The sequence below is a fragment of the Streptomyces sp. NPDC048584 genome, from assembly GCF_043199595.1.
In the GTDB taxonomy this organism is placed as follows: domain Bacteria; phylum Actinomycetota; class Actinomycetes; order Streptomycetales; family Streptomycetaceae; genus Streptomyces; species Streptomyces edwardsiae.
The window spans coordinates 56,886-112,336 of record NZ_JBICWF010000006.1; the positions used below are offsets into that span (position 1 = coordinate 56,886).

Consider the following 55,451-nt stretch of genomic DNA (forward strand, 5'->3'; position numbering starts at 1 on the left):
GTCACGGGTCTGGACGCCACCGTGAACTACGGCAACGGCGACATCGTCAACGGTCTGATCCAGACCGACGTGTGCGCCGAGCCCGGCGACAGCGGTGGCTCGCTCTTCTCGGGCAGCAGCGCGGTCGGCCTCACCTCCGGCGGCAGCGGCGACTGCACCTCCGGGGGTGAGACCTTCTTCCAGCCGGTGACGGAGGCCCTCTCGGCGACCGGCACGCAGATCGGCTGAGCACTCCTCGTCACGACGTCCCGCCCCTCCGTCGCGGAGGGGCGGGACATTCGTGCGTTCACGTGTGACCGTTCGCGGTTGTTGGCGAGTGAGGCGGGGTGGCTCCGCTGCTCAGCCGGTTCCTGTTCACGCGGGTTGGCGGGTTCTGTTCGCGATAGCTGGCGGGAGAAGTGGCTTCTTTGGTCACGAAGAGTGCTAGCCGGTTGTCTCCCGTGGCTTGGCTGCGAAGGTCTCAACGAACAGTGTGTTGCCCAATCTTGTGACTCAGCTGACGAGTGATCAGCGAAGCGAGTTCATGGAGGGCTTCCCTGAAGGGTTTGGACTCGTTGAGGATGACTCCTGACCTTGGGAAGGACATGATGAAGCTTCTCCTCACCGACTCCGGTATCAAGAACGCGAGCATCCAGGATGCGCTGGTCGACCTCCTGGGCAAGCCGATCGCCGAGTCCAGTGCCCTCTGCATTCCCACCGCGGGGTATGGGGGCCCCGGCGCCGATCCGGGCGGGCCGTGGCGGTTCATCAGCGGACGATCCCCCAGCCCCATGACCGAGCTGGGGTGGAAGTCGGTGGGCGTGCTGGAGCTCACCGCGCTGCCCAGCATCGAGGAAGCGCTCTGGGTCTCCTGGGTCCGGGAGGCCGACGTTCTGCTGGTCAATGGCGGTGACGCGCTGTATCTGTGCCACTGGATGCGGGAGTCCGGGCTGGCTGAACTCCTGCCGTCGCTGCCCGACACGGTCTATGTGGGACTCAGCGCCGGGAGCTTGGTGATGACCCCCCGCGTCGGGGAGGACTTCGTGGGCTGGAAGCCGCCCGCTGGCGGCGACAGCGCGCTGGGCGTGGTCGATTTTTCGATCTTCCCGCACCTGGATCATCCGGCTTGTCCGGAGAACACCATGGCCGCGGCAGAACGATGGGCAGCCGGGATCGCGGGTCCGGCATATGCGATGGACGAGCAGACCGCCATCAAGGTGGCCGACGGCGCCGTCGAAGTGGTCTCCGAGGGCCACTGGAAGATGTTCAACCCGACCTCATGAAGGGTTCTTCCGGAGTGACAGAGCCAGTGGCTGCGAGTTGGGCTGCGTACTCATCCAGGAGCGGTCCGAGGGACCGCACGTAGGGGTCCCGCCGGGCAAGAAGCCTCACCATCGTCTCGCCCAGTGGACTTCGACGGGCGAGCGCTGTGCCTGCGCCGAACGTGACCGGGTCGATGGTGGGGGCGAGACGCCACTCGCTGCCGGTGAGTTTCGACCAGACGAGCGCAGACGCGCACTCCTCCAGGCGGCTCCGAGTCTCGCTGAGGTCTCGGTGGGGCTTCGACCCCGGCAGACCGCTGATCAGGTCCGCCCAGTCTTCACGGGGCAGGGACCAGGACGCGAACCGTTCGCGAAGTTGCTTGTAGTCGACCGGGTCAGGGGCCTGGCTGATGTGCGAGGCGAGAGCCTCAAAGGCCGTGGTCAGATTGAAGGGGCCTGTGCGGAGATACACGTTCAGCGGGGGCAGTTGTTGACGCGGCTGGCCGTTGAACCAGGCGCCAGGGATCTGCAGGAAGTCGGCCGCTTCGGCCATCGACTCGCCGGTAGCGATTTGCACGAGTTGGACCGCCGCGATGCGACGGAGCTTGAGACTTCGCGGGAGGGAGCGAGGAGTGGAGGCTTCGCGGAGGACGGTGAACCACTCGTCGGGCAGTTGTTGCGGGATGTGTTCTGGAAGGTAGCCGCGTGGCCGGAGAGCAAGGACCGGCTCGTCGGCGGCAGGCATCCGTGGCTGCTGGGACTGGAATGCCTGCTTGATCTCGTATTCGATGATCGGCGAGTGCCTGCGGGACAGTAGGTTCCAGGTCCTGCCCCAGGCCGGATCCAGGTTCGAGGGAGCGTGCTTGGCCAGGTCCTGGAGTTCTTTCCGCAGCTCTCTCAGGGGCAGGTTCAATAGATGGGTGGCGATGCTCAGCACCGCTGCCGTTGCTGGGGCAGAGGGCGGGGCGGAGTCCCAGCGGTGTTGGCCGGCCCTGCTGCCGGGCCCGGGCTGTGCCGGACGGCGTAGGTCGGTGGAGAGTGCTCTGGTCACGGCTGGCGGGAGGTCGCCGCGCTGGCTGTGGGGCCAGGTCGCGCAGATGATCGCTGACAGGTGACGCAGGTCCGACAGACGGCCCAGGCTTCGGCTCGGATCGGTGGTGTCCTCCAGGAGAGCGAGAAGTTCGGGCTGGAGTCGTTCCAGCTCAGGCGTGAGTTCGACGCCCGGCGGGTCGAAGGAGTCCAGCCTGTGCTGGCAGAGCGGGGCGTGGTGCGCTTCGGTCGTTTTGCTTCTGCACTGGGCCGGGTGGAGTCCGGAGGCACCGGGGCTGGCGATGAGGCGCGTGCTGATGCGGCGGTCGAGGCTGCCGGCGTGCTGGCGGCAGGCCGGGCAGCGGTGCTGCAGGAAGACCCGGTGTTCCAGGCAGGCGAACACGATCGGCAGGTGCCATTGGAGTTTCCAGGCGCCGCCATGTCGGCGCTGGATCTCGCTGCCGTCTCCGGCCAGGCACTTTGGGCAGTGGCGCGGGTTGGCGAACAGCAGCCATGTCGGCGGGATGAACCGTTGCCGCGGCTTCTGGCCGGGGTGGGCTATGGCCTCGGCGATGGAAGGGTGGGTGGCGAAGTAGGGCCGGAGGGTGAGTTGGTCGACGGTCTCGGGGGCCAGGCGGGTGGCGGTTGCGAATCTCTGTCGTTCGCTGGGGTCGAGCATGAGCAACAGCCGTTTCGGGGCGAGACCGATCGATCGGTTTCCGGAGGTCAGCCCGGTGCGCCAGAGGATGTGGCCCGGTGCTTGGTCCAGGCGATGAGACAGCCGCAGGACCAGCCCGTGCAGGCTCTCGCCGGGCAGCGGGATCAGGCTCCTGGGCAGCGGTTCGATCCAGGTCATCGCTCAACTCGCGGCTTCATCGGAGTGCTGCGGGCCGTGGTCGTCGAAAACGGTGTTCCTGCTGGCCTTGCGGGGTCTTGTCCGGCTGGTCTTCGGCTTGGGGGTCTCAGGTTCACCGGTCTCGTCCAGGGCTTGGCCGATCCCGTGGGCGGGATTCTCACGGCCGATGATGATCCCTTCGAGGAGTGCCTCGTCGATCTTCTCCTTGCCGCTCTGCATGGCTGCGATGGCGGCGTCCCTGACCAGGCGGCCAAGGATGCCGACGACGCCCGCGCAGCGGCCGTAGAGGTACTCGGGCATGCCGCCTGAGGTGAGCATGCCGGGTTTGGCCTTCATCAGCCGCAAGTGGTCCTCGATCCCCTTGAGGTGGTCGACGAAGTGCCGCATTTCTGCGGGAGTGTCGTAGGGGAAGCGGTCCAGTTCGACCAGATCGAAGCGGCGCTCGGTCTGGGTGACCTCCAGTCCGTGGACGCGGTGGGTCTCCAGCGGTGGAAGCACCCACTGCTTGGTCTTGCGGTCGTAGGTGGCCTCGCGCAGCAGGCCGGTGCCCGGGATGTTGACGCCGGACAGGATCAGGGTGATCCCGCAGCCCATCAGGGCCCGGATCATGTCCAGGACGTCCTGGTCGTCCGAGCGGTGCATGCGGAGCCGGTTGATGTCGTCCAAAATCAGGACCATGACGCCGTGGTCCCTCAACGAGTCGGCAACCTGCCGCAGCAGTTGAGGCAGCGTCATCTTGCGGATGTCGGGGCCGAAGAAGTTCAGGATCGACTCGCAAAGGCTCTTGGGGGTCGCGGTGACCGGCGTCGAGACGTAGGCGACGGGCGCATGCAGATCCCAGGTTCCCTCGACCGATGTGGGATCGAGGTGGCCGTGCAGGTCCAGCCAGTAGTCCTCGAACTCGGCGGCGAGCGCGCAGACGGCGGCGGTTTTGCCGTGGTTCCCGAAGCCGCTGACCATGACCCCGGGCAGGGTGGCGTCGTCCTGGATGAACGGGTTGCTCAGCAAGCGCCGGTCGATCACCTCGTTGACCTTGGTCAGCATCGGTGTCTGCTGGAGCGGCAGGTTCACGTTCGTCACCTGCCGGTAGAGGTCGTAATCGGAGCGGCGGTCCAGGGGGATCGACCTCAACTGGGCCGCCGTCAGCATCGGCGCTGGCACCAGCAGACCGCGGGTGCGGCGATAGTGCTCCCAGCCGGCGAACGTGTTGCGGTGCGGGTGCTTCCGCAGGATGAGCTCGGCGATTCGGCTCCGCGACGGCAGGTTGGCCAGAGGGTCCTTGCTCATCCGTGCTCCTCGGACGTGTCGTCGCCGTCCTCGTCGGGTCTTTCCGGCAGCAGGAACAGGCGGCGGTGCCGCAGGGAATCCACCAGCAGGGGCGGCGCGACGGGCTCACCGAGCTGGGCCGCCTCCCGCCGCTGGCGCCGGGTGGCGTCGACGGCCTTCGCGACCGTCCGGGACTGCTCGCTCCAGGCCGCAGGTTCGGTGGCCCGACGCCCGCCCCGGTCCGCGGCGGCGGCCTGCGCACGGCTGCTTTCGCGTGACCGCGCGGCGCGCTCCCGCTTCTGCGGTTGGGTCGGCCACTGGGCGACCGGCGTCGCGGAGTTGAGGATCTCCAGCAGCACCGGCAGCAGGTCCTTGTCCGAGCGCGGCCCGAGCTTGTGCTCCTTGACATAGGCCAGCAGGTTGGCGGCAGTCGTGTCCGAGAAGGCCGGGATCTCGCCCTCGGGCGGCAGACCGTTCCAGCGCAGGACATGCCAGGTGTCGTGGACGACGGGATCTTGGAAGAAGACCTGGCGCCGGTCCCTTCGGTCACTGCGGACCACCCACTTGCCCGCGTGCTTTCCGCCCCGGTCGGACGGGAGCCTGTAACGGGGCTCGTCGAGTACCTCGGCGTGATACCAGAGTCCGAGGATCTTGACCCCGCGACGCGGATGGATCTTCACGTGGTGCTTGCGCAGGACCTTGTAGTAGAGCTCCGGCTCGGGGATCTGCAGGGAGAAGCCGCCCTGGAGCATCGCCGCGGCGAACAGCGAGTTGGGACTGTGGTCCTCACCCGGCCCCCAGGCCGGCGCGTACTCCCCGAGCTTGCGATTTTGCCAGACCTGGACGATCCAGCTCGCGATCAGGTGTTCCATCCGGCCCAGGGTGAAGACCGCATCGCCCTCCGGGTCGGCCCCGCGATCGGCGACGTCGGTGCCGGTGAACCCGAGCAGATGCTCGAACAGCAGCGTCTTGACCGAGGAGAATGCGCGCTCGACGGCGAATTTATCGCTGGCGCGAAGAGTGCGGGCGGGCAGGATGTTGCAGCCCAGCGCGCGTTCCGCGTCGACCAGATCGTGGTTTTTGTAGGGACTTCCGTGGTCGGTGGTCACGGTCTCCGGCGCGAAGAACGGCAAGGCCGCGACCCCGCAGCCGGTGAACTCGGCGATGACGTCGGCCGGGACGCCGGGGTAGGGCCATTGCATCTCCTCGCCCCAGCCCTCACGCATGGGCAAGGGCATCATCACGTCCCGCAGCAGCATCGCGACATCCACCGACGTGTCCGACTGCAACGTCAGACGAAAAGCCGGCAGGGAGTGCGAATAGAGGTCCAAAGCCAGGGTCAGCGTCGCAGTGACCGCATCCCCGAACACCGTTTCGCGTAGTTTCACCGGCATCGGAGTCGAGTCGAGCGCCAGCACCTGGCCCGGCCGGTGCACCACCACCCGCCCCGCGACGCCGGCCTCCTCAGCCTCATCCGCGGACCGCTCGTAGCGCTGCCGGCCGCCTCCCGGACCGAACCACTCGTGCCAGACCCGCCACAAAGTCGGCCGCGACGGAATCTTCTCGGTCGGGAACTGCGGGAACTTCTCCCTCATGTACTGGTGCAGAAGGCGATGCTTGGCCGCCATGCCGATGCGGGCGCGGTCCTTGCACTCCTTCTTCACCGCGAAGATCGCCTCGCGGACCTCTTCGGTGATGCTCCGGTGGCCCCCGCTCCTGCGGGTCCACCGCCCGTCCGCGCAGGCCAGCAGCAAGCTCTCGCCGGTCGCGGACGACAAGCGCTCCAGCGTCCGCAGACTCATGAAGCGCAGTCCCAGCATTTCGGCCTCCTGCGGAGGCATCGCCTTCAACTCGGCGACCTTCACCAGCCGACGCTCGGTCAGCGTCGTCCGCTCGGGGTCATAAGCCGGTCTCGGCTCGCCAGGCTGGGCCCGCGAGGGGTGGCCGCTGCGGAATCCCGTCATTGCTTCCAGGACGTGTTCAGCCCGGATCCGGGCGCGACTGTGCTGTTCCGGGGTGAGATCGGCCACGGCGCGAGGCTGGGTGCCGTGCCCTGAACCGACCGCCTTCACCTCCTCCGCCATCCGGGCGTCGGGATGATTGATCAGCCAGCGGATCGAGCGTGACTCGACCTGTCCGTCAGCGTGAGCCAGAACGAAGCGTCCGAACTGTGGCTCGACCGACTCGACGGTCCACTCCACTGCGTTCAGCAGGATCCGGCGGCCTGGCGCCAGGCCCAGGAGCCCCCGTCCGGCCCCCACTACCCGCACCCCATCGCGGCAGAGCCTGGCCAGATCAGCGAACGGTCTCCCAGCGGACAACCCAGGTCAGTCGCGAGCCGGCGATGCCAGAGCATGTGTGTGACATGTGCGCGTGCCACCACCGGAAGGCTTGTCGACGCCGCCAGCTCCGCGAACAGCACCGGACCCGAGCCGACCGCCACCTCCACCTGCTGCTGCAGCCCAAGAGGGTCCTTCAAGGGCCGGCGCTGGGACGACAGATGATCCAGAACACTGTGGACATGCGGGCGCCACTCGGTCACGACTGAGTAATGCCAGCCGCAGGCTGCCGCCGCCTCCCTGGCGGCCGCGAACTTCAGCGCGTCAGATTCCTTGATCAGATTTCCCGGACGGACGTCGAACAGCCACAGGCTGCCGTCAGGCAGTACCACCAGGAAGTCCGGGATGTGCTGACTGCGGCCCTGCCTGTGCTCGAAGTCCAGGCAGAACGGCTGCGGCAGCACATCCGATACCCCCAGGAAGTCCAACGCGAGCAGCAGCCGCTGTTCCTCCAGGGACTCAAACCCGTGATGCCGCCCCGTACAGACCATGAACTGCAGCCCCGGACGGTGCCCCTGCCGAGCCCGCCACGTGAACTGCCGCACCGGCTTCGACGAAGACACCGGCACGGACCCCATGTCACGGACCGGCCATGACACCTCACCCTCACCAACCAGCCATGTCCCACTCCACCGGCGCGGCCACCCATCCCCGAGCATCAGCCGATCACGAATGCGGCCTTCGTCATAGGCCGTGATCAACTGCTCCAGCCCGCATGAGTCCGATCGGATCTTCGCCTTCATCACTCCGCGCATGGGTCAACAGGAGCACTGCCGTACCCGGCGCTGGTGCGGATCACCACATCTGCTCGTTACTCAGCGCGACGTGATCGCTTGCAGTGAGAACTTCGCCAACTCCGATGAACAACCGCCAACAAGCCTGAACGGTCACATCACGGGTGTTTGCGCAGGTGGGGAGGGGTCGGTCGGATCTCGCACACGCATTCGAAAATTGGTCTATGGTGGGGGTGAGATAGCTGGGAACAACTGTTCGAGAGTCGGTCGGGGCTCACGAGTGCGGGAGGTGCGTGTGCCGGGTTTCACGCATCTGCACACCGTCTCCGGGTTCTCCCTGCGCTACGGCGCCTCCCACCCGGAGCGGCTGGCCGAGCGCGCCTCGGAGCGGGGCATGGACGCCCTCGCCCTCACCGACCGCGACACCCTCGCCGGATCCGTCCGCTTCGCCAAGGCCTGCGCGAAGGCGGGCGTGCGCCCCCTGTTCGGCGCGGAACTGGCGGTGGCGGCCCCCACGGCGGCGGCGGGCGACGAGTCCGTACGACGGGAGAGGCGCCGCACCCCGGTGCGCGGCGGCGCCTTCATCGACGAGTCGACACCCCGTGTCACCTTCCTCGCCCGGGACGGCGCCCGTGGCTGGGCCGACCTGTGCCGACTGGTCTCCGCCGCCCACACCGCCCCCGGCCTCCCTCTGCTGACCTGGGACGACAATCACGCCGACGGTCTGACCGTCCTCCTCGGCCCCGACTCCGACGTCGGCCGCGCCCTCGCCGCGGGCCGGCCCGACCGCGCCGCCCGGCTGCTCGCCCCCTGGCGGGAGGTGTACGGCGACGCCCTGCGCCTGGAGGTCGTCTGGCACGGCCGCGAAGGCACCGGCCCCGGCTCCCTGCGGCTGGCCGCCCGCACCCTGGGCCTCGCCGCCGAACAGGGCGTCCGGCCCGTCCTCAGCAACGCCGTCCGCTACGCCGACCCCGGGCTCGGCCCGGTCGCCGACGTGCTGGACGCCGCCCGCCGGCTGGTCCCCGTCGACCCGGCCAAAGGGCTGGACTCCGGCGAGGCCTGGCTCAAGGGCGAGGGCGCCATGCTGGCGGCGGCCGAGCGGATCGTGGAGGCCGCCGGGTTCCGGCGCGAGACGGCCCCGCGGCTGCTGGAACAGACACGGGCCACGGCCGCCGAGTGCCTGGTCGACCCCGAGGACGACCTCGGCATGGGCAGCGTCCACTTCCCCGAACCGCATCTCGTCGGCGCCGGCCGCCGTACCGCCCAGCGGACGCTGGCCTCCCGCGCCGCGGCCGGCATGGTGCTGCGCGGCCACGCGGGGCGCCGGGAGTACTGGGAGCGGATGCACCGCGAGCTGGACATCATCGCCCACCACGGCTTCGCCTCCTACTTCCTCACCGTCGCCCAGGTCGTCGACGACGTACGGGACATGGGCATCCGGGTCGCCGCGCGCGGCTCCGGCGCCGGCTCGCTGGTCAACCACCTCCTCGGCATCGCGCACGCCGATCCGGTCGAGCACGGGCTGCTGATGGAGCGCTTCCTGTCGAAGGAGCGGGTCGTGCTGCCGGACATCGACATCGACGTGGAGTCCGCGCGGCGCCTCGAGGTCTACCGGGCGATCATCGGCCGGTTCGGCACCGAGCGGGTCGCCACGGTCGCCATGCCGGAGACCTACCGGGTGCGGCACGCCATCCGGGACGTCGGCGCGGCGCTCTCCATGGACCCGGCCGAGATCGACCGGGTCGCCAAGTCCTTTCCGCACATCCGCGCCCGCGACGCCCGCGCGGCGCTCGACGAACTGCCCGAACTGCGGGAGCTGGCGGGGGAGAAGGAGAGGTACGGCAGGCTGTGGGAGCTGGTCGAGGCCCTCGACGCGCTCCCGCGCGGTGTCGCCATGCACCCCTGCGGCGTCCTGCTGTCCGACGCCTCCCTGCTCACCCGTACGCCGGTCATGCCGACCAGCGGCGAAGGCTTCCCCATGGCGCAGTTCGACAAGGACGACGTCGAGGACCTCGGGCTGCTCAAGCTCGATGTGCTGGGTGTGCGCATGCAGTCGGCGATGGCGCACGCGGTCACCGAGGTGGAGCGGGCGACGGGGGAGCGGATCGACCTGGACGCGGTGCCGGAGGGCGACCCGGCGACGTACGGGCTCATCCGGTCCGCCGAGACGCTCGGCTGCTTCCAGATCGAGTCCCCGGGCCAGCGGGACCTGGTCGGACGGCTGCAGCCGTCCACCTTCCACGACCTGGTCGTCGACATCTCCCTCTTCCGGCCCGGCCCGGTCGCCGCCGACATGGTGCGCCCGTTCATCGAGGCGCGGCACGGACGGGCGCCGGTGCGCTATCCGCACCCGGACCTGGAGGAGCCGCTGAAGGGGACGTACGGGGTCGTCGTCTTCCATGAGCAGGTCATCGACATCGTGGCGGTCATGACCGGCTGCGGTCGCGGCGAGGCGGACCGGGTGCGGCGCGGGCTGTCCGACCCGGAGTCGCAGGGGCGGATCAAGGTCTGGTTCGCCCAGCACGCGGCGGCCCGGGGCTATGACGAAGAAACGATTCAGCGCACCTGGGGGATCGTCGAGGCCTTCGGGTCCTACGGCTTCTGCAAGGCGCACGCGGTCGCCTTCGCCGTACCGACGTACCAGTCGGCGTGGCTGAAGGCGCACCACCCGGCCGCCTTCTACGCGGGGCTGCTCACCCATGACCCCGGGATGTACCCGAAACGGCTGCTGCTGGCGGACGCGCGACGGCGGGGGGTGCCGGTCCTGCCGCTGGACGTGAACAAGTCGGGGGTCGCACACAGGATCGAACTGGTGTCTGAATCATCACAGGGGGAGGCGTGGGGACTGCGGCTGGCACTCTCCGACGTGCACGGCATCAGCGAGGCCGAGGCCGCCCGGATCGCCGACGGTCAGCCGTACGCCTCCCTGCTCGACTTCTGGGAGCGGGCCCGCCCCAGCCGCCCGCTCGCCGGACGCCTCGGCCAGGTCGGCGCGCTGGACGCGTTCGGAGCCAACCGCCGCGACCTGCAACTGCATCTGACCGAACTGCACCGGGGCGCCCGCGGCGGACGCGGCGACCAGCTCCCCCTGTCCGGAGGCCGGAAGACGGCCCCGGCCGGGCTGCCCGACCTCACCCCCGAGGAGCGGCTCAGCGCCGAACTGGGCGTGCTGTCCATGGACGCCTCCCGCCATCTGATGGACGACCACGGCACCTTCCTCAAGGAACTCGGCGTGGTCTCCGCGCGGCGGCTGCGCGAGGCACGGCACGGGGAGACGGTGCTGGTCGCGGGCGCCAAGGCGGCCACCCAGACCCCGCCCGTCCGCTCCGGCAAGCGGGTCATCTTCTCCACCCTGGACGACGGCACCGGCCTGGTCGACCTCGCCTTCTTCGACGACTCCCACGACGCCTGCGCCCACACCGTCTTCCACTCCTGGCTGCTGCTGGTGCGCGGGGTGGTGCAGCGGCGCGGCCCGCGCAGCCTCAGCGTGGTCGGCTCCGCCGCCTGGAACCTCGCCGACCTGCTCCAGGTGCGCCAGGAGGAAGGGCTGGAGGGCGTCGCGGCCCGGTTGGCCGGAGCGGACGGAAGCCGGGGCGGCGACCCCGGGGACGGTCCGGCGCGCAGACGGCTCGCCGGTTCGGACGGGCGGCCCGCGCCGGCCGGATCCGCCGCCCGGGACCCGATGGAGGACAGGACGATCCGCATGCCCACGGGGTACGAGATGCACCCCTGGGCCGATCTGCGCCCCGCGGGCGAAGGGCCCGCGGTGGGAAGGAAGCTGTGGCACCAGAGTCCGGGGAGTGCGGGATGACCATCCTCTGCGTACGTTTCCAGCTGCCTCCGATGTACGAGGCCGCCCTGCCGGGGCTGCTCGGTCTGCTGGAGGAGTTCACCCCCGTCGTCCAGGCCCTGCCGCCGGACGGGGCGCTGGCCGATCTGCGCGGCGCCGAACGGTACTTCGGACGCACCGCCGTCGAACTGGCCTCGGTGATCCGGGTCCGCGCCCTCGCCCTGCACGGCGTCGACTGTGTGATCGGCGCCGGGCCCGGCCCGATGCTGGCCCGCATGGCACTGCGGGACGCCCGGCCGGGAGTCACCCGCGCGGTGGCCGGGGACGAGGTGCGGGACTTCCTGGCCGGCAAACCCGTCGCCGCACTGCCCGGCGTCGGCGCGAAGACCGCCCGTACCCTGTGCGAGTACGGCCTCGACACCCTCGGCCGGGTCGCCGCGGCCCCGCTGTCCACGCTCCAGCGGCTGGTGGGCGCCAGGGCCGGGCGGGAGCTGCGGGAGAAGGCGAACGGCGTCGACCGCGGCCGGGTCGTCCCGAACGCCGTCTCCCGGTCTCTGGCCACCGAACGCCCCTTCACCCGTGACGAACTGGACCCCGGCCGGCACCGCCGCGCCCTGCTCTCGGCCGGCGAGGAACTGGGTGCCCGGCTGCGTGTCCTCGACACGGTCTGCCGGAGCCTCACCCTCACCGTCCGCTACGCCGACCGGACCGCCACCACCCGCACCCGCACGCTCCCCGAACCGACCGCGCACTCGGCCGCGCTCACCGGGGCGGCGTACGGCCTCTACGAGGCGCTCGGCCTGCAGCGCGCCCGGGTGCGCGCGATCGCGCTCCGCGCGGAGGGCCTCGGCCCCGCCGAGCAGGCGTCCCACCAGCTCACCTTCGACCCGGTGGACGAGAAGGCGCGCCGGATCGAGGAGGTCGCGGACCGCGCGCGGGCGAAGTTCGGCCCCCGCGCGGTGATGCCGGGGTCGCTGGCCGCGTAGCGGTCCGGCTCAGTCGGCCCACGGCGGAACGACGCGGGTGCCGTCGGCGAGGGTCGCCTCCAGGCCGTGGGAGGTGGTGACCCAGGAGACGGCGGTCCCGTCGCCCAGGTTCTCCACGGCGAGCGTGGCACCGGGGTGGACGACCACCGTGTCGCCGGCGCCGACGCGGTGGGCGGTACCGTCGAGGGTGATCAGTAGCTCACCGGCGAGCAGATGGAAGATCTCCTCCCGGCTGACGGTGTGCGCGGGCGCGCGGGTACCGGCGGGGATCTCGCCCCGCCAGGCGCACAGCTCCCTGCTGCCGGTGGACGGGGCGGCGTACGAGATGAAACGGACGCCGTGCATCTCGTGGACGACGCCGTCGGAGGGGCGGACAACGGGCATGACGGTCTCCCTGACTGGTCAAGTTACTTGACTATATGGTCAACCTACTTGACCACTTCGTCAAGGTGCTTGAATTTCCCCGTGCAGAACTCCGAGGCCATGGCCCTGTCCGCCGCCCTGCTCGCCGTCGCCGGCGGGCTCGTCCAGCGCATCCATGACGGGGTGGTCGCGCGGGGCTTCGAGGGGGTGCGGCCGATGCACGGTTTCGCCTTCACCCGGCTCGCCCCTGACGGTGCGACGGTCACCGACCTCGCCGTCCATCTCGGGGTGACCAAGCAGGCCGCGAGCCAGCTCGTCGACGATCTGGTGCGCAAGGGGTACGCCGAGCGGCACCCGCACCCCGTGGACGCGCGCGCCCGGCTGGTGGTGATGACCGAGCGGGGCCGGGCCTGCACCCGCGCGGCCGAGGAGGCGGCGGCGGAGGCCGTACGGGAGTGGAGCGAGGTGCTGGGGGAGGCGGAGGTGCGCGAGCTGGCACGGAAGCTGCCGCGCATCGCCCCCGACGGGCCGATTCGTCCCGCTTGGTGACGTCGTATCAGTGACGCGCGTACCGCCGCGGATTAACGCCGGAAGTTTTTACCGACGCGTAACTTCCCCCTTTTGCTACTCGCCCGTAACTTGACGAGTGAACAGCATCCCGTGATCCGGATCACAGGGCGTAGGACCCCACCCTTCCCCCGTACCGCAAGGAGATCACGCGATGCTGCCCTGGAAGCGACTGGTCAGACCCCTCGCCGCGCTGCTGCTGGCCGCGGGCGTCACCCTCCCCACCGCCGCCGGCGCCCACGCCGCCGCAGCCCCCAGCTCCGGCTGGAACGACTGGTCGTGCAAGCCCTCCGCCGCCCACCCCCGCCCCGTCGTCCTGGTCCACGGCACCTTCGGCAACTCCGTCGACAACTGGCTGGGTCTCGCGCCCTATCTGAAGAACCGCGGCTACTGCGTCTTCTCCCTCGACTACGGACAGCTCCCCGGCGTCCCCCTCTTCCACGGCCTCGGCCCCACCGAGAAGTCCGCCGAACAGCTCGACGCCTACGTCGACAAGGTGCTCGCCGCGACCGGCGCCGCCGAGACGGACCTCGTCGGCCACTCCCAGGGCGGCATGATGCCGCGCTACTACCTCAAGTTCCTCGGCGGCGCCGACGAGGTGAACGCCCTGATCGGCATCGCCCCCAGCAACCACGGCACCACCCTCGGCGGCCTCACCCGGCTGCTGCCGTACTTCCCCGGCGCCGAGGACCTGCTGAGCGAGGCCACCCCCGCCCTCGCCGACCAGGTCACAGGATCCGACTTCCTCACCCGGCTCAACGCGGGCGGCGACACCGTGCCCGGTGTCCGCTACACCGTCATCGCCACCCGGTACGACGAGGTCGTCACCCCCTACCGCAGCGCGTATCTGACCGGACCGGACGTGCACAACGTCCTGCTCCAGGACCTGTGTCCGCTCGACCTGTCCGAGCATCTGGCGATCGGGCTGCTCGACCGGATCGCCTTCCACGAGGTCGCCAACTCCCTCGACCCGGCCCATGCCGAACGCACCACCTGCGCATCGGTGTTCAGCTGACACGTGTCCATGCGGGCGCACGTGGCGGGGCCCTGTCCGGCCTGAGCCGCCGGACAGGGCCCCGGGTCGTCCTCAGGCGCCGTGCCGCCCGGTGGCCGAGCGCCGCCGCGCGGAGGCGAACAGGGCCGCCGAGCCCAGCGCCAGCGCCGCGGCCCCGCCGACCATCAGGAACGGGGTGCTGTCGTCACCGCCGGTCTCCGCGAGGTTCCGCCCCTGACCGGCCGCCTCGGGCTGGTTGGCGGTGGTGCCGTCGTCGGCGGCCCCGGCGGCTTCGCCCTGGGCCGGGTGGTCGTCGTGCCCGGCGACCGGCTGCGCCGAGGTGCTGGGGTCGTCGTCGCCGTGCCCGTGGTTCTCGACGGTCGACTTGTCGGCACCGTCCTCGATCTGCCGCTCGGACGGGGCCGAGGCGACCGGCGCCGGGGCGGCGGCCTCCTTGGGCGTGTCACCCGTGTCCGACCTGACCGGCTCACCGCCGCCGGCGCCCGCCGGACCGCCGCCGAACGCGACGTCCGAGCAGGAGTAGAACGCCTCGGGGCTGTCCGACCGCTGCCACACCGCGTACAGCAGCTGCTTGCCGGAGCGCTCCGGGAGGGTGCCGGAGAAGGTGTAGAAGCCGCCCTCGGCGGCCGGGTCGGTGGAGGTCGCCACCGGGTTCGCCAGATCCAGGTCGCCCCAGGCCAGCGGCTGCGACGGGTCGTAGCCGGGCTTGGTGATGTACACCTTGAACGTCCCCTTGTGCGGGGCGGTCACCCGGTACTTGAAGGTGTACGAGCCGCTGCTCACGCTCGTCGCCGGCCAGTCGGCGCGGGCCAGGTCCAGGCCCTTGAACTCCTCGCTGTCGGCGCTGCACAGCTTGCCGTCGGGGATGAGTTCCTGGTGGCGGCCGCCCGCGTCGCCGATCCGGATGCCGTTCCAGTCGTAGAGCGCCTGGGTGCCGCCCGCCGCGACCGCCGCCTTGCACGCCTCCGACGTGGGGCTCTCCGGTCCCTCGGCGTAGCACTGCGAGACCCGGCTGACCGGGTCGCCCATCGAACCGTGCGCGGCCGCCGGCGCGGCGGACAGCCCGGTCAGGGCGAGCGGAACGAGACCGACGGCGGCGACAGCGGCCTTGCGGCGTGCGGACATGGGGCGACTCCTCGGCAGCGATCACTGGATCGGGGGTGGTGAATCCCGTGGGGGGTGGCTCAGAAACTAGCCGCCCGGACCAGCGAAATCGCCTGCCGAAGGCCCTGGAGGGAGATCCTTATGGCCGCGTTAAGGGAGTGCTCAGGCTGGGATCAGGTTCCGTCCGGCCACCAGGTGCGCGCGATGTCCCGGCGGACCTCGGGCCGCCCCGCGGGACGCTCCTCGGCCTCCGCGCGGACCCGGCGGGCATCCGTCCTCCTCGGGGGCTTCTGCACGGTGACACGGCGCATGGCTGCCTCCTTCGGGGTCCACCGGGTTCCGCGTTCGCACGGCGGCGGACCTTTCGGGGGAGAGTTCCTCATCGGTCCCGATCTGTCTGTGGCGGCGGTCACGAATCGATTGTCAGTGGCAGGTGTCACTCTGGGGCCATGACCACACATGACGGTGACGGGACGGTCACGGACGGTGTCGACTGGGACGCGGCGGCGGCCGGGTTCGACGAGGAGCCGGATCACGGGCTGCGCGACCCGCGGGTGCGCGCGGCCTGGGCGGCACGGCTGCGCACCTGGCTGCCCGCACGGCCCGGTGACGTCCTCGACCTGGGCTGCGGCACCGGCAGCCTGTCCCTCCTGGCCGCCGAGCAGGGACACCGGGTGACCGGAGTCGACCGCTCCCCGGCGATGGTGGCGCTCGCCAGGGAGAAACTCGTCGGCCGTGACGCCGTGTTCCTGGCCGGCGACGCGACGGCACCACCGGTCGGGGAGCGGCGCTACGACGCCGTGCTGGTCCGGCATGTGCTGTGGACCCTGCCCGAACCGGACCGGGCGCTGCGGCACTGGCGGGACCTGCTGCGGCCGGGCGGCCGGCTCGTGCTGGTCGAGGGCGTGTGGGGGACGGTGAGCCCGGTGGGCATACCGGCGGACCGGCTCACCGCCCTCCTCGCACCTCTCGCCGGCCGGGTGGGCGTGGAGCGGCTGTCCCAGGACCCGGTGCTGTGGGGCAGGGACGTGGACGACGAGCGGTACGCGGTGGTCGCCGTCCCGGACTGATCCGCGCCCCTCAGCCGAGCAGCGTGCCGAGCCCGCCCTCACGGGCCAGCGCGTCCAGTTCGTCGAGGGCGGCCACCGCGGCGGCCGCCGCCTCGGGGTCCGTGGTGAGCAGCCCGCTCGCCGCGAACTCGTCCTCGTCCAGCCGCCGTACGTCGGTGCCGTCCGCGGAGACCCACAGGTCCAGGTCGAGATCCTCGACCACCAGCCGGCCGGCGGAGAGCTCCGCCGGGCGGGTGATGTCGCAGTAGTGGCCCTTGAGAGTGCCGTCGGGGGCGCGGACCTCCTTCACCGAGTACCACCGGTCGCGCCAGTAGTGCTCCGTGAACACGTCACCGGGCTCGAAGCGGACGAAGCCGAAGTCGCGCACGCCGTCGCCCGCCCAGGGGGCGCGCACGGTGGCGCGGGTGCCGTCGTCGGCGACCAGCTCGGCCGGATAGCGGATCTTCATCCGTCCCGCCTTCACGAGGACGACCTCCAGCAGCGGGGGCCCGTCAGCCGAGTGCGCGGACATGGCGCACCTCCGTCCCGCAGATCTCGTACCCGAACCACTTGTTGATCGCGATCATCGGCCCGTTCCCGGTGTCGTTGCCCGTGAACGCCTCCGAGTACCCGGCCGCGCGGGCGCGATGCAGGGAGTCGTTCTTGGCGAGCTTGGCCAGCCCCCTGCCCCGGTGGGCGCGGGCGGTGCCGGTCATGACCGTGCCGTACCGGGTGCCGCCGTCCGTGCGGGCCGCGGAGAACGCGGCGGGGCGGCCGTCGACCAGCGCCACCGTGGTGAGCTCGGGGCTGAACAGGGGATGCCGCCAGGTCTCCTCCAGCCAGGCCTCGTAGTCCGTGAACTCGGTGTCCACATCGCTCGGCTCGTCCGCCGTGGTCTCCGCGTCCAGCTCGAACAGCGGACGCGGATCGGCGGCGAAGGCGGAGGCGGGGCGCAGTTCCACGTCCGGCGGCAGGTCCTGGAGCGGCGGGAGGATGCCGTTCGCCAGGTCCAGGCGGAGGAAGTGGGCGCTGCGGCTCGCCTTGTAGCCGTGCAGTTCGGCGAAGGCGCGGTTGCCCGGCTCGTCCAGCACCCAGGCGAACAGCCTGGTGGCCCCGTGCGCGGTCAGATGCTCCTCGGCGGCCCGTACCAGCAGTGTTCCGGCGCCCCGGCGCGTGTGCTCGGGGTGCACGTACAGATTGACGTTGCCCTGGCCGGGCTCGGAGCTCTCGTGCGTCAGATGCACCTGCGCCGTGCCGATCACCTCGCCGTCGGCCACGGCGATCAACGGCCGGTAGTGGGCGTCGGGGTGAAGACGGGTGAGGTCGTGCACCAGGGACTCGGGGGTGATGAGGATGAACGGCAGGGCGGCGTGCCGGACCCGGGCGAAGCCCTCGAGGTCGGCGCGGGCGTCGGGGCGCAGATCGCGGACGGTGACGGTCATATGGGCGCACGCTACGGCGGAGCCGTCGGGGGCGCCTCTCATTTTCGGCCGGGGTGCGGGACAATCGGGCCGTGACCTTGAAGATCCGGATCGACGACGGCACGCCCCCGTACGAGCAGGTACGGGCGCAGATCTCCGAGCAGGCGCGGTCGGGGGTGCTGCCGGTGGGGTACAGGCTGCCTACGGTGCGGGGGCTGGCCGAGACGCTCGGGCTCGCGGCGAACACGGTCGCCAAGGCGTATCGGGCGCTGGAGGCGGACGGGGTGATCGAGACGCGGGGGCGCAACGGGACGCTGATCGCTGCCGCGGGGGAGGGGGCGGAGCGGGAGCTGGCGGTCGCCGCGCAGTCGTTCGCCGCCAGGGCGCGGCGGCTCGGCTCTTCCGAGGGGGAGGCGGTCGCCGCGGTGCGGGACGCACTGCGTGCGGCTTATCAGTGAGCGCCGGTGCCCTGGCGGGGGCTTGTGGGTGAGTGCCGGTTCCCGGGCGGGGGGCTCGTGGGGTGAGCGCCGTGGCGGCGGGGCGTTGAGCGCCCGGTGCGGCGTCGTGGGGGCTGGTCGCGCAGTTCCCCGCGCCCCGTGGAACCGGCCGCCGCCGCGTGCTTACAAGTACAGGCCGGCTTCCGGGTTTCCGCGGGGTTCCGGCAGGGTTGTCGGGGAGGTGCCCCTGCGTAGGGCGTAGAGCTCGGCCAGGGTCGCTCCCTCTCGGGGGATGCCTTCCGGCGTGCCCAGCCAGTCGGCCGACTCGGCGCGGGTCAGGGGGCCCACCTCGATGCGGGCCAGGCAGCGGCCGGGGCGGACCACGGCGGGGTGGAGGCGTTCCAGGTCCTCGTTGGTGGTGACGCCGACCAGGACGTTGCGGCCCTGGCCGAGCAGACCGTCCGTCAGGTTCAGCAGCCTGGACAGCGCCTGCCCGGCGGTGTGCTTGGCCTCGCCCCGGATCAGCTCGTCGCAGTCCTCCAGGAGCAGCAGCCGCCAGCGGCCCTTGCCCGTCGAGTCGTCCTCGCCGATCGCGATGTCCATCAGATAGCCGACATCGCCGAACAGCCGCTCCGGGTCCAGTACGCAGTCCACCTGGCACCAGTCCCGCCAGGACCGGGCCAGCGTGCGCAGCGCGGAGGTCTTGCCGGTGCCCGGCGGGCCGTGCAGCAGGAGCAGCCGGCCCGAGATGTCCTCGGGCGTCGTCTTCATCAGACGGTCCATCGCGTCCGCCACCGGCGCCGTGTAGTTGGGCCGCACCTCTTCCCAGGTGCCCGCCGAGATCTGCCGGGTGGTGCGGTGCGGACCGCGGCGCGGGGAGACGTACCAGAAGCCCATGGTGACGTTCTCCGGCTGCGGTTCGGGTTCGTCCGCCGCGCCGTCGGTGGCCTCCTCGAGGATCTTCGCGGCGAGGTCGGCGCTGGTCGCGGTGACGGTGACATCGGCGCCCCGGTTCCAGCGGGAGACCAGCAGGGTCCAGCCCTCGCCCTCGGCCAGGACGGCGCTGCGGTCGTCGTCCCGGGCGCTCCGCAGCACCCGCGCGTTCGCGGGCAGCAGGGTCGCGCCGGAGCGTACGCGGTCGATGTTGACGGCGTGCGAGTGCGGCTGCTCGCCCGTCGCGAAGCGGCCGAGGAACAGCGCGTCGACGACGTCGGACGGGGAGTCGCTGTCGTCGACGTTGAGCCGGATCGGCAGGGCGTCGTGCGGTTGAGCGGACATGCCGCCATGATCGGCCACCCGGGCGCCGGGTGCACCCGGTTTCCGGGCGCACGGGCGTGGCCCGGACCTCAGCCGTCCGGCCGGCCGATCCGGTTCCGCGCCTGCCGGACCCGGCGGACCGGCGCGTACCCCTAGGCCGGCGCGCGGTCCCGGGTGAAGGCGCGTACGACGGACCGGCCCTCCACCGGCCGGGCGAACCCGGCGGCTGGAGCAGCCGTGGGGATACGCGAACGGGGCGGGTACGGCGCCCGGCCGTCGGCTCTGCCCCTGAGGTGCCGGATGCCGGGCTCCCATGCGGCCCCCCGTGACGGGCCGTCAAGGGAGGACAATTCCGGCGTCCTGAGCTCGTCCTGGGTTGAACGGCAACAGTTTTGGCATGGACACTTCCGGTCAACACGCGTAGTTGGTACCACAGTCAGGGCAGAGATCCTGCTAAACGGAGGTTCCATGAGACGTTCCCGACTTGTCCTCTCTTTTGGCTCACTCCTCCTCGCCGTCACCACCGCCCTCACCGGGGCCACGACGGCACAGGCGTCCCAACAGGCCGCCGCCGACGGCTATGTGGCGCTCGGTGACTCCTACGCGTCCGGTGTCGGAGCCGGCAGCTACATCTCCGGCAGCGGCGACTGCAAGCGCAGCACCAAGGCCCATCCGTACCTCTGGGCGGCCGCCAACTCACCCTCGTCCTTCGACTTCACGGCCTGCTCGGGCGCCCGAACGGGTGATGTTCTCTCCGGGCAGCTCGCACCGCTCTCCACCTCGACCGGGCTCGTCTCGATCAGCATCGGCGGCAACGACGCCGGCTTCGCCGACGTCATGACGACCTGTGTGCTCCAGTCCGACAGCTCCTGCCTCTCACGGATCAACACAGCGAAGGCGTACGTCGACTCGACGCTGCCCGGCAAGCTCGACAGCGTCTACACGGCGATCCGCGACCGCGCCCCCAACGCCCGTGTCGTCGTGATCGGCTACCCCCGCTTCTACAAGCTCGGCGCCACCTGCATCGGTCTCTCCGAGACCAAGCGGAAGGCCATCAACGACGCCGCCGACCTTCTCGACAGCGCCATCGCCCGGCGCGCCGGCGCGCACGGCTTCACCTTCGGCGACGTGCGCACCACCTTCACCGGCCACGAACTCTGCTCCGGCAGCTCCTGGCTGCACAGCGTGGACTGGTTCAACATCGGCCAGTCGTACCACCCGACGGCGGCCGGACAGTCCGGCGGCTATCTGCCCGTGCTCGACTCCGCGGCCTGAGCGTCCCGCGTCCGTCAGTACCCGTCGTCCGCACCGGAGGGAGAAGCGGAGGCCCCGCCCGTCGGGGTCTCCGTCTCGCACCTCACCGAGAACGGCACCGTCTCGGACGTCGTGTGCACCGGCTCCCGGACCTCCACACCGATGCCGCTCTCGAACACCCCGGTCTCCGAGTACGTCGTCACCACCACCGTGTCGTGCTTCGTACGCCCCCCGCCCTCGGGGAACGACAGCTTCCGCCAGCCCGGATCGGCCACCGAGCCGTCCTCGGACACCCAGCGGTAGGAGACTTCGGCCGGCAACCGCCCCACCGTGAACGTCGCCGTGAACGCGGGCGCCGTCTCGTGCGCCGGCGGACAGCCGCCCACGTACTCCGAGTGCGCGCCCTTCACCGTCACCGACACCGTCTGCCGCGGGGGATCGGACGTCTCCTCGTCGTCGCCCCCGGTGGGGGACGGCGCCGGATCGTCCGTCCTCGGCGTCCCGCCGCCCTCCTCCTCGTCACCGGTCCGCGCCGGCGAACTCGCCCCACCGCCGGTGCCCTTGGCGTCGGGGTCGTCGTCCCCCCGGTTCAGCAGCGCGTACGTGAGCCCGGCCAGCGCCAGCATCAGGACGACCACACCGGCCACCAGGGCGGCCGCGGCACGCCGGTCCCGTCCGGGCCGGGTGGGGGTGCTGGCGGTGGTGACCAGCGGCGGCACGGGGGAGGGTGTCCGCGGGTGCGGTCCGGGCCGCGGCTGGGGGAGCGCCGCCACCGTCGGGGTGTATGGCGTCGAAGGCGCGGTGTCCGCGCGGAGGGTGCCCCCCGCCGCCACGAGCCGCAGGTCATGCAGCGTCCGCTCCGCCGGCAGCCGCTCGGCCGGGTCCTTCCGCAGCAGCCCCTCGATCACCGGGGCGAGCGGACCGGCCCAGCGCGGCGGCGGCAGTTCCTCGTCGACGATCGCCCGCAGCGTGCTCAGCGGGGTGTTCTGCCGGAACGGCGAAGCGCCCTCGACCGCCGCGTACAGCAGCACACCGAGCGACCACAGATCCGACTCGGGCCCCGGCGTGCGCCCCAGTGCCCGCTCCGGCGCGAGGAACTCCGGCGACCCGACGACCTCCCCGGTCATCGTCAGCGCCGAACTGCCCTCGACCATGGCGATCCCGAAGTCGGTGAGGACGATCCTGCCGTCGTTCGCGATCAGCACATTGCCCGGCTTCACGTCCCGGTGCAGCACCCCCGCCGTGTGCGCGGCCCGCAGCGCGGCGAGCACCTCCGCGCCGATGTGCGCGGCGCGCGGCGGCGCGAGCGGGCCCTCCGCCTCCAGCACCTCGGCCAGCGACAGGCCCCGGACCAGCTCCATGACGATCCACGGGCGCCCGTCCTCGGCCGCCACGTCGTACACCGTCACCACATTGCGGTCGGTGATCCGGGCCGCCGCCCATGCCTCCCGCTCCAGCCGGGCGTACATCCGCTCCACCTCGGACGCCGGCAGCCCGGCCGGCGCGCGCACCTCCTTGACGGCGACCTCGCGGTGCAGCACCTCGTCGCGGGCCCGCCACACGGTGCCCATCCCGCCCTCGCCCAGCGGTGACAGCAGCCGGTACCGGCCCGCGATCACCCGCTCACTGCCCGGTTCTTCGGACACGGCGCCCCCATTCGCATCCGGGCGAATTCCCCTTTTCCTCATGAAAGTAGCTCAGCCGAGTGCGGATGCCGCCCCCCTGAACACCAATCCGGCTCCGAGGACCACGACGACGAACGCCGAACCGAGGGGCGCACTCCGGCGCACAAGTGCCGCCCACGGGGCCGTCGTCCAGCGGGGGCGCCGGGCGAGCAGCCTGTTCACCCCGCTGCCCGCCTTGACGACCGCGTACCCGGCGGCGGTGAGCGTCAGGGCGAGGCCGACGCCGTACGCGACGACGAGCAGCAGCCCGAACCAGGCCTGGCCGAGCGCGGCGGCCCCGACCAGCACCACGACGGCGGACGGACTCGGCACCAGCCCGCCCGCGAAGCCGAGCAGGATCGTGCCGCGCAGGGTGGGGGCGGCGGGGTGGGTGTGGGTGTGACCGCCGTGCGTGTGGGTGTGGCCCTCGTGCGTGTGCGGCTGTTCGTGGGTGTGCGGGTGCTCGTGGTGGTGGTGCGTGTGGCTCCGGTGGCGCAGGGCGCGGCGTACGAGGCCGGCGCCGGCCAGGGTGACGAGCGCACCGCTCGCGATGCCCAGCCACGCGATCACCGAGGGCGCGGCGGCCGAACCGGCCGTGACCAGCAGGCCCAGGGCGACCACCCCCAGCGTGTGGGTGACCGTCACCGAGGCGGCCATGGGCATGACGTCCCTGAGCCGGGCCCTGCCCCCGCGTGCCGCCGCCGTCGCGGCCATGAGCGTCTTGCCGTGCCCGGGGGCGAGCGCGTGCATCGCGCCGAGCCCGATGGCGATCAGCAGTGCGAGCGCGGCGAAACCGACGGTCAGGTCGCGCCGCGCGACCAGGTCGTCGAGGGCGCGGGTCCAGCGGTCGGCACCGCGCGGGAGTACGGCCGAGGCGGGCGCGTCACCCTCCCGCGCCGCCGCCGCCAGTGCCGGACCGCCCGGACGGATCCGCAGGGCGGCGGTCCGGGTGTCGGCCGGCGACGAGAGCAGCTTCTCCGGATACCGGGTCAGTTCGCGGGAGAGCGAGGCCGCCGGTACGTCCGAGGCGCTGAGCGTCGTACGGTCGCCCCGCGCGGTGATCTCCCGCCAGCCGGGACCGGACCGGTCGCCCGCCCCGCGGAAGCGGAGGTCCACCGTCCTGTCCTCCGGGAGCGGAGCGGTCAGCGCGCACTCCACGCGCAGGGTGTCCAGCCCCGCCTGACCGGGGCGCACGCGCGCGTTTGTGGTGCGCACGGTGAGCGGGACCGCGCGCCCGTCCACACGCACCTCGCTGCCCCGCGCGGCCGTGGCACAGCGCTGCCGGGCCCAGCCGTCCCTGCCCAGCCGCTCGATGTCCGGACCGGCCTGGGTGGCCGGGATCTCGGCCAGGTCCTCGACGTGCCGGACCCGGAGTTCACCCGGCGAGGCCACCAGCCCGTCGTAGCGGTTGACGGTGAAGTTGCCGAGCGGGTGCGCGCTCGCCGGGCCGGCCGGGACCAGCGCGAGCACGCCGGCGGCGGTGAGGACGGCGGCGACCCGATGACGGAGCCTCACCGTGCCGCCTCCAGTTCCTTCAGCGCGGTCCGGGCCTCGCGGGCGCCGAGCGGCGAGAAAGCGGGGTTCAGCTCCAGCGCGGCGGTGAGGGAGTCACGGGCCGCGTCGTCGCGCCCGGCGGCCCGCTCGATCATGCCCCGGTGGTAGAGGAACGCGGCGTTGCGGTAACCGGTCGCCGTGGCCCGGCGGGCGTACGGCAGGGCCTCCTCGGCACGGCCGTTGACGTACAGCGCCCAGGCGAGGGCGTCCGCGGTGTGCACGCTGTGCCGCCGGTCCCACTCCGCGCGGGCCGCGCGCAGCGCCTCACCGGCGTCCCCGTGATCGGCGGCGGCGAGCGCGGTGTCGAGGTCGGCGTCCATCCCGCCGGCCCGGGCCAGCGCGGTCCAGGCGTCGACGAGGGCGTACTGGTCGCCCGCCTTCGCGCGGTCGCCGTCGGCGCCGCGCGTCTCGTAGAGCTCGCCCAGCGCGACCAGCGGGCCGGGCAGCGGGGAGCCCACGACGACCTGCTCCAGCGTCTCGATGGCACCCGCGCGGTCGCCGCTCGCGGCCTGCGCGCGGGCCCGGCCCTCCAGGGCGGGGAGGTGGTTCTCGTCGGCGGCGAGCGCCCGCGCGTAGTGCGTGAGCGCCGTCCTGTACTCGCCCTGGTTCCAGGCGAGCTGCCCGAGCATGGTCGCGACGTACGCCACGTCGCCGGGCGCGGACGCGCTCTCGAGGGCCCGTCGCAGCACCTCCCGCGCGGTGCCCACGTCGCCGCGCAGCTCCCGCACGTACGCGTACCGCGTGAACACGGGCACCCCGGGCCGTCTGCGGTCGGCCGTGGCGGCGGCGTCGGCGGCCTCGTCGTACCGGCCCAGCTCGACCAGCGCGTCGATACGGGAGCACAGGGCGCGTTCGCTGTAGGGGTTCTGCTTCAGCGCCCGGTCGGCGTAGGCGAGGGCGCCGGTGAAGTCGTGCCGTGCGGCGGCGAGGGCGGCCTGTCCGGCGAGAGCCCGCTCGTTGCCGGGCCCGAGGGCGAGGGAACGCTTCAGCGCCCGCTCGGCCTGCGGATACCGGGAGGGGTCGCCCTGGGTGCGGGCCTGCTCGACGTAGGCGGTGCCGAGGGTGGCCCAGCCGTCGAAGTCCCTGGGCTGTGCCCGCAGATGGGCCTGCAAGGACCGGATCCCCGCACCGAGGTCACCCCCGGCGAGTACACCGGCGGCCGCCGTCCCGGCCGCGGGTGCCGCGTCGGCCCCGTCCCGGCCGCCGCCCACCGCCACACTCCCCGCGGTGAGCGCGATGGCCAGCAGGACCGCACACGAGGCGACATGGAGCCCCCGACCGCGCCGCGCGGCAGCGGCGAACCGCAGCCAGGCATCCGCCCGCCGCCCGGCGATCTCCCGGTCGACGCCGTCGCCCCCTTCGCCCGTCCGCGCACGCCGCCCGCTCACCGGATCGCCCTCCGACGCGCCCCGCCCCTCGGGCGTCGGTGCCGCGGGGCGGCCGGGCTCGTGGTGCGGCTCCGCAGGGTCACGCTCGCCCTCCACGAGGGCGCCTGCCGCCGGCCCGCGCTCGGCCTTCACGCGCTCGCGGGTCCCCGGCCGGGGCGCGGCCTGCGCCGGGTCACCGGTCCCGTGCTCGACCTCGGCCGTGTGCCGTACTTCGCGGTCCGGCTCGGTGGGTCGGCCGGTGCCGGGCCGGCGGGTCGCCGGCCCGCGCCCGCCGTCTGCGGAGTGGCGGGCCCGCGGCTCGGACACCGGCCCGTGGTCGGGTCGTGCCAGGTGGCCGGAGCCCGGTTCGGTCAGGGTTTCCGTGCCGTCGTCGGTGTCCCGTTCGTGCTCGGGCTCCGGGTCGGCGGGGGCGGGCTTCCGCCCCTGACTGCCCGCCTGCCCGGCGGGCAGGCGCGGGGTGTCGGTACCGGAAGCCGGTGGCGCCGGGGGCGCCTGCCCTTCCTCGCCCGTGCTGTCGTTCGTGCCCGGAGCCATGACCTCTCCTCGGTGGTGCGGGAGCGCGGCTCGTGCCGCGCGGGACGGTGGGCCGGGGCGGACCGGCCCGGCCGGGATCAGTACGCCCGGCTGCGCATCCGGCGCCACCACATCAGCGCCAGGCCGATCAGCAGCAGCCCTCCGGCCCCCGCACCGGCCGACGCGGCGATCAGGGTCGTGTTGTCGGCCCCGTCCGCACCGGCCGGCCGCAGCGCGTCACCGAGTTGGTTGCGGACGTCGTTGCCGCTGTCCACGCCCTTCGCGAGCGGGCCGCGCGAGCCCTCCGTCGGGTTCGCCAGATACGGGAAGGCCGCGCCGAACTCCTTGTCGTTGGCGTCGACCGCGTCCCCCAGGTCGTTCTCCGCCCCGACCAGTTCCCCCTCGACGACCTGCAGCGCGGCGTCGATCACGTCGTCCGTCAGCCGACGCCCGTTGGGGAAACCGGCGTTGTCCCCGTCCAGCACACCCAGCCGCTTCGGTTCGGCGGCCGGCTCGATCGACGTGTTCAGCCGCAGCATCTCCGACGGCGTCACGTGCGGCGGCTGGTTGAGCCCCTCGACACCCTTCAGGAACACGTCGACGAGGTCGTTGCGCGGCTCGTCCGGCGCGGGGATCTTGTAGATCGCCTCGATGAGCTTCGGCAGCTCCGGCTCGGTGACGTTCTTCAGGAACTGCGCGTCCTCCCACGGCGCGGACGCGTTGAACGTGTCCTTGTCCTTCAGCGGGTTGACGACCTCGTTGACCAGCGGACTGCCCAGCCGCGACACCTGCACGAAGTGCCCCTCGGCGTTCTTGCGCTGCGTCGTCGACCAGATGCCCACCACCGGCTGGTCGGCCGACTCGGCGATCAGGTGCGTCGGCACCTGCAGGGCGAGCGAGTTGACGTTGTAGCCCTTGAGGGTGTCGTTCCCGACCTCGGAGAGGTTCCCGCCGTAGAGCAGGTCGAAGACCCGCAGGTCCAGGAAGAACGGGTCGTCGGCCTGCCCGGCGAACGTCGTCGTCCCGCCCGCCAGTTCGTGCACCGCCTCCTTGCGCAGGGTGTCGTAGTCCGGCATGGACGCCTTGCCGACGTTCGACGGCGCCACCGGCACATCGTCCGCGATCTTCGTACGGGACACCGCGCGCTGGTCCTTCAGCTTCAGCAGCTCGATGTCGTAGGTCTGTGTGATGTTGAGGTCCGGGTCGTCCAGACCGGTGACCGGGCCGGTGTTGTAGAGGAACGTCTTGTCGTTCCTCGTGTGGGTCGTGAACGTGTACCGGAACAGCAGTTCGCCCTGCGCGTCCCCGTTGTTGTCGATGTGGATGTCGTACTGCGCGTCCTCGGCGAACGTGAAGAAGTTCGGTCCGCCGGCCGGCTCCTCGAAGGGGATCCAGTTCGCGATGATCGTCGTCGTGTCCGGCTTGTCGGGGCTGACGAACGCGTACAGGTCCGTGTTGTCGTACTGCGGGGTGCCCGAGATCAGCGGGGCCTCCCGGTGGGAGGAGGCGGCGGCCTCCCCGGGTTCCAGCGCGGTCACACCGGCGGCCGCGAGCCCCCCGGCGGCCAGCGCCCCACAGATCAGGGTCGCGACACTCCTGCGCCCCACACCGGTACTCGAGTCAGTCGTCATGCCGTCCGTCCTCCGTGCCGACTTGCCTTGACGCACTGGATTTCGGAGCGAACGGCGGGCCGGATTGGTCGAGTTCGGAATTTCTTCCGACCCCCTCCCGCCAGGGCCGTACGCCCGTAGCATTTCTCGCCGCCGGCCCGCGTTTTCGGTGCGCCCATCCGTACTTACCGTCCGGAGGCTCGCTCGCCGCGCATGCCTCAGGTGAACAAGGCGGCCCGGAAGAGGGCCGGAGAGGGGACGCGCGTTGGAGGCGGACGAGCTGCTGGTGCAGGTGGCCGGCGGTGACCAGAAGGCGTTCGAGGACCTGTACGGGCTGGTCTCCGGGCCGGTGTACGGGCTGGTCCGGCGCGTGGTGCGCGATCCCGCCCAGTCCGAGGAGGTGGCCCAGGAGGTGCTGCTCGAACTCTGGCGCTCCGCCGCGCGGTTCGACCCCGGCCGGGGCAGCGCGCTGTCCTGGGTCCTCACCCTCGCCCACCGCCGTGCCGTCGACCGGGTGCGCAGCGCCCGCGCGGCCGGTGAACGCGAGCAGCGCGAGGCCCGGCGCGGCCACGGACCCGCCTTCGACCAGGTCGCCGAGGAGGTCGAGGCCGGACTCGAACGCGAATGGGTACGCCGCTGCCTGGACCGGCTCACCGCGCTCCAGAGACAGTCGGTCACCCTCGCCTACTACGACGGCTACACCTACCGCGAGGTGGCGGAGCGGCTGTCGCTGCCGCTGGGCACGGTCAAGACCCGTATGCGCGACGGACTGACCCGGCTGCGCGACTGCCTGGGAGGCGCGGCATGAGCCTGTTCGACCGACTGCCGCGCCGCGCGGACCCGCACTCGCTGGCCGCCCCCTACGCCCTGGACGCCCTGGAGCACGCCGAACGGATGCGCTTCGAGAGACATCTGGACACCTGTGCCCGCTGCACCGCCGAGGTACGGGCCCTCGCCGAGGACGCCGTCCGGCTCGCCTGGTCCACGGCCGCCCCCGCCCCGGCCGCGATGCGCGACCGCGTCCTGGCCGCCGTACGGACCACCCCGCAGGAGCCCGTGGCCCCGGAGCCGGCCCGCGCGCGGGCGACACAGCTCCCCCCGCACGTCTGGGGCGCCGCGCCCCCGCCGCGCACGCGCGGGCGGCGCCGCGCCACGCTGTTCGTGCCGTTCGCGACGGCCACCGCCGCGGCCGCGCTCGTCGTCGCCGCTCTCTTCGCCGTCCAGGCGAACGGCACCCAGGAGCAACTGGACGCCGAACGCGACCGGTCACGTGAGATCGCCCACGTTCTCGCCGCCCCCGACGCCCGAGCGAGCAGCGGCAGGGACGCGCGGGGCCGCACGATCGGAGTGATCGCCTCCGCTTCGGCCCGCAGCGCGGTCGTCACCCTCGGCGGATACGGCGACCCTCCGAACGGACGTGTGCGCCAGCTCTGGCTCATGGGCGCGGACGCGCGACCACGCTCCCTGGGCCTGTTCGAGGGCGACGCACCCCTGGTCGCCTCCGGCCTCGACACCGCCGCCACGTCACTCGCCGTGACCGTGGAACCTGACGGCGGGTCAGCGCAGCCCACGTCACAGCCCATCACCCAACTCGCCCTGAAAACGGTCGGATTCGGAGAGTGATCGACGAGTGTTCGTCAACCCCCTTATGGGGAAGGTGAATCCTGTGACCTCGATACACGAGTGCCCGGTTGGGGCGATAGGGTTACCCTGCCCGGGCCGGGTGGACTCGTACGGGTGGGGAGTGACATGGAACAGATAACGGTGCGCAGCAGGGCCAGGGTCCCTGCGATCACCTGCGGTAGCAGCGCGACCAGCTCGCGTCTCGACCGCCATCTCTCGGTTCTCGGGGGGCCCGCGCTCCCTCAGCGGGAGACGGCCGAGGCGACGCTGCTGATGCGCGAGCTCATCGCGCGTGACACCGCGCGCGACCGCGGTGCCAGGAGCGCGCGGGCCCGGGCGAGCCGCGTCTCGCTCTTCGCTCCGCTGCGCCGACTGCGCCGCTCCCTGTTCGGCAGCCGCTAGCGCCGGCGCCCGGACGGCCCCACCGTCCCGGCGCCCCGCCCGCACCGGCACCTTTCCCACCCGGCACCCCACCGCTCGGTCCGCCCTGGCAGGAACCTGACACCTCGCGGCTCACCCCCTCCCGTGCCCGTACTGCCGTACCGCGAGCGGCACGAACACCGCGAGCAGTACCGCACACCACCCCAGTGACCCGGCGACGGGATGCGCCACCGGCCAGGCCGCCCCGTCGGGCACGGGCGCGTTGCCGAACAGCTCCCGCAGCGCCGTCGCCACCGCGCTGATCGGATTCCACTCCGCGACCGTGCGCAGCCCGTCGGGCAGCCCCGCCGTCGGGATGTAGGCGCTGGACAGCAGCGGCAGCAGGAAGGTCGCCCCGCCCAGCTGACCGGCCGCCTCCTCGTTCCGGGTGAGTAGCCCCAGGAACATCCCGATCCACACGCAGGCGAACCGGAACAGCAGCAGCAGCGCCATGGCGCCCACGGCTCCGAGCGCGCTCCCCTCCACCCGCCAGCCCACCGCGAGCCCCACCAGCAGGAACGGCACCGTCCCGGCCGCCGTGACCAGCACATCCGCCGCCGCCTGGCCCAGCGGCACGGCCGCCCGGCTCATCGGCAGTGTGCGCAGCCGGTCCGTCACTCCCCGGTGGACGTCCTGCGCCGACTGGAACATGCCGGTCATGACACCGCCCGCCGCCGTCGCCACCAGGAGCCCCGGCACCAGGAAGGACCGGTACCCGGCGCCCGGCACGGCGAGCGCGCTGCCGAAGACATAGCCGAAGAACAGCAGCATGCTGATGGGCATCGTCTGGGTGAGGATCAGCAGCCCCGGATTGTTCCGCGCCCGCCGCAGCTGCCGGCCGAGCATCGCGGTGCCGTCGTACGCCAACGTGCTCATGCGGCACGCTCCTTGTCGTCACGGGGGTGGTGGGCGTGGTGTCCGTCCGTCAGCCGCAGGAACACGTCGTCCAGCGTCGGCGGCCGCAGGCTCGCGTCGAGCAGCGGTACGCCGGCGGCGTCCAGCGTGCGCACCAGATGCGGGAGGGTGAGCGTCGGGTCCTTGGCGACCGCGCCCACCGCGTTGCGCTCCGGGTCGACGGACGGCAGGGAGCCGGTGAGCCGGTCGAGCACCCCGGCCGCCGCCGGCAGTGCGTCCGCGTCCGCGACGACCACCTCCGCATGCGTGCCGACCAGCGCCTTGAGCTCGGCCGGTGAGCCGGTCTGCGCGACCCGGCCCCGGTCCACCAGGGCGATGTCGTCGGCGAGCCGGTCGGCCTCCTCCAGATACTGGGTGGTGAGCAGTACGGTCGTGCCCTCGCCGGTCAGCTCGCGCACCACGTCCCAGATCAGATTGCGGCTGGCCGGGTCGAGCCCGGTCGTCGGCTCGTCCAGGAACAGCACCTCGGGACGCCGGATCAGGCTCGCCGCCAGGTCCAGCCGCCGCCGCATGCCGCCCGAGTAGCCGGACGCGGGCCGGTCGGCCGCCTCCGTCAGCCCGAAACGGTCCAGCAGCGCGGCGGCCCGTACGGCCGCCCCGCCCACCCGGTGCAGCCGGGCGAACAGCCGCAGGTTCTCGCGGCCCGTCAGGTCACCGTCGATCGAGGTGTCCTGGCCCGTGACGGCGATCCGGCGCCGTACGGCGGCGGCCTCCCTCACGAGGTCGTGGCCCGCGATCCGCGCGGAGCCGGCGTCGGGCCGCAGCAGCGTGGTCAGCAGCCGGACGGCCGTCGTCTTGCCCGCCCCGTTGGGCCCGAGCACCCCGCACACCGTGCCCTCGGCCACCGCCAGATCCAGCCCGCGCAGGGCGTGGACCGTACCGAAACGCTTCTCCAGACCCTCACTAAGTACAGCGTACGTAGTAGTCATGGCTCGACCATAGCTCACTACGTACGGTGTACGTAACTACGATGGTGGACGAGGTGATGAACGATGGCGGGCCGAGCGGCCGAACCCGAAGTGATCTGGGCGCGCCCCGAGCGCACCGGCCGTGGACCGAGACCGGCGTACACCCGCGCCGACATCGCGGCGGCGGCGGTGCGGATCGCCGACGCGGAGGGCCTGGACGCCGTCACCATGCGCCGGGTCGCCGCCGAACTGGGCTGCGGCACCATGTCGCTCTACAACTACATCCCCCGCAAGGAGGACCTGTACGAGCTGATGGTCGACGCGGTCGCCGGCGAGCACGAGCTGTGGGAGCCGGACGGCGACTGGCGCGCCGCCATGGTCCGGGTCGCCCACCAGTCCCGGTCGCTGATGCACCGCCATCCGTGGCTGCCCCGGCTGATGTCACCGGTCTACGGCTTCAGCCCCAGCTCCCTGCGCTACCTCGAACACTGTCTGGCCTGTCTCGACCCGCTCCCCGGGCGCTACGGCACGAAGCTCGAGCTGATCGCGATGCTGAACGGCATCGTCACCACCTACGTCGCCAACGAACTGGCCACCGCCGAACGCACCCGCTCGCTGCCCTGGTCGCAGGAGCGGGAGAACGCGATCCGGATCGCCTATCTGGGCGGCAGGATCGCGACCGGTGAGTACCCGCGGATGGCGGCCGCCTTCGCGGAGGATGCCGGACCGATCGATCTGGAGGCGGTGTTCGAGCGGGCGATCGGGCGGATGCTGGACGGCTTCGAGCCGCGTCGCTGATCTCAGATCAGCGCCAGCTGCCCCTCCGGGCCCTCCTCGTGGGCGTCCAGGACCGAGGCGGGGCGGCGGGCGGAGGGGGGTACCGGGAGTACGCCCGCCTCGCGCAGTTCGGCCGGGGTGATCGGTGCGGTGTCCGTCGACGCGGTCCGTTGTGGGCCCAGTTCGGACAGTAGGGCCAGGACCGTGATGAGTTCCAGGAGTTGCGACGTCCTGGGCTGGGGCCAGGCGGACGGGCCGATCGCGGCCAGGGTGCCGGGTTCGGACGGCTGGGTGCGGGCCGTGAACCACTGTTCCAGCACCCGGACCCCACCGGCCTCGAAGTCCCATGCCCCGGGCGGGACGGGGGAGATGCGGCCCTCGTCGAGGAGGAGGGTCTCCTCGTCACGGTCGTAGCCGATGGTCAGCGGCCGGGAGGGCAGGGGCGCGCGTACGTAGGGGCGGCGTCCGCGGGGGAGTCTGGGACGTTCGCCGTCGCGCAGTGACAGCCACAGCACGCGGCGGCCCACCGTCACACCCCGCTCCCAGGCATCGGCGTCCCCGGTGAGCGGCACCGCGGTCCCGGCGGGCGTGCCGCGGGCCGCCGCCAGCGTCCAGGCGAGGACGTCCGCCGGCCGGACCTGAAGGCCGAGCCGGGCGGAGAGGTGGCCGAGCAGCCCCGGGGCCAGGTTGGGCTCGGCCGCGCCCGGCCTGCGGTACAGCGGGCGGACCCGGGCGGGGCGGAGCAGCGGGAGGAGGGAAGTCGCCAGCAGGGGCGGGCCGGTACCCGGCTCCACGACGAAGATCTGCCGCTCGTCCGCCACCCGCCACAACTCCGGCCGGGCCGCGTCGATCAGCCGCTGGTCGGGGATCAGCCACTGCTCGTCGAACGGCGCGTACAGCACCCGTACCGGCTCGGCGCACGGGCCGGTGGCACGGGCCAGCCTCTCCGTACCGCCCTCGCCGCCGGGCAGCTGCCCGACCGCCGTGTGCGCGGTCCGCGAACGGGTCGGCTGGAGCAGGGCGCCGCGGTCCTGGCCGTCCGCCTTCAGCAGGGCGTCCCAACGGGCCCTCAGGGACGCCGCGTCGGGTGCCGCCGGCCACGCCCGGCCCAGCCGCGGCGGTGCGACGGACCACGGCATGAGGTCCGCGAGGAGCGGAGCGTCGTCGTGCGTCACGCAGGGCATCGTACGACCTGGGGGTGTCGTGTGGATCAGGCCGGCTCCAGCCGGCGGCGCCCTGTTGTCGGCCCGTGCGTGCCAGACCCCGCGACCCCGGCAAGATCCGGACGACACCCCCTGGGGGTGCGGCGGATCAGGTGGCGTCCAGGGTCACCGTGAAGGAGAAGCGGTCGCCCCGGTAGTTGATGACGGCCACGTCCAGCACACGGCCGTCGCCGTCGTAGGTGATGCCCGTGTAGTGCAGGATCGGGCTGAGCAGCGGTACCTGGAGCAGCCGCGCCGTCTCCGGGTCCGCGAGCCGCGCCTCCACCGTGTCCGTGATCCGGCTGATGTCCGCCCCGACCGCATCGCGCAGTACCTTGGTCATCGGCCAGCGCACCAGATCGGCCGGGTCGATACGGGCGGCCAGTTCGGGACGGACGTAGTTGCGGGCGTGATTGGTCGGCTCGCCCGTCTTCTCGTCACCGCGCAGCCGGTGGTACGCCGCCGCCTCGGACAGGTCCGGGAAGTGCTCGGCGAGCTCCGCCGGCAGCGGCGCCGGACCGTGTTCGAGGAGCTCGGTCGTCATACCGGACTGCTGGGCCACGATCGCGTCCACCGAGCCCAGCAGCCGCACGGGGGCACCCCGCCGGGCGCCGGGCTCGATGAAGGTGCCGCGCCGCCGGTGGCGGGTGATCAGCCCCTCGTCCTCCAGCTCCTTCAGCGCCTGCCGCATCGTCAGCACGCTCACCCCGTAGTGCCCGGCCAGCTGCTCCTCGGTGGGCAGCCGCAGCGGGTCCTGGGGCGAGCGGCCGAGGATCGAGGCGCGCAGCGACTGCGACACCTGATACCAGAGCGGCAACTTGCGGTTCAGGACGATCGAGTCCGGAGCGAAGGAGGTCACGGGGCTATCCGTACCGGTCGGGGAACGTTCCGTGCAATGCGGGCCGCGAGAGACCGGAACACCTCCGGGGCGAACCGGGTCAAAGCGCCCGGAAGTGCCGCTCGAGGCCCTGCCACACCTGGTCGTAGCCCTGCTGAAGATGCTCCGCGCGTGCCGCCTGCGGGGTCAGGGACACCGGCCAGCGGGTCTCGAACATGAAGGCCAGACCGTCGTCGATCTTCTGCGGGCGCAGCTCCGCCGCGCTCGCCCGGTCGAACGTCTCCCGGTCCGGACCGTGCGCCGACATCATGTTGTGCAGTGAACCCCCGCCCGGCACGAAACCCTCCGCCTTCGCGTCGTACGCGCCCTCGATCAGGCCCATGTACTCGCTCATCACGTTCCGGTGGAAGTACGGCGGCCGGAACGTGTCCTCGCCCACCAGCCAGCGCGGCGCGAACACCACGAAGTCCACCCCGGCCAGGCCCGGTGTGTCGCTCGGAGACGTCAGCACGGTGAAGATCGACGGGTCCGGATGGTCGTACGAGATGGTGCCCATCACATTGAAACGGCGCAGATCGTAGGCGTACGGCACATGGTTGCCGTGCCAGGCGACGACATCCAGCGGCGAGTGGTCGTACCGGGCCGACCACAGGTTGCCGCAGAACTTGTTGACCACCTCCACCGGCCCCTCGACGTCCTCGTACGCGGCGACGGGTGCCCGGAAGTCCCGGGCGTTGGCCAGCCCGTTGGCGCCGATCGGGCCGAGGTCGGGCAGCCGGAACGGCGCACCGTAGTTCTCGCACACATAACCGCGGGCAGAGTCCTCGAGAAGGTCCACACGGAACCGCACCCCACGAGGAATCAGCCCGATGTGTCCCGGCTCCACATGCAGCAGTCCGAACTCCGTGCGCAGCAGCAGCCCGCCGTGCTCGGGGACGATCAGCAGTTCACCGTCGGCGTCGCTGAAGACACGGTCCATCGAGGCGTTGGCGTGGTACAGGTGCACGGCCATGCCGGTGCGCTGGGTGGCGTCCCCGTTGCCGCCCAGGGTCCACAGGCCGGCCAGGAAGTCCGTCCCCCCGGCGGGCTCCGGCAGCGGGTTCCAGCGCAGCCGGTTGGGATCGGGCACGGTCTGGGTGAAGGGTGCCGTGCGCAGCGACCCGTTGCCCGTCCGGGTGAACGCCGGGTGGGCGGCCGACGGGCGGATCCGGTACAGCCAGGAGCGCCGGTTCTCCGCGCGGGGCTCCGTGAACGCCGTACCGCTCAGCTGCTCCGCGTACAGCCCGAGCGGCGCCCGCTGCGGGGCGTTGCGGCCCACGGGCAGGGCGCCCGGGACCGCCTCGGAGCTGTGCTCGTTGCCGAAACCCGAGAGGTGTTCCAGCCCTTCGGCGATCTTGCGCGCTCCCGCGTGCTCGAACGCGCTCGCGCGGGTGGTACGCCCATCGCTCATGCCCGGTGCTCCCTTGCCGTCGTATTCCTATGCAGCACCATAGGATTGCGTTTTCCCCGGCGCAAGAGGGCCACGCGCTCGCCGGCCCGCCGGTGTCCTCCTCCTCTCGGCGGAGTACACGGACCCGACTTCAGGGGGATCCGCGATGTCGTACCGGTGTTCTACGCTCCCCTGCATGTCGTGGACGCGGAGCCTGATCACCGCGCTCGCGGTCTGTGTCGCTCTCGGCGCCGGATCCGCGGGCTGCGGTCCGGACGAAACCCGGGGGCAGGACGGGGTGTCACCCTCACCGGCGGGGAAACTCCTGGACGAACGGGACGAGGAGGGCAGTCCCTACCGTGAGGTGGACGAGAAGGGCGCGCCCGCCGTCGGAGTCCAGGTCACCCCGGACTCCGAGGGCGGCTGGGACGTACGGCTGACCGTGCGCAACTTCCGCTTCACACCGGACGGCGCCGGCGACCGCGCGGTGGCCGGCCGCGGTCTGGCGCACCTCGAGCTGAACGGCCGCCGCGTCGCCCTGCTGCGCACCCCCCAGTACCACCTCTCCGCCGCCTCCGTCCCGCGCGGCACCCACCAGGTCACCGCCCGTCTGTACGCCGACGACGGCTCGGTGTGGGCCGTGGACGGCGAGCCCGTGGAGAGCACCGCCGACATCACGGTGTCGGTGCAGGAGCCGAGCCCCGACCCGAGCGTCGAGCCGATCGCCACCACACCCCCGGAACAGGCGCGCGCGAGGGACGGGCGGGGCCGTCGTGGAGGGCGGGGTTCACCGGGCACGGCCGGGCGGGCATGATGAGGCCCGTGCCCCACGCGACACCGCTCCGCCGGGCGCCGGTACAGCGGCGCAGCGCCGAACGGCTGGCCAGGATCCTCGACGCCTGCGCCGCCCTCCTCGACGAGGTCGGCTACGACGACCTGAGCACCCGCGCCGTCGCGGAGCGCGCCGGAGTGCCCATCGGCTCCGTCTACCGATTCTTCGGCAACAAACGCCAGATGGCCGACGCGCTCGCCCAGCGCAACCTCGAGCGCTTCACGGAACGGGTCGCCGAACGCCTCGGGGCCACCGGCGACCGGGGCTGGCGCCACGCCATGGACGTCGTACTCGACGGTTATCTCGACATGAAGCGCACCGCCCCCGGCTTCTCCCTCGTCGACTTCGGCAACCAGATCCCCGTGGGCACCCGCCGCGCCGAACCCAACCACCGCGTCGCCGACCGCCTCACCGCCCTGCTCGCCGGCCATCTCGGCCGCGAGGCCGACGACGATCTGCGCCGCGCCTTCCTCGTCGCCGTCGAGACCGCCGACGCCCTCGTCCACCTGGCCTTCCGGGTGACGCCCGAGGGGGACGAGAAGGTCCTCGGCGAACTGCGGGAGATGCTGCGCGCCTATCTCGCCCGGACCCTGGACTGAACCGGCCCCTCCCCAGCATGCATACCGGTCGGTATGCTCGGCTCGTCCGTGCGTCACCGCAGCCGCCGTACCCGGGAGGACCCGTGTCCCGCACCGCCCTTCGAATCTGCCCCCTGTGCGAGGCCACCTGCGGCCTGACCCTCACCCTCGACGAGGGCAGGGTCACCGGCGCGCGCGGCGACCGCGACGACGTGTTCAGCAAGGGCTTCATCTGCCCCAAGGGCGCCGCCTTCGGCGCCCTCGACTCCGACCCCGACCGGCTGCGCACGCCGCTCGTCCGGGACGGCGGTGAGCTGCGCGAGGCCACCTGGGAGGAGGCGTTCGACGCCGTGGCGGCCGGGATACGGCCCGTCGTCGAGCGGTACGGACCGCACGCCGTCGGCCTCGTCCTCGGCAATCCCAACGTCCACACCATGGCCGGCGCCCTCTACCCGCCCGTCCTCCTCGCCGGGCTCGGCACCCGGAGCCTGTTCACCGCCTCCACGGTCGACCAGATGCCCAAGCACGTCTCCAGCGGACTGCTCTTCGGCGACGCGGGCGCCATCCCCGTACCCGACCTCGACCGCACCGACCATCTGCTGCTGATCGGCGCAAACCCCCTGGAGTCCAACGGCAGTCTGTGCACCGCCCCCGACTTCCCCGGCCGGCTCAAGGCCCTGAGGGCACGCGGCGGCACCCTCACCGTCATCGACCCGCGCCGCACCCGCACCGCCCGCCTCGCCGACCGGCACCTCGCCGTCCGGCCCGGTACGGACGCGCTGCTGCTCGCGGCCGTGGCACACGTCCTGTTCGACGAGAACCTGACCGACCCCGGGAAACTCGCGCCGCATCTGACGGGCCTCGACGAACTCGCCGCCGCACTGATCGACTTCACCCCCGAAGCCGTCGCCCCCGCCTGCGACGTCGACGCCGGCACCATCCGCGTCCTGGCCCGCGAACTCGCCGCCGCCCCCACCGCCGCCGTCTACGGCCGCATCGGCAGCTGCACCGTCCCGCACGGCACCCTCGCCAGCTGGCTGGTGGACGTCCTCAACATCCTCACCGGCAACCTCGACCGGCCCGGCGGCGCCCTCTTCCCGCAGGCCGCCACCGACAGGACCCCGCGCCCCGCAGGACCCGGCCACGGCTTCGCCCTCGGACGCTGGCACTCCCGGGTGAGCCGGCACCCCGAGGCCAAGGGCGAACTGCCGCTGTCCGCCCTCGCCGAGGAGATCGACACCCCCACCGACGAGGGCGAGCCGGTCCGCGCCCTCATCGCCGTCGCCGCCAACCCGGTGCTCTCCGCCCCGGACGGCGACCGCCTCGACAAGGCGCTCGGCTCGCTCGACTTCATGGTGAGCGTCGACCCGTACCTCAACGAGACCTCACGCCACGCCGACGTCGTCCTCCCCCCGCCCCCGCCCGCACAGAGTCCCCATCACGACTTCGCCTTCAACACCCTCTCCGTGCGCAACCAGGTCCGGTACACCCGCCCGGCCCTCCCGCTGGAGCCCGGCCGCATGGCCGAGACGGAGATCCTGGCCCGGCTGATCCTCGCCGCGACCGGCATGCACGGCGCCGACCCCGGTGCCGTCGACGCCATGGTCGTCGACCAGACCCTCGGCAAGGCCGTCCGTGAACCGCACTCCCCGGTCCACGGCCGCGACCCGAAGGAACTCGCCGCCCTCCTCACCGGGACCGGCGGCCCCGAACGGCGCCTCGACATGATGCTCCGCCTCGGCCCCTACGGCGACGGCTTCGGCGCCGACCCGGACGGGCTCACCCTGCGGAAACTGCTCGCCCACCCGCACGGCATCGACCTCGGCCCGCTCCGCCCCCGGCTGCCCCAGCCGCTCAAGACCCGCAGCGGCACGGTGGAACTGCTCCCGGACCCCATCGCCGCCGACCTCCCCCGACTGCGCGCCGCCCTCCGGGAACGCCCCGGCGGGCTCGTCCTCGTCGGCCGCCGCCATCTGCGCTCCAACAACAGCTGGATGCACAACGTGCCCGCCCTCACCGGCGGCTCCAACCGCTGCACCCTGCACCTCCACCCCGAGGACGCCGAACGCCTCGGCGTACGGGACGGGGAGCCCGTACGCGTCAAGGGCGCCGGGGGAGAGGTGACCGCGCCCGCCGAGATCACCGACGGCGTACGCCCGGGCGTGGTGAGCCTGCCGCACGGCTGGGGCCACGACCGGCCCGGCACCCGAATCCGGCACGCCGCCGCCGACCCCGGCGTCAACGTCAACCAGCTCCTCGACGGCAGCCTCCTCGACCCGCTGTCGGGCAACGCGGTCCTCAACGGTGTGCCCGTCGAGGTGGCCCCGCTGGCCGCCGTGACCGAAACGTGCGCCGCGCTGACCTGAGTAAAGCTGTGACCTGGTGTTTTGCGCTTATTGCTCGCACGTCAACATCTTGTTAACGCGGCTTCACGGCACCTAACGTCCATCGGACCGCCGGCCCTGGTGGGAGTTCAAGGGCGAACGTTAGGTGTCCACTCATGCTGACCATCCTCGGCTTCGTCATGATCGCGACCTTCCTGGTCCTGATCATGCTGAAGAAGATGTCGCCGATCGCGGCGCTCGTGCTGATCCCCGCGCTGTTCTGCGTGTTCGTCGGCAAGGGCGCCCACCTCGGTGACTACGTCATCGACGGCGTGTCGAGCCTCGCGCCCACCGCGGCGATGCTCATGTTCGCGATCGTCTACTTCGGCGTGATGATCGACGTCGGACTCTTCGATCCGATCGTCCGCGGCATCCTGCGGTTCTGCAAAGCGGACCCCATGCGGATCGTGGTCGGCACCGCGCTGCTCGCCGCGATCGTCTCCCTGGACGGCGACGGCTCCACCACCTTCATGATCACCGTCTCGGCGATGTACCCCCTGTACAAGCGCCTGAAGATGAGCCTCGTCGTCATGACCGGTGTCGCCGCCATGGCCAACGGCGTGATGAACACCCTCCCCTGGGGCGGCCCGACGGCCCGCGCGGCCACCGCGCTCAAGCTCGACGCCGGCGACATCTTCGTCCCGATGATCCCCGCCCTGCTGGTCGGTCTGCTCGGCGTCGTCGTCCTCGCGTACGTGCTCGGACTGCGCGAGCGCAAGCGGCTGGGCGTGCTCACGCTGGACGAGGCGCTGGTGAAGGAGGAGGCCGAAGAGACCGTGCTCGTCGGCGCGGGCGGCGGCGGTGCCGCCGGGAAGAGCGCGGGCGGCTCCGCCGGTGGCGGCGGTACGGACGCGGACGACGACGACTTCCAGGGCCTCGACCCGAACCGCGACACCCTGCGCCCCAGGCTGTACTGGTTCAACGCGCTGCTCACGGTCGCCCTGCTCACCGCCATGATCATGGAGGTGCTGCCGATCCCGGTGCTGTTCCTGATCGGCGCCGCCCTCGCGCTCTCCGTCAACTTCCCCCACATCCCCGACCAGAAGGCCCGCCTCGCGGCCCACGCCGACAACGTCCTCAACGTCTCCGGGATGGTCTTCGCCGCCGCCGTCTTCACCGGCGTCCTCCAGGGCACCGGCATGGTCGACCACATGGCCGAGTGGATGGTGGACGTCATCCCCGACGGCATGGGCCCGCACATGGCCCTCGTCACCGGTGTGCTCAGCCTGCCGCTCACCTACTTCATGTCCAACGACGGCTTCTACTTCGGTGTCCTGCCCGTGCTCGCCGAAGCCGGCGCCGCGCACGGCGTCACCCCGCTGGAGATGGCCCGCGCCTCCCTCGTCGGCCAGCCGCTGCACATGTCCAGCCCGCTCGTCCCCGCGGTGTACGTCCTGGTCGGCATGGCCAGGGTCGAGTTCGGCGACCACACCCGGTTCGTGGTGAAGTGGGCGGCCCTGATCTGCCTGGTGATCCTCGCGGCCGGAATGCTGTTCGGCATCGTCTGACCGGTCCCGGCCCGCTCGTCCCAGGAAGGACCCCGATCATGGCGCCCGGTGGGAACCGCGGCTGGCTGCTCCGCCTCGTCATCGCCTTCGGCTTCGCGCAGGGGGCGGTGTCGATGGCCCGGCCCGCCGTCTCCTACCGGGCACTCGCGCTGGGCGCGGACGAGCGGGCGATCGGTGTGATCGCGGGCGTGTACGCGCTGCTGCCGCTGTTCGCCGCCGTACCGCTCGGCCGGCGTACCGACCACGGCCGCTGCGCGCCGCTGCTGCCCCTCGGTGTGGTGCTGATCTCCGGGGGCTGTGTGCTCAGCGGTCTCGCCGGGGCGTTGGGGGCCATGGCCCTGTGGAGCGGGGTGATGGGACTCGGACACCTCTGCTTCGTCATCGGGGCCCAGTCGCTCGTCGCCCGGCAGTCCGCGCCGCACGAACAGGACCGCAACTTCGGGCACTTCACCATCGGGGCGTCGCTCGGGCAGCTGGTCGGGCCCCTTGCGGCGGGGGCGCTGATCGGGGCGGACATGGGGCGCAGCAGCGCGGTGGCGCTGGTGGCGGCGGGGGCGGGGGGCGCGCTCGCGCTCACCTCGCTGTGGCGGATCGAACGGCCGGGGGCGGTGGTGCCGGCCCGTGCGGGCGGGGGCGTCCCGGTGTGGGGGATCCTGCGGGCGCGCGGCGTGCCGGCGGGGATCCTCATCAGCCTGGCCGTGCTGTCCGCGACGGACATCCTCACCGCGTACCTGCCGGTGGTCGGGGAGCATCGGGGGATCGATCCGGCCGTCATCGGCGTGCTGCTGAGTCTGCGGGCCGCGGCCACGATCGCCTGCCGGCTGGTGCTCAGTCCGCTGCTGCGGCTGCTCGGGCGGACGGCGCTGCTGGCGGTGACGTGTCTGGTCGGGGCGGTGCTGTGTGCGGGGGTGGCGCTGCCGTTGCCGGTGTGGGGGCTGGGGGTGGTGCTGGTGGTTCTCGGCTTCTGCCTGGGGGTCGGCCAGCCGCTGTCCATGACCACGGTCGTCCAGGCCGCGCCCGCGCAGGCCCGGTCCACGGCGTTGGCGCTGCGGCTGACCGGCAACCGCCTCGGCCAGGTGGCCGCGCCGGCCTCGGCGGGGCTGATCGCGGGGGTCGCGGGCGTGGCGGCCCCCTTCGTGATGCTGGCGGCACTGCTGCTCCTGGCGTCGGGGGTCGCGCTGCGGGCACCGCGGGAGGAGGCGAGCGGTGTGGGTGCCGGCCGGGGGTGAGACGACACGGGGTGTGGAAGGCCGGCGTCCGGTTTCTCGGGTGGTGGACCGGTGAGGGCCGATCGCGTCCGGTGTCTTCCCCCGGGCGCTACTTTCCGTTAGCTTCCGTGACTCATACGTCCCCTGCGGCCCGCAGGGGACGTTCCGCGCCCTGAACCGCCCCGGGGGCACCCGAATGACACGCGCCATCTCCCTGCACGACGTGAGCAAGGCATTCACGCGAGGCGTCCCCGTCGTGGACCGGCTCTCGCTGGACATCGCGCCCGGTGAGTTCCTCGTCCTGCTCGGCCCCTCCGGCTGCGGCAAGTCCACCGTCCTGCGGATGATCGCCGGACTGGAGGAGATCGACGACGGCCGGCTGTTCCTCGACGGCGAGTACGCCAACGACCTGCCCCCCTCCGACCGCGACATGGCGATGGTGTTCCAGAACTTCGCCCTGTACCCCAGCATGACCAGCCGCGACAACATAGGCTTCCCCCTCCGCATCGAGTCCCCCGGCGCCGACCCCGCCCCGCGCGTCGACGCCACCGCCCGGATGCTCGGCATCGAGGACCTCCTCGACCGCTTCCCCGCCCAGCTCTCCGGCGGTGAACGCCAGCGCGTCGCGATGGGCCGGGCCATCGCCCGCCACCCCTCCGCCTTCCTGATGGACGAGCCGCTGTCCAACCTCGACGCCAAGCTCCGCAACCGACTGCGCGCCGAGATCTCCCAGCTCACCCGCGAACTGGGCGTCACCACCGTCTACGTCACCCACGACCAGGCCGAGGCGATGTCGCTCGGCGACCGTGTCGCCGTCCTGCGTGGCGGCGTCCTTCAGCAGGTCGGAACCCCGCGCGCGGTGTACTCCCTGCCGAGCAACGTCTTCGTCGCCGCGTTCATCGGCACCCCGCGGATCAATCTGCTGCGCGGCCTGGTGCGCGCCCCGCTCGACGGGGCGATGACCATCGGTCTCGGCAAGCAGTTCCTGCGCCTGCCCGAACCCCTCAGCCTGGACCACCGGCTGCTCAGGGTGCAGCAGGGCCGCGAGGTCATCGTCGGCCTGCGCTCGGAGGCCGTACGGATCGCCAAACCGGCCGCCGCCCGCACCGGCGAGGTGGCGCTCACCGGACTGGTGGAGCACCTGGAGTTCCAGGGACACGAGGTCCTCGTGCACTTCAACACCGGCTCCAGCCCCGCCGTCGTCCCCGAACTGGAGGCCCCGCGCCCGAGTCCCGAGCGCCCCGACCGGCGCCGCCGCCGCGACGGCACCGTCCTGCACCGGCTGCGGGTACGGGCCGGGGCGCGCCGCGCGGGCACCGTGGCGACGCTCGACCCACCGGGACAGACACCCCGCCCCCCGTCCACCGAGCCGCGCGTGCCGGGCGACCTCATCGTCCGCACCACTCCCGACATCCCCCTCCGGCACGGCATGCAGGTGCCGCTCCTGGTCGACCTCGCCCACCTCTTCGTCTTCGACCAGAGCGGCGAACGGATCTGCCCCAGCCCGGCCCGGCTGCCCGACCTGGAGGAGTGACACCGCCGTACGGAGACCCCTGGCGCGAGAAAACTAACACCGCTAGTTTAGGAGCCGTCGGCCGAACCGAGCGGCCGGACAGCGACGCCCCGCCCCGGAGGAAGCGCGATGAAGGCATACGACGGCATGTACATCGACGGCGCCTGGCGCCCCGCCGCCGGTCCGGACGTGATCGAGGTGGTGAACCCGGCCGACGAACAGGTGATCGCCACCGTCCCCGCGGGCACCGTCGAGGATGTCGACGCCGCCGTACGCGCCGCCCGGGCGGCCCTTCCCGGGTGGGCCGCCACCCCGCCCGCCGAGCGCGCCGCCCGGCTGGCCGCGCTGCGGGACGTGCTCGTGGCGCGACGGGCCGGGATCGCCGAGACGGTGACCGCCGAACTCGGCTCGCCGCCGAAGCTCTCGGACGCCGTCCACGCCGGTGTGCCGATCGCCGTGACCGGCTCGTACGCCGAACTGGCGGCGACGTACGCCTTCGAGGAGAAGGCGGGCAACTCGACGGTGTTCCACGAGCCCGTCGGCGTGGTCGGCGCGATCACCCCCTGGAACTACCCGCTGCACCAGATCGTCGCCAAGACCGCCCCCGCGCTCGCGGCCGGCTGCACGATCGTCGTCAAGCCGGCCGAGGACACCCCGCTGGTCGCCCGGCTGTTCGCCGAGGCAGTGCACGAGGCCGGGATCCCGGCGGGCGTGTTCAACCTCGTCACCGGTCTCGGCCCGGTCGCCGGGCAGGCCCTCGCCGAGCATCCGGGCGTGGACCTGGTCTCCTTCACCGGCTCCACCGCCGTGGGCCGCCGCATCGGCGCGATCGCCTCGGGCATGGTGAAGAAGGTCGCCCTCGAACTCGGCGGCAAGTCCGCCAACGTCATCCTGCCCAGCGCCGACCTGGCCCGCGCCGTCAACGTCGGCGTCGCCAACGTGATGTCCAACTCCGGCCAGACCTGCAGCGCCTGGACCCGCATGCTGGTCCACGAGGACCGCTACGACGAGGCCGTGGAGCTCGCCGCGGCCGCCGCCGCCAAGTACGGCGACCGCATAGGCCCCCTCGTCAACGCCAAGCAGCGGGAACGCGTACGGGGTTACATCGACAAGGGCGTCGCCGAGGGCGCCCGGCTGGTCGCCGGCGGCCCCGACTCCCCGCACGAGAAGGGCTATCACGTCAGCCCCACGGTCTTCGCCGACGTCACCCCGGAGATGACCATCGCCCAGGAGGAGATCTTCGGCCCCGTCCTGTCGGTCCTGCGCTACGCGGACGAGGAGGACGCCCTGCGCATCGCCAACGGCACCGTCTACGGTCTGGCCGGCGCCGTCTGGGCCGGGGACGAGGCGGAGGCGGCGGCCTTCGCCCGCCGTATGGACACCGGCCAGGTCGACATCAACGGCGGCCGCTTCAACCCGCTGGCCCCCTTCGGCGGTTACAAGCAGTCCGGGGTGGGCCGCGAACTCGGCTCGCACGGTCTCGCCGAGTACCTCCAGACCAAGTCCCTCCAGTTCTAGGGGAGTCACAGCCGCCATGACCGTACGTGCCGCAGTTCTGCCCGCCGTCGGAGCCCCGCTGGAGATCACCGGGATCGATCTGCCCGACCCGGGCCCCGGCCGGGTCCGCGTCCGGCTCGCCGCCGCCGGGGTCTGCCACTCCGACCTGTCCCTGTCCGACGGCACCATGCGACTGCCGGTCCCGGCCGTCCTCGGCCACGAGGGCGCGGGCACGGTCGTCGCCGTCGGCGAGGGCGTCGGTCATGTCGCGCCCGGCGCCGGCGTGGTCCTCAACTGGGCTCCCTCCTGCGGCAGTTGCTCCGCCTGTGCGCGCGGCGAGGTGTGGCTGTGCGCGGGCGCCCTGGCCGGCGCCGCGGAGGTGCACGCCCGGCGCGCCGACGACGGCACCGACCTGTACCCCGGTCTGAACGTCGCCGCGTTCGCCGAGGAGACCGTGGTGCCCGCGTCCTGTGTGCTGCCCGCCCCGGACGGCGTCCCGCTCACCGACGCCGCCCTGCTCGGCTGTGCGGTGCTCACCGGCTACGGCGCCGTCCACCACTCCGCGCGGGTCCGGCCCGGCGAGCGGGTCGCCGTGTTCGGCGTCGGGGGAGTGGGCCTCGCCGCCGTCCAGTCGGCGCGGATCGCCGGCGCGTCCACGATTGTCGCGGTCGACGTCTCCCCGGAGAAGGAGGAGCTGGCGCGGGCCGCGGGCGCCACCGACTACGTCGTCGCCTCCGACACCACCGCCCGGCAGATCCGCTCCCTCACCGGCAAGGAGGGCGTGGACGTGGCGGTGGAGTGCGTCGGTCGCGCGATCACCATCCGCACGGCCTGGGAGTCCACCCGGCGCGGTGGACGCACCACGGTCGTCGGCATCGGCGGCAAGGACCAGCAGGTCACCTTCAACGCCCTGGAGATCTTCCACTGGGGCAGGACCCTCTCCGGCTGCGTCTACGGCGACTCCGACCCCGCCCGCGACCTCCCGGTCCTCGCCGGCCACATCCGCGCCGGACGCCTGGACCTTTCCACCCTGGTCACCGACCACATCGCCCTGGACGGCATCCCCGCCGCCTTCGACAACATGCGTGCGGGCAAGGGCGGACGGGCGCTGGTGGTGTTCTAACGCGGCTCGCGGGCGGTCTCCTCCCGGCCGACCGGGGGCGTCGCCGGGGGAGCGGCCACCCGCGCCGCCGCCCGCGACCGGGACCGCGACACCGCCACGCCCGCGAGGCACAGAACACCACCCACCAGCGTGAGCGCGCCCGGAACCTCGCCGAGCGCCAGCCACGACATCAGCACGACGAGCGCGGGCACCGCGTACGTGGTCGCGCCCATCCGGCTCGCGGTCGTACGGGCCAGGGCGTAGGCCCAGGTGGTGAAGGCGAGAGCGGTCGGGAACACGCCCAGATAGACCATGTTGAGCGTGGCGGACAGGGGCGCGTCGGCCGCCTCGCCCACCAGTTGCCCGGCGAACGGCAGACACGCCACCGCCCCCACCAGACACCCGTACGTCGTCACCTGCAACGGGCTCGCCGCACCCAGGGCCGGCTTCTGCGCGACCACGCCTCCCGCGTACGCCACGGCCGCCAGCAGGCACAGCACCACCCCGAGCACCGACGACCCGCCCTCGCCGGACATCGACAGCCCCACCGTCACCGCGCCGGCGAACGACACCGCCATCCCCGCCAGCAGCCGCGGCGGCATCGAGTCCCCGAGCAGCCGGGCGCCGAGCAGGGCGATGAGGATCGGCCCGATGTTCACCACCAGCGCCGCCGTACCCGCGTCGACCTGCTGCTCACCCCAGTTGAGGGCCACCATGTAGAACCCGAACCAGAGCAGCCCCGATATCAGGATCCCCCGCCACGCGGCCCGCGGCGGGGGCCCCTCCCGCCGCAGCAGACAGAGCACCCCCAGCGTCAGCGCCCCGGCCAGCAGCCGCCCGAGCGCGAGCGCCCCCGGCGAGTACGCGGCCCCCGCACTGCGGATCGACACGAACGCGGAGGCCCACAGCACGACCGTGACACCGGCCGCACCGGCGGCGAGCACCTCCGGCCTGGGGGCGGAACGGGAGGAGAGCTTCATCATGCTCCAGAGGCTAGAAGGGGACAGTGGCAGAACGCCCGCGGATTTCCGACGAGGGGGTGCGGGTCGGCGGAGGGCCGGCGTGCCGGTCGGCGCGGTGTCTCCGTGCCGGCTTCCGGACGGGGGCGTGACGGTCGGCACAGGGTTCGCGCGGCGGCTTCGTCGGTTGGGGCGCGCCGGGCGGTGCAGGGCCTCCCCGGACGGAGGCCCGCCGGTCAGCGCAGCACCTCCGCCTCGATCCCCAGCAGTTCGGACAGCGCGCGTTCGCCCGCCGCCGTCACCTTCACCGCGCGTTCGGTGCCGATGCGCACGCACCACCCCGTGTCGAGGGCGTGCCGGCACAGGGCCGCGCCCGCCACCCCGGCGAGATGAGGGCGGCGCTCCGTCCAGTCCAGGCAGGCGCGGGCCAGCGGACGGCGGCCCCGGCGGTCCAGCCCGATACCGGCCGTACCGAACCACCGCAGCCCCGCGTCGGTGAGCGCGAACCCGGTGTCCTGGCGCAGCAGCCCGCGCCCGGTGAGCGCGTCGGTGACGGCGATGCCGAGCCGCCCGGCGAGATGGTCGTAGCAGGTGCGCCCGCGCGCCATCGCCGAGCCGGCGCCGGCCTGCCGCAGGGTGCGCGGGCGTGTGCCCGGTGCCACCCGCGCGGCCAGGTCCTCCACCAGTTGCGCGATCCGCGCGTCGGCCAGCCGTACGTACCGGTGCCGGCCCTGCCGTTCCTCGGTGAGCAGCCCGCCCGCGACCAGTCTGTCCAGGTGCTCGCTGAGGGTGGACGCGGCGACACCGGCGTGCCGGGCCAGCTCGCCCGCCGTCCAGGCCCGTCCGTCCAGCAGCGCCAGCAGACATACGGCCCGCGTCTCGTCGGCGACCAGCGCGGCGAGCCGCGCCAGACCGGCCGCCCGGGGGTTCTCGGTGGTCATGCCCCCCAGCATGGGCCACGGACACTTCGGCGCTCACCGAAGTGTCCTGGGGCTAGGTCGTGGCCCGCGCCTGCTCGTACTGCAGCGCCAGGCCGTCCAGCAGTGCCGTGAGTCCCGCCTCGAAGGCGCGTTCGTCGATCTTCTCCTGCTGCTCGGCGAGCAGATGGGCTTGTCCGAGGTGCGGGTAGTCCGCGGGATCGTACGCGCTCGCGTCGTCCACGAAACCGCCCGCGAAGGAGCCGAGCGCGGAGCCCATGATGAAGTACCGCATCAGCGCGCCGATGGAGGTGGCCTGCGCGGGCGGCCAGCCCGCCTCGACCATCGCGCCGTAGACCGCGTCGGCCAGCCGCAGCGCCGCCGGACGGCGGCCGGGACCGCGGGCCAGCACCGGGACGATGTTCGGATGATCGCGCAGCGCGGCCCGGTAGGAGACCGCCCAGTCGTGCAGCGCGGTCCGCCAGTCCCGGGCGTCCTCGAACATCGACAGGTCGACCAGCGCGCTCACCGAGTCGGCCACCGCCTCCAGGATCTCGTCCTTGGTCCGGAAGTGGTTGTAGAGGGAGGGCCCGCTCACCCCCAGTTCCGCGGCGAGCCGGCGCGTGGAGACGGCCGCGAGGCCCTCCGCGTCCACCAGCGCTCGGGCCGTACCGACGATCCGGTCGGTGCTCAGCAGGGGCTTGCGCGGTCGGGCCATGGCGCACATAGTAGGACCGCGACCAGAAACTAGCAGTGCTAATTTAAATGTGCACGTTCTCAGCGGCTTTCCCATGGGGTGACTCGGTATGAATCTGGAGCTCAGCGAGGAGCAGGAGGACGTCCGCCGGCTCGCCCGGGACTTCGTGGAGCGCGAGGTGGTGCCCCACGCCACCGCCTGGGACCGCGCCGAGGAGGTCGACCGCGGCATCGTGAAGAAGCTCGGCGAGGTCGGCTTCCTGGGCCTGACGATCGACGAGGAGTACGGCGGCAGCGGCGGTGACCATCTCGCGTACTGCCTGGTCACCGAGGAGCTGGGCCGCGGCGACTCCTCCGTGCGCGGCATCGTCTCCGTCTCCCTCGGCCTGGTCGCCAAGACGATCGCGGCGTGGGGGAGCGAGGAGCAGAGGCGCGCCTGGCTGCCCGGCCTGACCTCCGGCGAGTACGTGGGCTGCTTCGGCCTCACCGAGCCGGGCACCGGCTCCGACGCCGGCAACCTCACCACCCGCGCGGTGCGCGACGGCGACGACTACGTCCTCGACGGAACCAAGATGTTCATCACCAACGGCACCTGGGCCGACGTCGTCCTGCTCTTCGCCCGCTCCACCGGCGCCCCCGGTCACAAGGGCGTCTCCGCCTTCCTCGTCCCCACCGACACTCCCGGCCTGACGCGCCGTACCGTCCACGGCAAGCTCGGCCTGCGCGGCCAGGCCACCGCCGAACTCGTCCTCGAGGGCGTGCGCGTGCCCGCCTCCGCGATGCTGGGCGAGGAGGGGAGGGGCTTCTCCGTCGCCATGTCGGCCCTCGCCAAGGGCCGGATGTCGGTCGCGGCCGGCTGCGTCGGCATAGCGCAGGCCGCCCTGGACGCGGCCGTGCGGTACGCGGGGGAGAGGGAGCAGTTCGGCAAGCCCATCGCCCGACACCAGCTCGTCCAGGAGCTGATCAGCGACATCGCCGTGGACGTCGACGCCGCCCGGCTGCTCACCTGGCGGGTCGCCGACCTGATCGACCGGGGCCGGCCCTTCGCCGTCGAGTCCTCCAAGGCCAAGCTCTTCGCCTCGGAGGCCGCCGTCCGCGCCGCCAACAACGCCCTCCAGGTCTTCGGCGGTTACGGTTACATCGACGAGTACCCGGCCGGCAAACTCCTGCGCGACGCCCGCGTGATGACCCTCTACGAGGGCACCAGCCAGATCCAGAAACTGGTCATCGGCCGTGCGCTGACCGGGGTTTCGGCTTTCTGAGTACGGTCTGAGTACCTGAGCGGATGTGGCCGCGGCCACATCCGCCGATTCTTGTCCCCATGAGCGACACACCGGTCAAGCAGCAGAGCACGGCCGCCTTCTACGGTCAGGCCGTCGCGTCCTTCGGAGTGGCCCTGGGCGCCACCGCGGTCGGCATCTTCAACCTCCAGACCGACGCCTGGGTCCGTGCCTTCCTGGGCATCGCGGTCCTGTACCTCGTCACCTCCGCCTTCACCCTCGCCAAGGTCATCCGTGACCGCCAGGAGGCCGGGCAGATCGTCAACCGGGTCGACCAGGCCCGGCTGGAGAAGATGCTCTCCGAGTACGACCCGCTGCAGAAGCTGTGACGGAGGGTGCGCTAAGCGCCCGCTCACCCTTGCCGGTATGGTGTTGCCCCTGTCAGCGAATGGGGTGAGCGATGAGTACGGCGGAGGAGACGGCCGGCGGTGAGGCGCAGCCGTGGGGTGAGGTCACGCCCGACGCGGCCCGACGGCTGCTGCTCGCCGCAGTGGAGGCGTTCGCGGAGCGCGGCTATCACGCCACCACGACCCGCGACATCGCGGGCCGCGCCGGGATGAGCCCGGCCGCGCTCTACATCCACTACAAGACCAAGGAAGAGCTGCTCCACCGCATCAGCAGGATCGGCCACGAGAAGGCCGTCGAGATCCTGCGCACGGCGGCCCGCGCCGAGGGCAGCCCGACCCGGCGGCTCGCCGAAGCGGTCAGCTCCTTCGTCCGCTGGCACGCGGGCGGCCGCACCACCGCCAGGGTCGTGCAGTACGAACTCGACTCGCTGGGCCCCGAGGCCCGCGCCGAGATCGTCGGGCTGCGCCGGCAGGTCGACGCCGAGGTGCGCGGGATCATCGAGGAGGGCGTGCGCTCCGGCGAGTTCGACGTCCCCGACGTGCCGGGCACCACGCTCGCCGTGCTCTCCCTCTGTATCGACGTGGCCCGCTGGTTCAACGTCGACGGCCCCCGCACCCCCGAGGAGGTCGGCGCGCTCTACGCCGACCTCGTGCTCAGGATGGTCGGGGCCGCACGGGGCTAGAGGTAGTAGCGGGCCACCGACTCGGCGACACACACCGGCTTGTCGCCGCCCTCGCGCTCCACGGTGAAGGCCGTGGCCACCTGCACCCCGCCCTGCACCTCGTCGACCGAGGTGATCGTCGCGGTCGCGCGCACCCGTGAGCCGACCGGTACCGGGGCGGGGAAGCGGACCTTGTTGGTGCCGTAGTTGACACCCATCTTCACGCCCTCCACCGCGATCAGCTGGGGGCCGAACAGCGGGAGCAGCGACAGCGTGAGATAGCCGTGCGCGATCGTCGTCCCGAACGGTCCCGCCGCCGCCCTTTCCGGGTCCACATGGATCCACTGGTGGTCCCCGGTGGCCTCGGCGAACAGGTCGATCCGCTTCTGGTCGACCTCCAGCCAGTCGGTGTACCCCAGCCGCTCGCCCACCGCCGCCTTCAGTTCGGCGACGGACGTGAAGATCCTCGGCTCTGCCATGTTCCGGCCTCTCGCGTCACGTGGTCGCAGCGCATCGGTATGCGCATGCTAAGCAACTGCTTAGCATGGTGCGCCGGGCAGTCCCTGTCAACGGAACCGGCCGCCGGACGGGTGGGTAGGGTTCGGGGGTGCACCGGATTCCCGAGAAGATCCACGAGCTCACGGTCGGCCAGCTCTCGGCACGCAGCGGGGCCGCGGTCTCGGCCCTGCACTTCTACGAGTCCAAGGGCCTGATCAGCAGCCGCCGCACCTCGGGCAACCAACGCCGCTACAGCCGTGACACCCTGCGCCGGGTCGCCTTCATCCGCGCCGCCCAGCGGGTCGGCATCCCGCTCGCCACGATCCGCGAGGCGCTCGCCGAGCTGCCCGAGGAACGCACGCCGACGCGGGACGACTGGGCGCGGCTTTCGGAGGCGTGGCGCTCGGAGCTGGACGATCGCATCCGGCGGCTCAACCGTCTGCGTGATCACCTCACGGACTGCATCGGCTGCGGCTGCCTCTCGCTGGACAGCTGCGTCCTCTCCAACCCCAACGACATCTCCGGCGACCACCTCACCGGCTCCCGCCTACTCCCGGAACCGGACCCCCACTGACCCATACGAACGCCCCCACGCCCCCGCTTCTCCGCGCCCCCTCGCGCACTCCGCGTAGCCTCCGCCCAGCCGTGGGCAGGCGTACCGCGGGGCGGCACGGGTGGGCGCGACGGCACCCCGTCGGCTCACGGGCGTCGGCGCCCGGGTGTTCGTGGACGGTCAGGACTTCGGCGGTGACGCGCGGTGTCGACACCAGGACGGCTCCGGGACTCCCAGGTGCGTTTCATCGCGTTCGACCGTCCATGGAGCAAGGCCCTGGAACGAGCGATGTGCCCCCTGCTGCCGTCCTCGGAGCCAACGGGGGTGCGGCATCCCCGGCGCACCCCCATGCCCCGTTGCTCCCTGCCTCTCAGGCCGAGACCAGCAGCCTCGCGCTGCGGGCGTCCGCCAGGGCTCCGGGGGTGAGGACGGGGCGCGGTACCAGGATCCCGCAGCCCGTGCAGACCGGGCCCGTCGACGGCTCGTGATCCAGGTCGTAGCGCCACATGAGCCGTTCCCCCCGGCACACGGGGCACGCCGCACCCGGCTCCCGCTCCAGCGCGGCTATCAGCCGCCGCAGCACCTCCGCCAGCGGCTCACGCGGATGCACCCGCGGGTCGTCGCACCAGGCCACACCGAAACCGCCCCAGGTCAGCCGGTGCCAGTCGTCCACACTGCCCGGCCTGCGCAGCCCGTCGTGCTTCTCCTTCCTGCGGCGGTCGGCGAACTCCACCTCGTAGGCCAGCCAGACCACCCGGGCCTCCTCCAGTTCGTCCAGTGCGGCCACGAGCCGCGCCGGGTCGACGGAGCGGTCCTCGGGATCGAACCCGGCCCGCGCGCACAGATGGTCCCAGGTCGCCCGGTGCCCATAGGGAGCGAACCGCTCAAGGCACTTGCGCAGCGAATAGCGCCGCAGCGCCAGATCGCTCCGGGGATCTCGGACCTGTCTCGCCAGACTCCGGAAACCGGCCATCGTCCTGCACCTCCGTCACACCTGCACCTGTAATCCGGTCACTTCGGCGTCGTCGAACGGACGTCGCCGAATAGACGTATCGACACGCGATTCGGCTCCATCCTTTTTTCGATGGCCCCCATCAGCCGGCCGCGGGGACCCACCGGTCAACTCCGGTGGCCCCTGCTTCAGTTGTGGTCGCACACGGGGATACCGGCGGTAACCCGCTCCCTGCCTTCCCCGCGGGGAGAAACCTCTCCCCGACAGCCTGAGAACTCCCCGCGACCTCTACGGGTTCCTGAACATCGGACCGATATGCGTGCCCGACGGAAAACGGCGGCGGGCCACCGCCCACCGCCGTCCGCCGCGCATCCGCCCGCTCAGCGGTACAGCAGGTACCCCCGCCGCATCCGCCGGAACCCCGCCAGCTCCTCCCGCCAGCCGGCGACCACCTCGTCCGTGTCCGCGCCCGCGTCGATCATCGTGCGTACGCGCGTGGAGCCGGTGAGCCTGTCGATCCATTCGTCCGGACGCCAGGCGAACCCGCTCCACGACCGCTTGGCGCTGATCAGCAGCCCGATCCCGGTCCGCACCGGATCGAACGCCGCGCGGTCGTGCACATGCAGCTGGACACCCCCGATGGTCCTCCCCTGGAACTTGGAGAACGTCGGCGCGAAGTACGCCTCCCGGAACCGCACGCCCGCGAGCCCCAGCGCGTTCGCCGCCTCCGCCCAGCGCCCGTCGATCCCCTCCGCGCCCAGCAGCTCGAACGGCCGGGTGGTCCCGCGCCCCTCCGACAGGTTCGTCCCCTCGAACAGACAGGTCCCGGGGTACACCAGCGCCGTCTCCGGTGTCGGCATGTTCGGGCTCGGCGGCACCCACGGCAGCCCGGAGGCGTCGTAGAAGTCCGACCGCCGCCAGCCCGACATCGTCACGGTCTCCAGCGGCACCGGCGTGGTCAGGAACTCCCCGTTGAACAGCCGTGCCAGCTCCGCGACCGTCATCCCGTGCGCCTGCGAGATCGGCTGCCGTCCGACGAACGTCGCGAACTCCTTGTGCAGCACCGGCCCCAGCGCGGCCCGCCCGGTGACCGGGTTCGGCCGGTCCAGTACGACGAACCGCCTGCCCGCGAGCGCGGCCGCCTCCATGCAGTCGAACAGGGTCCAGATGTACGTGTAGAAGCGCGCGCCGACGTCCTGGATGTCGAAGACGACCGTGTCCACGCCGGACGCGGTGAAGACGTCGGCGAGCGCCTGACCGCTCTTCAGGTACGTGTCGTACACGGGCAGACCGGTCGCCGGGTCGTCGTAGCGGCCCTCCGACCCGCCCGCCTGGGCGGTGCCCCGGAAGCCGTGCTCGGGACCGAAGACGGCGGTCAGGGCCACCCGGTCGTCGGCGTGCATCACGTCGACGATGTGCCGCACCTCCCGGGTGATGCCCGTCGGGTTGGTGACCACGCCCACGCGCTGCCCGTCGAGCAGCGCGTAGCCGTCCGCGGCGAGCCGGTCGAACCCGGTGCGCAGCCCCCGGCCGGGCCCGTGCCCCGGCCCGGACGCGGCGGCCGCCGGTGCGGCGGAGGCCGCCACCGCGGCCGTGGTGGTGGCGAGCAGGCTCCGTCTGGACAGCTTCATACGGTGACCTCCGTGATCGCGGCGGGTGTCATGAGCACGCACGCTAGCGCGCGTGACCGCGCCGGGGAACGCACCGCACCGGGCCCGCGCCCAACACCCCTTCCACCGGGCATACCGACCGGTTAGTCTGACGCCCGAACCGCTGGGAGCCGCGTCGAAGGAGTCCGATGGTGCAAGCCGAGCAGAGTGCGAAGGTGGTCGTCACGGGGGCCGGGGGCGGTATCGGGGCGGCACTCGCCCGCCGCTTCGCCGCCCAGGGGGCGCGGGTCGTCGTCAACGACCTGGACGCCGGCCGGGCGAAGGCCGTCGCGCAGGAGATCGGAGGCCTGGCCGTGCCGGGCGACGCCTCCTCGATCGTTGCCAAGGCCCGGGACGCGCTCGGCGGCACGGTCGACGTGTACTGCGCCAACGCGGGCGTCGGACGGGACGGCGGGGAGCCCGGCGAGCCGCTCGACGAACAGGGCTGGGCGCTCTCCTGGGACGTCAACGTCATGGCGCACGTCCGCGCGGCGCACGCACTGCTCCCCGACTGGCTGGAGCGCGGCAGCGGCCGCTTCGTCTCCACCGTCTCCGCCGCCGGACTGCTCACCATGATCGGCACCGCCCCCTACAGCGTCACCAAGCACGGCGCCTACGCCTTCGCCGAGTGGCTGTCACTGACGTACCGCCACCGCGGGGTGAAGGTCCACGCGATCTGCCCGCAGGGGGTGCGCACCGACATGCTCGACGCCACCGGCAGCGCGGGCGACCTGGTCCTCAAGCCGACCGCGATCGAACCGGAGGAC

51 protein-coding genes (2 of these 51 cut by a window edge) are annotated in these 55,451 nt (G+C 72.3%); 26 read left to right on the top strand and 25 right to left on the bottom strand.

The features are described from left to right. Both ACGFR9_RS15155 and ACGFR9_RS15160 read left to right on the top strand, forming a co-directional pair. Window positions 1–228: the final stretch of a S1 family peptidase gene (locus tag ACGFR9_RS15155; protein ID WP_393208536.1), read on the top strand. Its footprint begins 819 nt before the window's first position; the window shows 228 of its 1,047 coding nt (coding positions 820–1,047); its start codon lies off the left edge, out of view; its stop codon occupies window positions 226–228. Window positions 229–587: 359 nt separating this feature from the next. Then, window positions 588–1,262 (top strand): Type 1 glutamine amidotransferase-like domain-containing protein, encoded by a 675-nt coding sequence (locus ACGFR9_RS15160; RefSeq protein ID WP_393208539.1) that lies wholly within the window; start codon window positions 588–590, stop codon window positions 1,260–1,262. On the opposite strand, the gene ACGFR9_RS15165 is transcribed toward ACGFR9_RS15160, so the two are convergent. Genes ACGFR9_RS15165 through ACGFR9_RS15180 form a run of 4 tightly spaced genes read right to left on the bottom strand, consistent with a single transcriptional unit; the run spans window position 1,246 to window position 7,474 of the window. Beyond that, window positions 1,246–3,126, bottom strand: coding sequence for a TniQ family protein (locus ACGFR9_RS15165; protein WP_393207680.1), 1,881 nt, complete (start codon window positions 3,124–3,126; stop codon window positions 1,246–1,248). The two genes, ACGFR9_RS15160 and ACGFR9_RS15165, sit on opposite strands and share 17 nt — an antisense overlap. 3 nt (window positions 3,127–3,129) lie before the next feature. Next, window positions 3,130–4,413, bottom strand: coding sequence for an AAA family ATPase (locus ACGFR9_RS15170; protein WP_393207683.1), 1,284 nt, complete (start codon window positions 4,411–4,413; stop codon window positions 3,130–3,132). Then, a complete protein-coding gene (locus ACGFR9_RS15175; protein ID WP_393207686.1) occupies window positions 4,410–6,593 on the bottom strand; it encodes a transposase in 2,184 nt (727 codons plus the stop codon). The genes ACGFR9_RS15170 and ACGFR9_RS15175 overlap by 4 nt, the downstream gene beginning before the upstream one ends. A 59-nt stretch (window positions 6,594–6,652) precedes the next feature. Continuing rightward, entirely contained in the window at window positions 6,653–7,474 is an 822-nt protein-coding gene (locus ACGFR9_RS15180; protein ID WP_393207689.1) for a TnsA-like heteromeric transposase endonuclease subunit, read from the bottom strand. Between the two features lie 286 nt (window positions 7,475–7,760). Here ACGFR9_RS15180 and ACGFR9_RS15185 point away from each other — a divergent pair, with 286 nt between their 5' ends. Both ACGFR9_RS15185 and ACGFR9_RS15190 read left to right on the top strand, forming a co-directional pair. After that, window positions 7,761–11,276: a DNA polymerase III subunit alpha gene (locus ACGFR9_RS15185; RefSeq protein WP_393207692.1), complete on the top strand. Its 3,516-nt coding sequence runs from the start codon at window positions 7,761–7,763 to the stop codon at window positions 11,274–11,276. After that, complete coding sequence (locus ACGFR9_RS15190) at window positions 11,273–12,241, top strand: hypothetical protein (protein ID WP_393207695.1); 969 nt, start codon at window positions 11,273–11,275, stop codon at window positions 12,239–12,241. Before ACGFR9_RS15185 ends, ACGFR9_RS15190 begins: the two co-directional genes overlap by 4 nt. A gap of 9 nt (window positions 12,242–12,250) precedes the next feature. Here ACGFR9_RS15190 and ACGFR9_RS15195 read toward each other — a convergent pair whose 3' ends face one another. Next, window positions 12,251–12,625: a cupin domain-containing protein gene (locus tag ACGFR9_RS15195; protein ID WP_393207698.1), complete on the bottom strand. Its 375-nt coding sequence runs from the start codon at window positions 12,623–12,625 to the stop codon at window positions 12,251–12,253. An 81-nt stretch (window positions 12,626–12,706) separates the two neighbouring features. On the opposite strand from ACGFR9_RS15195, the gene ACGFR9_RS15200 reads away from it, so the two are divergent. Then, window positions 12,707–13,153 carry a MarR family winged helix-turn-helix transcriptional regulator gene (locus tag ACGFR9_RS15200; protein ID WP_393207701.1) on the top strand — a complete coding sequence of 149 codons (447 nt, stop codon included), beginning with the start codon at window positions 12,707–12,709 and terminating at the stop codon, window positions 13,151–13,153. A gap of 172 nt (window positions 13,154–13,325) precedes the next feature. Further along, the gene (locus ACGFR9_RS15205; protein ID WP_393207704.1) at window positions 13,326–14,186 is read left to right on the top strand and encodes an esterase/lipase family protein; all 861 of its coding nucleotides are present in this window, start codon (window positions 13,326–13,328) and stop codon (window positions 14,184–14,186) included. A 72-nt stretch (window positions 14,187–14,258) separates the two neighbouring features. On the opposite strand, the gene ACGFR9_RS15210 is transcribed toward ACGFR9_RS15205, so the two are convergent. Both ACGFR9_RS15210 and ACGFR9_RS15215 read right to left on the bottom strand, forming a co-directional pair. Then, window positions 14,259–15,311 carry a lytic polysaccharide monooxygenase gene (locus ACGFR9_RS15210; protein ID WP_393207707.1) on the bottom strand — a complete coding sequence of 351 codons (1,053 nt, stop codon included), beginning with the start codon at window positions 15,309–15,311 and terminating at the stop codon, window positions 14,259–14,261. 152 nt (window positions 15,312–15,463) lie between these two features. Continuing rightward, on the bottom strand, window positions 15,464–15,601 hold the full coding sequence (locus tag ACGFR9_RS15215; RefSeq protein ID WP_393207710.1) for a hypothetical protein: 138 nt from the start codon (window positions 15,599–15,601) through the stop codon (window positions 15,464–15,466). Between the two features lie 138 nt (window positions 15,602–15,739). On the opposite strand from ACGFR9_RS15215, the gene ACGFR9_RS15220 reads away from it, so the two are divergent. Next, window positions 15,740–16,360, top strand: a complete 621-nt coding sequence (locus tag ACGFR9_RS15220) for a class I SAM-dependent methyltransferase (RefSeq protein ID WP_393207713.1) — start codon at window positions 15,740–15,742, stop codon at window positions 16,358–16,360. A gap of 10 nt (window positions 16,361–16,370) precedes the next feature. Here the strand turns inward: ACGFR9_RS15220 and ACGFR9_RS15225 are convergent, their stop codons facing one another. Both ACGFR9_RS15225 and ACGFR9_RS15230 read right to left on the bottom strand, forming a co-directional pair. Continuing rightward, a complete protein-coding gene (locus ACGFR9_RS15225; RefSeq protein WP_393207716.1) occupies window positions 16,371–16,871 on the bottom strand; it encodes a DUF402 domain-containing protein in 501 nt (166 codons plus the stop codon). Beyond that, complete coding sequence (locus tag ACGFR9_RS15230) at window positions 16,852–17,781, bottom strand: GNAT family N-acetyltransferase (protein WP_393207719.1); 930 nt, start codon at window positions 17,779–17,781, stop codon at window positions 16,852–16,854. The genes ACGFR9_RS15225 and ACGFR9_RS15230 overlap by 20 nt, the downstream gene beginning before the upstream one ends. A 71-nt stretch (window positions 17,782–17,852) precedes the next feature. On the opposite strand from ACGFR9_RS15230, the gene ACGFR9_RS15235 reads away from it, so the two are divergent. Continuing rightward, window positions 17,853–18,218, top strand: coding sequence for a GntR family transcriptional regulator (locus ACGFR9_RS15235; protein WP_393207722.1), 366 nt, complete (start codon window positions 17,853–17,855; stop codon window positions 18,216–18,218). 162 nt (window positions 18,219–18,380) lie between these two features. Here ACGFR9_RS15235 and ACGFR9_RS15240 read toward each other — a convergent pair whose 3' ends face one another. Continuing rightward, a complete protein-coding gene (locus ACGFR9_RS15240) occupies window positions 18,381–19,475 on the bottom strand; it encodes a DUF5925 domain-containing protein (protein WP_393207725.1) in 1,095 nt (364 codons plus the stop codon). 447 nt (window positions 19,476–19,922) lie between these two features. On the opposite strand from ACGFR9_RS15240, the gene ACGFR9_RS15245 reads away from it, so the two are divergent. After that, entirely contained in the window at window positions 19,923–20,729 is an 807-nt protein-coding gene (locus ACGFR9_RS15245) for an SGNH/GDSL hydrolase family protein (RefSeq protein WP_393207728.1), read from the top strand. Between the two features lie 14 nt (window positions 20,730–20,743). Here ACGFR9_RS15245 and ACGFR9_RS15250 read toward each other — a convergent pair whose 3' ends face one another. The 4 genes from ACGFR9_RS15250 to ACGFR9_RS15265 form a co-directional block, all read right to left on the bottom strand. Beyond that, on the bottom strand, window positions 20,744–22,327 hold the full coding sequence (locus tag ACGFR9_RS15250; protein ID WP_393208542.1) for a protein kinase: 1,584 nt from the start codon (window positions 22,325–22,327) through the stop codon (window positions 20,744–20,746). A 78-nt stretch (window positions 22,328–22,405) separates the two neighbouring features. After that, window positions 22,406–23,887: a nickel transporter gene (locus ACGFR9_RS15255; RefSeq protein WP_393207731.1), complete on the bottom strand. Its 1,482-nt coding sequence runs from the start codon at window positions 23,885–23,887 to the stop codon at window positions 22,406–22,408. Next, the gene (locus ACGFR9_RS15260) at window positions 23,884–25,848 is read right to left on the bottom strand and encodes a tetratricopeptide repeat protein (protein ID WP_393207734.1); all 1,965 of its coding nucleotides are present in this window, start codon (window positions 25,846–25,848) and stop codon (window positions 23,884–23,886) included. The genes ACGFR9_RS15255 and ACGFR9_RS15260 overlap by 4 nt, the downstream gene beginning before the upstream one ends. Window positions 25,849–25,925: 77 nt before the next feature. Next, window positions 25,926–27,458, bottom strand: a complete 1,533-nt coding sequence (locus ACGFR9_RS15265) for a DUF4331 domain-containing protein (protein WP_393207737.1) — start codon at window positions 27,456–27,458, stop codon at window positions 25,926–25,928. A gap of 244 nt (window positions 27,459–27,702) precedes the next feature. Between ACGFR9_RS15265 and ACGFR9_RS15270 the strand changes: the two genes are divergently transcribed. The 3 genes from ACGFR9_RS15270 to ACGFR9_RS15280 all read left to right on the top strand — a co-directional run bounded on the left by ACGFR9_RS15270 (window position 27,703) and on the right by ACGFR9_RS15280 (window position 29,462). Further along, window positions 27,703–28,245, top strand: coding sequence for a sigma-70 family RNA polymerase sigma factor (locus tag ACGFR9_RS15270; protein WP_030227491.1), 543 nt, complete (start codon window positions 27,703–27,705; stop codon window positions 28,243–28,245). Beyond that, entirely contained in the window at window positions 28,242–29,060 is an 819-nt protein-coding gene (locus ACGFR9_RS15275; protein ID WP_393207741.1) for an anti-sigma factor domain-containing protein, read from the top strand. The genes ACGFR9_RS15270 and ACGFR9_RS15275 overlap by 4 nt, the downstream gene beginning before the upstream one ends. A 126-nt stretch (window positions 29,061–29,186) precedes the next feature. Beyond that, on the top strand, window positions 29,187–29,462 hold the full coding sequence (locus ACGFR9_RS15280) for a hypothetical protein (protein ID WP_393207744.1): 276 nt from the start codon (window positions 29,187–29,189) through the stop codon (window positions 29,460–29,462). A gap of 111 nt (window positions 29,463–29,573) precedes the next feature. On the opposite strand, the gene ACGFR9_RS15285 is transcribed toward ACGFR9_RS15280, so the two are convergent. Continuing rightward, a complete protein-coding gene (locus ACGFR9_RS15285) occupies window positions 29,574–30,356 on the bottom strand; it encodes an ABC transporter permease (protein WP_393207747.1) in 783 nt (260 codons plus the stop codon). Next, window positions 30,353–31,324 (bottom strand): ATP-binding cassette domain-containing protein, encoded by a 972-nt coding sequence (locus ACGFR9_RS15290; RefSeq protein ID WP_393207750.1) that lies wholly within the window; start codon window positions 31,322–31,324, stop codon window positions 30,353–30,355. The genes ACGFR9_RS15285 and ACGFR9_RS15290 overlap by 4 nt, the downstream gene beginning before the upstream one ends. A 63-nt stretch (window positions 31,325–31,387) precedes the next feature. On the opposite strand from ACGFR9_RS15290, the gene ACGFR9_RS15295 reads away from it, so the two are divergent. Then, window positions 31,388–32,101 (top strand): TetR/AcrR family transcriptional regulator, encoded by a 714-nt coding sequence (locus tag ACGFR9_RS15295; protein WP_393207753.1) that lies wholly within the window; start codon window positions 31,388–31,390, stop codon window positions 32,099–32,101. A 2-nt stretch (window positions 32,102–32,103) separates the two neighbouring features. Here the strand turns inward: ACGFR9_RS15295 and ACGFR9_RS15300 are convergent, their stop codons facing one another. From ACGFR9_RS15300 to hmgA, 3 genes are all read right to left on the bottom strand, one after another. Then, entirely contained in the window at window positions 32,104–33,264 is a 1,161-nt protein-coding gene (locus ACGFR9_RS15300; protein ID WP_393207756.1) for a type ISP restriction/modification enzyme, read from the bottom strand. A 127-nt stretch (window positions 33,265–33,391) separates the two neighbouring features. Further along, window positions 33,392–34,141: a GntR family transcriptional regulator gene (locus ACGFR9_RS15305; RefSeq protein WP_393207759.1), complete on the bottom strand. Its 750-nt coding sequence runs from the start codon at window positions 34,139–34,141 to the stop codon at window positions 33,392–33,394. 79 nt (window positions 34,142–34,220) lie between these two features. After that, a complete protein-coding gene (gene hmgA, locus ACGFR9_RS15310) occupies window positions 34,221–35,570 on the bottom strand; it encodes a homogentisate 1,2-dioxygenase (protein ID WP_393207762.1) in 1,350 nt (449 codons plus the stop codon). 175 nt (window positions 35,571–35,745) lie between these two features. On the opposite strand from hmgA, the gene ACGFR9_RS15315 reads away from it, so the two are divergent. The 8 genes from ACGFR9_RS15315 (at window position 35,746) to ACGFR9_RS15350 (ending at window position 46,192) form a co-directional block, all read left to right on the top strand. Next, complete coding sequence (locus ACGFR9_RS15315) at window positions 35,746–36,363, top strand: hypothetical protein (RefSeq protein WP_393207765.1); 618 nt, start codon at window positions 35,746–35,748, stop codon at window positions 36,361–36,363. Continuing rightward, window positions 36,363–36,980 (top strand): TetR family transcriptional regulator, encoded by a 618-nt coding sequence (locus ACGFR9_RS15320; RefSeq protein WP_393207768.1) that lies wholly within the window; start codon window positions 36,363–36,365, stop codon window positions 36,978–36,980. Before ACGFR9_RS15315 ends, ACGFR9_RS15320 begins: the two co-directional genes overlap by 1 nt. Before the next feature lie 83 nt (window positions 36,981–37,063). Beyond that, window positions 37,064–39,325: a molybdopterin oxidoreductase family protein gene (locus ACGFR9_RS15325; protein WP_393207771.1), complete on the top strand. Its 2,262-nt coding sequence runs from the start codon at window positions 37,064–37,066 to the stop codon at window positions 39,323–39,325. A 134-nt stretch (window positions 39,326–39,459) separates the two neighbouring features. Then, complete coding sequence (locus ACGFR9_RS15330; RefSeq protein ID WP_393207774.1) at window positions 39,460–40,851, top strand: CitMHS family transporter; 1,392 nt, start codon at window positions 39,460–39,462, stop codon at window positions 40,849–40,851. Between the two features lie 38 nt (window positions 40,852–40,889). Then, window positions 40,890–42,080 carry an MFS transporter gene (locus ACGFR9_RS15335; RefSeq protein WP_393207777.1) on the top strand — a complete coding sequence of 397 codons (1,191 nt, stop codon included), beginning with the start codon at window positions 40,890–40,892 and terminating at the stop codon, window positions 42,078–42,080. Window positions 42,081–42,255: 175 nt separating this feature from the next. Beyond that, window positions 42,256–43,593 (top strand): ABC transporter ATP-binding protein, encoded by a 1,338-nt coding sequence (locus ACGFR9_RS15340; RefSeq protein ID WP_393207780.1) that lies wholly within the window; start codon window positions 42,256–42,258, stop codon window positions 43,591–43,593. A gap of 108 nt (window positions 43,594–43,701) precedes the next feature. After that, window positions 43,702–45,090 (top strand): aldehyde dehydrogenase family protein, encoded by a 1,389-nt coding sequence (locus ACGFR9_RS15345; RefSeq protein ID WP_393207783.1) that lies wholly within the window; start codon window positions 43,702–43,704, stop codon window positions 45,088–45,090. A 16-nt stretch (window positions 45,091–45,106) separates the two neighbouring features. Continuing rightward, window positions 45,107–46,192, top strand: a complete 1,086-nt coding sequence (locus ACGFR9_RS15350; protein WP_393207786.1) for a Zn-dependent alcohol dehydrogenase — start codon at window positions 45,107–45,109, stop codon at window positions 46,190–46,192. On the opposite strand, the gene ACGFR9_RS15355 is transcribed toward ACGFR9_RS15350, so the two are convergent. The 3 genes from ACGFR9_RS15355 to ACGFR9_RS15365 form a co-directional block, all read right to left on the bottom strand. Then, on the bottom strand, window positions 46,189–47,154 hold the full coding sequence (locus ACGFR9_RS15355) for a DMT family transporter (protein ID WP_393207789.1): 966 nt from the start codon (window positions 47,152–47,154) through the stop codon (window positions 46,189–46,191). The two genes, ACGFR9_RS15350 and ACGFR9_RS15355, sit on opposite strands and share 4 nt — an antisense overlap. Window positions 47,155–47,366: 212 nt before the next feature. Then, window positions 47,367–48,083, bottom strand: a complete 717-nt coding sequence (locus ACGFR9_RS15360) for an ArsR/SmtB family transcription factor (protein WP_393207792.1) — start codon at window positions 48,081–48,083, stop codon at window positions 47,367–47,369. A gap of 40 nt (window positions 48,084–48,123) precedes the next feature. Continuing rightward, on the bottom strand, window positions 48,124–48,765 hold the full coding sequence (locus ACGFR9_RS15365) for a TetR/AcrR family transcriptional regulator (protein WP_393207795.1): 642 nt from the start codon (window positions 48,763–48,765) through the stop codon (window positions 48,124–48,126). Window positions 48,766–48,853: 88 nt separating this feature from the next. Between ACGFR9_RS15365 and ACGFR9_RS15370 the strand changes: the two genes are divergently transcribed. The 3 genes from ACGFR9_RS15370 to ACGFR9_RS15380 all read left to right on the top strand — a co-directional run bounded on the left by ACGFR9_RS15370 (window position 48,854) and on the right by ACGFR9_RS15380 (window position 51,053). Continuing rightward, window positions 48,854–50,005, top strand: a complete 1,152-nt coding sequence (locus tag ACGFR9_RS15370; RefSeq protein ID WP_393207798.1) for an acyl-CoA dehydrogenase family protein — start codon at window positions 48,854–48,856, stop codon at window positions 50,003–50,005. Window positions 50,006–50,064: 59 nt separating this feature from the next. Then, window positions 50,065–50,352, top strand: a complete 288-nt coding sequence (locus ACGFR9_RS15375) for a YiaA/YiaB family inner membrane protein (RefSeq protein ID WP_030227563.1) — start codon at window positions 50,065–50,067, stop codon at window positions 50,350–50,352. Between the two features lie 71 nt (window positions 50,353–50,423). After that, window positions 50,424–51,053, top strand: coding sequence for a TetR/AcrR family transcriptional regulator (locus ACGFR9_RS15380; protein ID WP_030227566.1), 630 nt, complete (start codon window positions 50,424–50,426; stop codon window positions 51,051–51,053). Here ACGFR9_RS15380 and ACGFR9_RS15385 read toward each other — a convergent pair. Next, on the bottom strand, window positions 51,050–51,511 hold the full coding sequence (locus tag ACGFR9_RS15385; RefSeq protein WP_393207803.1) for a MaoC family dehydratase: 462 nt from the start codon (window positions 51,509–51,511) through the stop codon (window positions 51,050–51,052). The two genes, ACGFR9_RS15380 and ACGFR9_RS15385, sit on opposite strands and share 4 nt — an antisense overlap. Before the next feature lie 128 nt (window positions 51,512–51,639). On the opposite strand from ACGFR9_RS15385, the gene soxR reads away from it, so the two are divergent. Beyond that, on the top strand, window positions 51,640–52,104 hold the full coding sequence (gene soxR / locus ACGFR9_RS15390; protein ID WP_393207805.1) for a redox-sensitive transcriptional activator SoxR: 465 nt from the start codon (window positions 51,640–51,642) through the stop codon (window positions 52,102–52,104). A 349-nt stretch (window positions 52,105–52,453) separates the two neighbouring features. Here the strand turns inward: soxR and ACGFR9_RS15395 are convergent, their stop codons facing one another. After that, window positions 52,454–53,056, bottom strand: a complete 603-nt coding sequence (locus ACGFR9_RS15395; RefSeq protein ID WP_393207808.1) for a hypothetical protein — start codon at window positions 53,054–53,056, stop codon at window positions 52,454–52,456. A gap of 359 nt (window positions 53,057–53,415) precedes the next feature. Then, the gene (locus ACGFR9_RS15400) at window positions 53,416–54,666 is read right to left on the bottom strand and encodes an exo-beta-N-acetylmuramidase NamZ domain-containing protein (RefSeq protein ID WP_393207811.1); all 1,251 of its coding nucleotides are present in this window, start codon (window positions 54,664–54,666) and stop codon (window positions 53,416–53,418) included. 167 nt (window positions 54,667–54,833) lie between these two features. Here ACGFR9_RS15400 and ACGFR9_RS15405 point away from each other — a divergent pair, with 167 nt between their 5' ends. Then, a protein-coding gene (locus tag ACGFR9_RS15405; protein ID WP_393207814.1) for an SDR family oxidoreductase crosses the window boundary here: on the top strand, window positions 54,834–55,451 show its 5' portion. It continues 156 nt past the right edge of the window; only the first 618 of its 774 coding nucleotides appear in the window; the start codon lies at window positions 54,834–54,836; its stop codon lies beyond the right edge, outside the window.

What these genes read in the sequence shown, in the direction of transcription:
- ACGFR9_RS15160 (WP_393208539.1), top strand. Translation starts at nt 588, where the DNA reads ATGAAGCTTCTCCTCACCGACTCCGGTATCAAGAACGCGAGCATCCAG.
- ACGFR9_RS15320 (WP_393207768.1), top strand. Translation starts at nt 36,363, where the DNA reads ATGAGGCCCGTGCCCCACGCGACACCGCTCCGCCGGGCGCCGGTACAG.
- ACGFR9_RS15170 (WP_393207683.1), bottom strand. Translation starts at nt 4,413, where the DNA reads ATGAGCAAGGACCCTCTGGCCAACCTGCCGTCGCGGAGCCGAATCGCC.
- ACGFR9_RS15355 (WP_393207789.1), bottom strand. Translation starts at nt 47,154, where the DNA reads ATGATGAAGCTCTCCTCCCGTTCCGCCCCCAGGCCGGAGGTGCTCGCC.
- ACGFR9_RS15280 (WP_393207744.1), top strand. Translation starts at nt 29,187, where the DNA reads ATGGAACAGATAACGGTGCGCAGCAGGGCCAGGGTCCCTGCGATCACC.
- hmgA (WP_393207762.1), bottom strand. Translation starts at nt 35,570, where the DNA reads ATGAGCGATGGGCGTACCACCCGCGCGAGCGCGTTCGAGCACGCGGGA.
- ACGFR9_RS15265 (WP_393207737.1), bottom strand. Translation starts at nt 27,458, where the DNA reads ATGACGACTGACTCGAGTACCGGTGTGGGGCGCAGGAGTGTCGCGACC.
- ACGFR9_RS15180 (WP_393207689.1), bottom strand. Translation starts at nt 7,474, where the DNA reads ATGAAGGCGAAGATCCGATCGGACTCATGCGGGCTGGAGCAGTTGATC.
- ACGFR9_RS15220 (WP_393207713.1), top strand. Translation starts at nt 15,740, where the DNA reads ATGACCACACATGACGGTGACGGGACGGTCACGGACGGTGTCGACTGG.
- ACGFR9_RS15380 (WP_030227566.1), top strand. Translation starts at nt 50,424, where the DNA reads ATGAGTACGGCGGAGGAGACGGCCGGCGGTGAGGCGCAGCCGTGGGGT.
- ACGFR9_RS15295 (WP_393207753.1), top strand. Translation starts at nt 31,388, where the DNA reads ATGGCGGGCCGAGCGGCCGAACCCGAAGTGATCTGGGCGCGCCCCGAG.
- ACGFR9_RS15360 (WP_393207792.1), bottom strand. Translation starts at nt 48,083, where the DNA reads ATGCTGGGGGGCATGACCACCGAGAACCCCCGGGCGGCCGGTCTGGCG.
- ACGFR9_RS15330 (WP_393207774.1), top strand. Translation starts at nt 39,460, where the DNA reads ATGCTGACCATCCTCGGCTTCGTCATGATCGCGACCTTCCTGGTCCTG.
- ACGFR9_RS15345 (WP_393207783.1), top strand. Translation starts at nt 43,702, where the DNA reads ATGAAGGCATACGACGGCATGTACATCGACGGCGCCTGGCGCCCCGCC.
- ACGFR9_RS15230 (WP_393207719.1), bottom strand. Translation starts at nt 17,781, where the DNA reads ATGACCGTCACCGTCCGCGATCTGCGCCCCGACGCCCGCGCCGACCTC.
- ACGFR9_RS15165 (WP_393207680.1), bottom strand. Translation starts at nt 3,126, where the DNA reads ATGACCTGGATCGAACCGCTGCCCAGGAGCCTGATCCCGCTGCCCGGC.
- ACGFR9_RS15370 (WP_393207798.1), top strand. Translation starts at nt 48,854, where the DNA reads ATGAATCTGGAGCTCAGCGAGGAGCAGGAGGACGTCCGCCGGCTCGCC.
- ACGFR9_RS15385 (WP_393207803.1), bottom strand. Translation starts at nt 51,511, where the DNA reads ATGGCAGAGCCGAGGATCTTCACGTCCGTCGCCGAACTGAAGGCGGCG.
- ACGFR9_RS15195 (WP_393207698.1), bottom strand. Translation starts at nt 12,625, where the DNA reads ATGCCCGTTGTCCGCCCCTCCGACGGCGTCGTCCACGAGATGCACGGC.
- ACGFR9_RS15395 (WP_393207808.1), bottom strand. Translation starts at nt 53,056, where the DNA reads ATGGCCGGTTTCCGGAGTCTGGCGAGACAGGTCCGAGATCCCCGGAGC.
- ACGFR9_RS15215 (WP_393207710.1), bottom strand. Translation starts at nt 15,601, where the DNA reads ATGCGCCGTGTCACCGTGCAGAAGCCCCCGAGGAGGACGGATGCCCGC.
- ACGFR9_RS15275 (WP_393207741.1), top strand. Translation starts at nt 28,242, where the DNA reads ATGAGCCTGTTCGACCGACTGCCGCGCCGCGCGGACCCGCACTCGCTG.
- ACGFR9_RS15350 (WP_393207786.1), top strand. Translation starts at nt 45,107, where the DNA reads ATGACCGTACGTGCCGCAGTTCTGCCCGCCGTCGGAGCCCCGCTGGAG.
- ACGFR9_RS15340 (WP_393207780.1), top strand. Translation starts at nt 42,256, where the DNA reads ATGACACGCGCCATCTCCCTGCACGACGTGAGCAAGGCATTCACGCGA.
- ACGFR9_RS15335 (WP_393207777.1), top strand. Translation starts at nt 40,890, where the DNA reads ATGGCGCCCGGTGGGAACCGCGGCTGGCTGCTCCGCCTCGTCATCGCC.
- ACGFR9_RS15375 (WP_030227563.1), top strand. Translation starts at nt 50,065, where the DNA reads ATGAGCGACACACCGGTCAAGCAGCAGAGCACGGCCGCCTTCTACGGT.
- ACGFR9_RS15365 (WP_393207795.1), bottom strand. Translation starts at nt 48,765, where the DNA reads ATGGCCCGACCGCGCAAGCCCCTGCTGAGCACCGACCGGATCGTCGGT.
- ACGFR9_RS15400 (WP_393207811.1), bottom strand. Translation starts at nt 54,666, where the DNA reads ATGAAGCTGTCCAGACGGAGCCTGCTCGCCACCACCACGGCCGCGGTG.
- ACGFR9_RS15315 (WP_393207765.1), top strand. Translation starts at nt 35,746, where the DNA reads ATGTCGTGGACGCGGAGCCTGATCACCGCGCTCGCGGTCTGTGTCGCT.
- ACGFR9_RS15240 (WP_393207725.1), bottom strand. Translation starts at nt 19,475, where the DNA reads ATGTCCGCTCAACCGCACGACGCCCTGCCGATCCGGCTCAACGTCGAC.
- ACGFR9_RS15225 (WP_393207716.1), bottom strand. Translation starts at nt 16,871, where the DNA reads ATGTCCGCGCACTCGGCTGACGGGCCCCCGCTGCTGGAGGTCGTCCTC.
- ACGFR9_RS15300 (WP_393207756.1), bottom strand. Translation starts at nt 33,264, where the DNA reads ATGCCCTGCGTGACGCACGACGACGCTCCGCTCCTCGCGGACCTCATG.
- ACGFR9_RS15260 (WP_393207734.1), bottom strand. Translation starts at nt 25,848, where the DNA reads ATGGCTCCGGGCACGAACGACAGCACGGGCGAGGAAGGGCAGGCGCCC.
- ACGFR9_RS15210 (WP_393207707.1), bottom strand. Translation starts at nt 15,311, where the DNA reads ATGTCCGCACGCCGCAAGGCCGCTGTCGCCGCCGTCGGTCTCGTTCCG.
- ACGFR9_RS15205 (WP_393207704.1), top strand. Translation starts at nt 13,326, where the DNA reads ATGCTGCCCTGGAAGCGACTGGTCAGACCCCTCGCCGCGCTGCTGCTG.
- ACGFR9_RS15285 (WP_393207747.1), bottom strand. Translation starts at nt 30,356, where the DNA reads ATGAGCACGTTGGCGTACGACGGCACCGCGATGCTCGGCCGGCAGCTG.
- ACGFR9_RS15245 (WP_393207728.1), top strand. Translation starts at nt 19,923, where the DNA reads ATGAGACGTTCCCGACTTGTCCTCTCTTTTGGCTCACTCCTCCTCGCC.
- ACGFR9_RS15190 (WP_393207695.1), top strand. Translation starts at nt 11,273, where the DNA reads ATGACCATCCTCTGCGTACGTTTCCAGCTGCCTCCGATGTACGAGGCC.
- ACGFR9_RS15290 (WP_393207750.1), bottom strand. Translation starts at nt 31,324, where the DNA reads ATGACTACTACGTACGCTGTACTTAGTGAGGGTCTGGAGAAGCGTTTC.